This is a genomic window from Rhodococcus sp. P4_C10 (assembly GCF_056402135.1).
Window position 1 is genome coordinate 1 of record NZ_JBFUHZ010000026.1, and the last position, 56637, is coordinate 56637.

49 protein-coding genes (1 of these 49 only partly in view) are annotated in these 56637 nt (G+C 70.2%); 29 read left to right on the plus strand and 20 right to left on the minus strand.

Annotation, left to right across the window (positions count from 1 at the left end; translation table 11 throughout):
• The first annotated feature begins 41 nt into the window (after positions 1 to 41).
• Positions 42 to 641, plus strand: coding sequence for an ankyrin repeat domain-containing protein (locus AC1DWC_RS17375; protein WP_477910124.1), 600 nt, complete (start codon positions 42 to 44; stop codon positions 639 to 641).
• A 3-nt stretch (positions 642 to 644) separates the two neighbouring features.
• Here the strand turns inward: AC1DWC_RS17375 and AC1DWC_RS17380 are convergent, their stop codons facing one another.
• The gene (locus tag AC1DWC_RS17380) at positions 645 to 1115 is read right to left on the minus strand and encodes an SRPBCC family protein (RefSeq protein WP_477909996.1); all 471 of its coding nucleotides are present in this window, start codon (positions 1113 to 1115) and stop codon (positions 645 to 647) included.
• Positions 1116 to 1277: 162 nt separating this feature from the next.
• On the opposite strand from AC1DWC_RS17380, the gene AC1DWC_RS17385 reads away from it, so the two are divergent.
• The 9 genes from AC1DWC_RS17385 (at position 1278) to AC1DWC_RS17425 (ending at position 9838) form a co-directional block, all read left to right on the plus strand.
• Positions 1278 to 1457: a hypothetical protein gene (locus AC1DWC_RS17385; protein ID WP_477909998.1), complete on the plus strand. Its 180-nt coding sequence runs from the start codon at positions 1278 to 1280 to the stop codon at positions 1455 to 1457.
• Between the two features lie 85 nt (positions 1458 to 1542).
• Positions 1543 to 1890, plus strand: a complete 348-nt coding sequence (locus AC1DWC_RS17390) for a GntR family transcriptional regulator (RefSeq protein WP_072842494.1) — start codon at positions 1543 to 1545, stop codon at positions 1888 to 1890.
• Entirely contained in the window at positions 1887 to 2891 is a 1005-nt protein-coding gene (locus tag AC1DWC_RS17395; RefSeq protein ID WP_477910000.1) for a DUF1648 domain-containing protein, read from the plus strand. The genes AC1DWC_RS17390 and AC1DWC_RS17395 overlap by 4 nt, the downstream gene beginning before the upstream one ends.
• Before the next feature lie 88 nt (positions 2892 to 2979).
• Positions 2980 to 3771 carry an HAD-IIA family hydrolase gene (locus AC1DWC_RS17400; protein WP_477910002.1) on the plus strand — a complete coding sequence of 264 codons (792 nt, stop codon included), beginning with the start codon at positions 2980 to 2982 and terminating at the stop codon, positions 3769 to 3771.
• A 201-nt stretch (positions 3772 to 3972) separates the two neighbouring features.
• Entirely contained in the window at positions 3973 to 4443 is a 471-nt protein-coding gene (locus AC1DWC_RS17405) for a DUF6764 family protein (RefSeq protein ID WP_072842809.1), read from the plus strand.
• A 245-nt stretch (positions 4444 to 4688) separates the two neighbouring features.
• Positions 4689 to 6314, plus strand: coding sequence for a chaperonin GroEL (gene groL, locus AC1DWC_RS17410; protein WP_072842496.1), 1626 nt, complete (start codon positions 4689 to 4691; stop codon positions 6312 to 6314).
• A gap of 132 nt (positions 6315 to 6446) precedes the next feature.
• Positions 6447 to 7490: an alpha/beta hydrolase gene (locus tag AC1DWC_RS17415; RefSeq protein WP_477910004.1), complete on the plus strand. Its 1044-nt coding sequence runs from the start codon at positions 6447 to 6449 to the stop codon at positions 7488 to 7490.
• A gap of 125 nt (positions 7491 to 7615) precedes the next feature.
• On the plus strand, positions 7616 to 8320 hold the full coding sequence (locus AC1DWC_RS17420; protein ID WP_477910006.1) for a TetR/AcrR family transcriptional regulator: 705 nt from the start codon (positions 7616 to 7618) through the stop codon (positions 8318 to 8320).
• Between the two features lie 183 nt (positions 8321 to 8503).
• Positions 8504 to 9838, plus strand: coding sequence for an anaerobic C4-dicarboxylate transporter family protein (locus tag AC1DWC_RS17425; RefSeq protein ID WP_477910008.1), 1335 nt, complete (start codon positions 8504 to 8506; stop codon positions 9836 to 9838).
• A 20-nt stretch (positions 9839 to 9858) separates the two neighbouring features.
• Here the strand turns inward: AC1DWC_RS17425 and AC1DWC_RS17430 are convergent, their stop codons facing one another.
• Positions 9859 to 10971 (minus strand): N-formylglutamate amidohydrolase, encoded by a 1113-nt coding sequence (locus tag AC1DWC_RS17430; RefSeq protein WP_477910010.1) that lies wholly within the window; start codon positions 10969 to 10971, stop codon positions 9859 to 9861.
• 46 nt (positions 10972 to 11017) lie between these two features.
• Between AC1DWC_RS17430 and AC1DWC_RS17435 the strand changes: the two genes are divergently transcribed.
• Both AC1DWC_RS17435 and AC1DWC_RS17440 read left to right on the plus strand, forming a co-directional pair.
• Positions 11018 to 11851: an alpha/beta hydrolase family protein gene (locus AC1DWC_RS17435; RefSeq protein ID WP_477843300.1), complete on the plus strand. Its 834-nt coding sequence runs from the start codon at positions 11018 to 11020 to the stop codon at positions 11849 to 11851.
• 12 nt (positions 11852 to 11863) lie between these two features.
• On the plus strand, positions 11864 to 14260 hold the full coding sequence (locus AC1DWC_RS17440) for a serine/threonine-protein kinase (protein WP_477910012.1): 2397 nt from the start codon (positions 11864 to 11866) through the stop codon (positions 14258 to 14260).
• A gap of 80 nt (positions 14261 to 14340) precedes the next feature.
• On the opposite strand, the gene AC1DWC_RS17445 is transcribed toward AC1DWC_RS17440, so the two are convergent.
• Positions 14341 to 14643 carry a three-helix bundle dimerization domain-containing protein gene (locus AC1DWC_RS17445; protein ID WP_477910014.1) on the minus strand — a complete coding sequence of 101 codons (303 nt, stop codon included), beginning with the start codon at positions 14641 to 14643 and terminating at the stop codon, positions 14341 to 14343.
• A gap of 171 nt (positions 14644 to 14814) precedes the next feature.
• Here AC1DWC_RS17445 and AC1DWC_RS17450 point away from each other — a divergent pair, with 171 nt between their 5' ends.
• The 4 genes from AC1DWC_RS17450 to AC1DWC_RS17465 are packed head-to-tail and all read left to right on the plus strand — an operon-like array spanning position 14815 to position 20602.
• Complete coding sequence (locus tag AC1DWC_RS17450; protein WP_072842810.1) at positions 14815 to 15213, plus strand: DUF7144 family membrane protein; 399 nt, start codon at positions 14815 to 14817, stop codon at positions 15211 to 15213.
• A gap of 39 nt (positions 15214 to 15252) precedes the next feature.
• Positions 15253 to 16056: a polyphosphate kinase 2 gene (gene ppk2, locus AC1DWC_RS17455; protein ID WP_477910016.1), complete on the plus strand. Its 804-nt coding sequence runs from the start codon at positions 15253 to 15255 to the stop codon at positions 16054 to 16056.
• A 37-nt stretch (positions 16057 to 16093) separates the two neighbouring features.
• Positions 16094 to 18898, plus strand: a complete 2805-nt coding sequence (locus AC1DWC_RS17460; protein WP_477910126.1) for a cation-translocating P-type ATPase — start codon at positions 16094 to 16096, stop codon at positions 18896 to 18898.
• Positions 18899 to 18907: 9 nt separating this feature from the next.
• Complete coding sequence (locus AC1DWC_RS17465; RefSeq protein ID WP_477910018.1) at positions 18908 to 20602, plus strand: SulP family inorganic anion transporter; 1695 nt, start codon at positions 18908 to 18910, stop codon at positions 20600 to 20602.
• 37 nt (positions 20603 to 20639) lie between these two features.
• On the opposite strand, the gene AC1DWC_RS17470 is transcribed toward AC1DWC_RS17465, so the two are convergent.
• Entirely contained in the window at positions 20640 to 21998 is a 1359-nt protein-coding gene (locus AC1DWC_RS17470; RefSeq protein ID WP_477910020.1) for a diacylglycerol/lipid kinase family protein, read from the minus strand.
• Positions 21999 to 22134: 136 nt separating this feature from the next.
• Positions 22135 to 24162: a prolyl oligopeptidase family serine peptidase gene (locus AC1DWC_RS17475; RefSeq protein WP_477910022.1), complete on the minus strand. Its 2028-nt coding sequence runs from the start codon at positions 24160 to 24162 to the stop codon at positions 22135 to 22137.
• A 36-nt stretch (positions 24163 to 24198) separates the two neighbouring features.
• Between AC1DWC_RS17475 and AC1DWC_RS17480 the strand changes: the two genes are divergently transcribed.
• Both AC1DWC_RS17480 and lpdA read left to right on the plus strand, forming a co-directional pair.
• Positions 24199 to 25185: a dipeptidase gene (locus AC1DWC_RS17480; protein ID WP_072842507.1), complete on the plus strand. Its 987-nt coding sequence runs from the start codon at positions 24199 to 24201 to the stop codon at positions 25183 to 25185.
• A gap of 49 nt (positions 25186 to 25234) precedes the next feature.
• Positions 25235 to 26644, plus strand: coding sequence for a dihydrolipoyl dehydrogenase (gene lpdA / locus AC1DWC_RS17485; protein ID WP_477910024.1), 1410 nt, complete (start codon positions 25235 to 25237; stop codon positions 26642 to 26644).
• An 89-nt stretch (positions 26645 to 26733) separates the two neighbouring features.
• Here lpdA and AC1DWC_RS17490 read toward each other — a convergent pair whose 3' ends face one another.
• Positions 26734 to 27063: a winged helix-turn-helix transcriptional regulator gene (locus AC1DWC_RS17490; protein WP_477910128.1), complete on the minus strand. Its 330-nt coding sequence runs from the start codon at positions 27061 to 27063 to the stop codon at positions 26734 to 26736.
• A 187-nt stretch (positions 27064 to 27250) separates the two neighbouring features.
• On the opposite strand from AC1DWC_RS17490, the gene AC1DWC_RS17495 reads away from it, so the two are divergent.
• The gene (locus tag AC1DWC_RS17495; protein ID WP_477910026.1) at positions 27251 to 28105 is read left to right on the plus strand and encodes an SDR family oxidoreductase; all 855 of its coding nucleotides are present in this window, start codon (positions 27251 to 27253) and stop codon (positions 28103 to 28105) included.
• 65 nt (positions 28106 to 28170) lie between these two features.
• Here the strand turns inward: AC1DWC_RS17495 and AC1DWC_RS17500 are convergent, their stop codons facing one another.
• Positions 28171 to 29775, minus strand: a complete 1605-nt coding sequence (locus tag AC1DWC_RS17500) for an MFS transporter (protein ID WP_477910028.1) — start codon at positions 29773 to 29775, stop codon at positions 28171 to 28173.
• 119 nt (positions 29776 to 29894) lie between these two features.
• Between AC1DWC_RS17500 and AC1DWC_RS17505 the strand changes: the two genes are divergently transcribed.
• Positions 29895 to 30470, plus strand: a complete 576-nt coding sequence (locus tag AC1DWC_RS17505) for a TetR family transcriptional regulator (RefSeq protein WP_477910030.1) — start codon at positions 29895 to 29897, stop codon at positions 30468 to 30470.
• 35 nt (positions 30471 to 30505) lie between these two features.
• Here the strand turns inward: AC1DWC_RS17505 and atzF are convergent, their stop codons facing one another.
• The 4 genes from atzF to AC1DWC_RS17525 all read right to left on the minus strand — a co-directional run bounded on the left by atzF (position 30506) and on the right by AC1DWC_RS17525 (position 37368).
• Complete coding sequence (atzF, locus tag AC1DWC_RS17510) at positions 30506 to 32245, minus strand: allophanate hydrolase (protein ID WP_477910032.1); 1740 nt, start codon at positions 32243 to 32245, stop codon at positions 30506 to 30508.
• Entirely contained in the window at positions 32242 to 35901 is a 3660-nt protein-coding gene (uca, locus tag AC1DWC_RS17515; protein WP_477910034.1) for an urea carboxylase, read from the minus strand. The genes atzF and uca overlap by 4 nt, the downstream gene beginning before the upstream one ends.
• Before the next feature lie 70 nt (positions 35902 to 35971).
• Complete coding sequence (locus AC1DWC_RS17520) at positions 35972 to 36502, minus strand: carboxymuconolactone decarboxylase family protein (RefSeq protein WP_477910036.1); 531 nt, start codon at positions 36500 to 36502, stop codon at positions 35972 to 35974.
• Between the two features lie 65 nt (positions 36503 to 36567).
• Entirely contained in the window at positions 36568 to 37368 is an 801-nt protein-coding gene (locus tag AC1DWC_RS17525; RefSeq protein WP_477910038.1) for an SDR family NAD(P)-dependent oxidoreductase, read from the minus strand.
• Positions 37369 to 37589: 221 nt separating this feature from the next.
• Here AC1DWC_RS17525 and AC1DWC_RS17530 point away from each other — a divergent pair, with 221 nt between their 5' ends.
• Complete coding sequence (locus AC1DWC_RS17530; RefSeq protein ID WP_477910040.1) at positions 37590 to 39212, plus strand: long-chain fatty acid--CoA ligase; 1623 nt, start codon at positions 37590 to 37592, stop codon at positions 39210 to 39212.
• Between the two features lie 203 nt (positions 39213 to 39415).
• Here AC1DWC_RS17530 and AC1DWC_RS17535 read toward each other — a convergent pair whose 3' ends face one another.
• Both AC1DWC_RS17535 and AC1DWC_RS17540 read right to left on the minus strand, forming a co-directional pair.
• Positions 39416 to 40855: an HNH endonuclease signature motif containing protein gene (locus tag AC1DWC_RS17535; RefSeq protein WP_477910042.1), complete on the minus strand. Its 1440-nt coding sequence runs from the start codon at positions 40853 to 40855 to the stop codon at positions 39416 to 39418.
• Between the two features lie 195 nt (positions 40856 to 41050).
• Positions 41051 to 41617, minus strand: coding sequence for a hypothetical protein (locus tag AC1DWC_RS17540; protein ID WP_477910044.1), 567 nt, complete (start codon positions 41615 to 41617; stop codon positions 41051 to 41053).
• A gap of 253 nt (positions 41618 to 41870) precedes the next feature.
• Here AC1DWC_RS17540 and AC1DWC_RS17545 point away from each other — a divergent pair, with 253 nt between their 5' ends.
• Positions 41871 to 42437 carry a sugar O-acetyltransferase gene (locus AC1DWC_RS17545; protein WP_477910046.1) on the plus strand — a complete coding sequence of 189 codons (567 nt, stop codon included), beginning with the start codon at positions 41871 to 41873 and terminating at the stop codon, positions 42435 to 42437.
• A 7-nt stretch (positions 42438 to 42444) separates the two neighbouring features.
• On the opposite strand, the gene AC1DWC_RS17550 is transcribed toward AC1DWC_RS17545, so the two are convergent.
• The 6 genes from AC1DWC_RS17550 to urtA are packed head-to-tail and all read right to left on the minus strand — an operon-like array spanning position 42445 to position 47956.
• Complete coding sequence (locus AC1DWC_RS17550) at positions 42445 to 43146, minus strand: GntR family transcriptional regulator (RefSeq protein WP_477910048.1); 702 nt, start codon at positions 43144 to 43146, stop codon at positions 42445 to 42447.
• Positions 43146 to 43859 (minus strand): urea ABC transporter ATP-binding subunit UrtE, encoded by a 714-nt coding sequence (urtE, locus tag AC1DWC_RS17555; RefSeq protein ID WP_477910050.1) that lies wholly within the window; start codon positions 43857 to 43859, stop codon positions 43146 to 43148. Before urtE ends, AC1DWC_RS17550 begins: the two co-directional genes overlap by 1 nt.
• Positions 43843 to 44685, minus strand: coding sequence for an urea ABC transporter ATP-binding protein UrtD (gene urtD / locus AC1DWC_RS17560; RefSeq protein WP_477910052.1), 843 nt, complete (start codon positions 44683 to 44685; stop codon positions 43843 to 43845). Before urtD ends, urtE begins: the two co-directional genes overlap by 17 nt.
• On the minus strand, positions 44682 to 45782 hold the full coding sequence (gene urtC, locus AC1DWC_RS17565; protein WP_477910054.1) for an urea ABC transporter permease subunit UrtC: 1101 nt from the start codon (positions 45780 to 45782) through the stop codon (positions 44682 to 44684). The genes urtD and urtC overlap by 4 nt, the downstream gene beginning before the upstream one ends.
• Entirely contained in the window at positions 45779 to 46663 is an 885-nt protein-coding gene (urtB, locus tag AC1DWC_RS17570; RefSeq protein WP_072842528.1) for an urea ABC transporter permease subunit UrtB, read from the minus strand. Before urtB ends, urtC begins: the two co-directional genes overlap by 4 nt.
• A gap of 39 nt (positions 46664 to 46702) precedes the next feature.
• A complete protein-coding gene (gene urtA / locus AC1DWC_RS17575; protein WP_477910057.1) occupies positions 46703 to 47956 on the minus strand; it encodes an urea ABC transporter substrate-binding protein in 1254 nt (417 codons plus the stop codon).
• Positions 47957 to 48402: 446 nt separating this feature from the next.
• Here urtA and AC1DWC_RS17580 point away from each other — a divergent pair, with 446 nt between their 5' ends.
• From AC1DWC_RS17580 to AC1DWC_RS17610, 7 genes are all read left to right on the plus strand, one after another.
• Positions 48403 to 49146 (plus strand): TetR/AcrR family transcriptional regulator, encoded by a 744-nt coding sequence (locus tag AC1DWC_RS17580; protein ID WP_477910059.1) that lies wholly within the window; start codon positions 48403 to 48405, stop codon positions 49144 to 49146.
• 204 nt (positions 49147 to 49350) lie between these two features.
• On the plus strand, positions 49351 to 50535 hold the full coding sequence (locus AC1DWC_RS17585; RefSeq protein WP_477910061.1) for an ABC transporter substrate-binding protein: 1185 nt from the start codon (positions 49351 to 49353) through the stop codon (positions 50533 to 50535).
• A gap of 15 nt (positions 50536 to 50550) precedes the next feature.
• On the plus strand, positions 50551 to 51426 hold the full coding sequence (locus AC1DWC_RS17590; protein ID WP_477910063.1) for a branched-chain amino acid ABC transporter permease: 876 nt from the start codon (positions 50551 to 50553) through the stop codon (positions 51424 to 51426).
• Positions 51426 to 52493 (plus strand): branched-chain amino acid ABC transporter permease, encoded by a 1068-nt coding sequence (locus AC1DWC_RS17595; RefSeq protein ID WP_477910065.1) that lies wholly within the window; start codon positions 51426 to 51428, stop codon positions 52491 to 52493. Before AC1DWC_RS17590 ends, AC1DWC_RS17595 begins: the two co-directional genes overlap by 1 nt.
• The gene (locus tag AC1DWC_RS17600) at positions 52490 to 53293 is read left to right on the plus strand and encodes an ABC transporter ATP-binding protein (RefSeq protein ID WP_477910067.1); all 804 of its coding nucleotides are present in this window, start codon (positions 52490 to 52492) and stop codon (positions 53291 to 53293) included. The genes AC1DWC_RS17595 and AC1DWC_RS17600 overlap by 4 nt, the downstream gene beginning before the upstream one ends.
• Entirely contained in the window at positions 53290 to 54003 is a 714-nt protein-coding gene (locus AC1DWC_RS17605) for an ABC transporter ATP-binding protein (RefSeq protein WP_477910069.1), read from the plus strand. The genes AC1DWC_RS17600 and AC1DWC_RS17605 overlap by 4 nt, the downstream gene beginning before the upstream one ends.
• Before the next feature lie 4 nt (positions 54004 to 54007).
• The gene (locus AC1DWC_RS17610; protein WP_477910071.1) at positions 54008 to 55654 is read left to right on the plus strand and encodes a class I adenylate-forming enzyme family protein; all 1647 of its coding nucleotides are present in this window, start codon (positions 54008 to 54010) and stop codon (positions 55652 to 55654) included.
• Positions 55655 to 55695: 41 nt separating this feature from the next.
• Here AC1DWC_RS17610 and ramB read toward each other — a convergent pair whose 3' ends face one another.
• A protein-coding gene (gene ramB / locus AC1DWC_RS17615; RefSeq protein ID WP_477910073.1) for an acetate metabolism transcriptional regulator RamB crosses the window boundary here: on the minus strand, positions 55696 to 56637 show its 3' portion. It continues 471 nt past the right edge of the window; only the last 942 of its 1413 coding nucleotides appear in the window; its start codon lies off the right edge, out of view; it ends in the stop codon at positions 55696 to 55698.

Here is a 56637-nt window from a genome sequence, read left to right on the forward strand (position 1 = left end):
CACCCGCCCCGTCGGCCCTGCCAGCCCCGTCGGCGCCGCTCCTGTCGACCCCGGAGTCGGAACGGGACCTGTTCGCGGCCGTCCGGTCCGACGACGCGGTCGCGGTGGGCGCCGCGCTGGCGCAGGGCGCAGACCGCGAGGCGCGGGACGAGGGCGGCCGGACGCCGCTGGTGGCGGCGGCCAAGGCCGACGCGGTCGACGCGGCTCGACTGCTGGTCGACGCGGGCGCCGACGTGAACGCCAAGGACGACCTGGAGGACTCGGCGTTCCTCTACGCGGGCGCGGAGGGACACGACGAGATCCTCGCGCTGACCCTCGCGCACGGTGCCGACGTGAGCGACACCAACAGGTTCGGCGGCACGGCGCTGATCCCGGCCGCCGAGCACGGCCACGTCGAGACGGTGCGCGCCCTGATCCGCGCCGGCGTCCCGGTCGACCATGTCAACGAGCCGGGCTGGACCGCACTGCTCGAGGCGGTGGTCTACGGCGACGGGTCGGCTCGCTACCAGGACGTGGTCGGGCAGTTGCTCGCGGCGGGCGCCGACCGGTCGATCGCGGACGCGGACGGCCGGACCGCGCTGCAACACGCGCAGCGCCGCGGCCAGGAGGACGTCGCGGCGCTGCTGAGGGAGGGACGTTGACGGTCAGCGCGCGGCGGGGGCCTTCGACTCGACCTCGGACTTGATCCGGGTGAGGGTGGTGTTCATGCCCTTGATCATGTCCTGCTCGAACCCGGCGGTGCCGCCCATCATCTTGTCGACCAGGAACGACGAGATCTTGGTGGTGCCCGTGGGGGCCTCGCGGCGCTCGGTCAGGGTGGTGCCGTTCTCCGTGGGGGTCAGCTCGTAGGTCCAGATGGTGTGGTTCTCCACGACGCGCCACGCGATGGCCTCGTTCGGCTCGAAGCGGGTGACCTTCGAGGAGGTCGGCCACACCAGCAGGCCCTTCTTGTTGACGTTGAACGTCTTGGTGCCCCGCCTGACCTCGCCGCCGAACACCCGCATCATCCGGCACTGGGGGCTCCACTCGCCCATTCGCTTCAGGTCCGAGACCACCGACCAGACCGCGGCGGGCGAGGCGTCGATGTCGATGCTGGCTTCGAGGGTGTTCGTCACTGGCTCTGTCTCCGGTTTCGTCGAATTAGTGAAACTGTGCGTAACGCATATCTTGCCCGATCTCGCCGATGCGTCAAGGGTCGTCGGCGCGTCCGGGGCGGAGCGTGTAATGCCGGGGGGACGGCGGGCGATGAACAGGGTATCCACGTCAAGCCACACCCGATGCGTACCGGAGTGATCGTCGTGAAGATCCCAGACGTCAGGCGACATGCTCGCGACCAGGCCGTTCCGATCCTCCGGTCGGCACGGATGAAGGGCCGGCCCGAGTCCTGGCCGAGCGAGAAACTCGAGCGACTGCTGACCCCGCACGAGATCGACGCCATCAGTCACGGCCACTTCTGAGCCCTCCCCGTGGTGCGGGGAGGGGCCGGAGTCTCGGCGGCTGCCCAAGTTGTTCTATTAAGGCTAGAACTATAGTGTGATTGTCGTGCTCATCCGCATAGACCAGTCCGCGGCCACACCGCTCTTCGAGCAGGTGGCCGCCAGTGTCCGTCGTGCCATTGCCGACGGTTCCGCCGCTCCCGGTGAACGCCTGCCCGGCGCCCGGGACCTCGCCGCCTCGCTGGACCTCAACGTGCACACCGTGCTGCGCGGGTACCAGTTGCTGCGCGACGAGGGCCTGATCGACCTGAGGCGCGGACGCGGCGCGGTGGTCGCCGCCGGTGCCACGCGGGGCCGGCTGCAGGAGGCGGTCCGGGAACTGGTCGCCGAGGCGCGCCGGCACGGGATGAGCGCACCCGAACTCATGGAGCTCGTAGACAAGGAGATGGCATGACCACATCGGCATCGGCCACGCAGCGGGTCTCGTGGCCGCGCGCGCTGGCCGCGGCGCTGGTGCCGCCCGTCGTCGTCGCGGCGGGCGCGTCCGCGGCGATCGCCGGGGCGGCGGGGGAGCTCCCCGACCCGGTCGCGGTGCACTTCGGCGTCGATCTGAAGGCCGACGGCTTCGCCGCGCTCGACACGGTCCGGTGGGCCCCGCTGCTCGGGGTGGCGGTCGCCGCGCTGCTCGTCGTCATCCAGCTCGCGATCACCCGGCGGGACGAGCGCACGGCTCGGGTCGCGGTCACGCTCGGCGCCGGGGTCGGCGGCTTCGTCGCCGCACTGGCCGCGTCGACCGTCCTGCCTCAGCGTGGGCTCACCGATGCCGCGCAGGCTTCGGCGGGCCTCGGCGCGATGCTGCTGGCCGCGGTCGTCGGGCTGGCCGCCGCGGGTGCCGGTTACGCGGCGATGCCCGGGCCTCGTGCGGCCGCGGCCGTCGCGCCGCCGCCGGTCGACGCGCCACGAATTCCCTTGGGCGACACCGAACAGGTCAGTTGGTCCGGCTCGGCCGTCATGCCCTGGTGGCTGGCCGTCGTGGCGGTGCTGGTGCCGATGGCCGTGGTGCTGGTCGTCGCGGGCTTCTCGGCCGGTTCGATGTGGCTGGTGCTCGGCCTGGTGGCCCTGGCCGCGTTGTCGACGGCACTGCTGCTCGCCCCGGTGCGGGTGGTCGTCGACGCCCACGGGCTGCAGGCCCGGTCCCCGGTCGCGGTCAGGCGGATCCGGATCCCGCTGGCGGAGGTCGCCGAGGCGGAGGCCGTCCGGGTGGGCCTGATCAACAGGTACGGCGGCTTCGGCTACCGCGTCGGTCCCGCCGGCACCGGGCTGATCGTGCGGCCGGGCGCGGCGCTGCGGGTGACCCGCGGCGACGGCTCCCGGTTCACGGTGACGGTCGACGGCGCCGACCAGGCGGCGGCGGTGCTCAACGCACTGGCCGCGCAGGGGCGCGTCTCGCACTGACGCCCGCGGCCGGCGAGGCGTCGTCCGCCGCTTGCCGGACCCGGGCGCGGGGGACATGGTGGAACCGGGCGTCGGAAGGGGTGTCGCGATGACCGGCAACGGGGAACTCGAGGGCGTGCTGTTCGACATCGACGGGGTGCTGGTCACCTCGTGGCGGCCGCTCGCCGGCGCCGCCGCGGCGCTGGACGCGGTCCGGGACCGCGGGCTCGGACGCGCCTTCCTCACCAACACCACCTCCCGCACCCGGGCGGAGATCGCCCGCGCGCTGCGGGACTGCGGTCTGGCGGTGCGCGACGAGGAGATCGTCACCGCGGCCGCGCTCACCGCGCAGTACCTGCGCCGCACCCATCCCGGGGCGCGCTGCCTGCTCGTCAACCACGGCGACATCGCCGCGGACCTGGCCGACATCGAACTCGACGACCGGCGCCCCGAGGTGGTGGTGCTCGGCGGTGCCGGACCGGAGTTCGACCACCGCACCCTGAGCCGGGTGGTGGAGCTGATGCAGGACGGGGTCCCGGTGGTCGCGATGCAGGGTGGCCTGACCTGGGCGACGGACGACGGCCTGCGCATCGACACCGGCGCCTACCTGCCCGGGCTGGAGGCGGCAGGCGGCGCGGCCGTGACGGTGGTCGGCAAGCCGGAGGCGGCCGGGTTCGTCGCGGCCGCCGAGTTGACGGGCAGCGAGGTCGGGCGCACCGTGATGATCGGCGACGACCTGCGCAGCGACGTGCTGGCCGCGCAGTCCGCCGGACTGACCGGAATCCTGGTGCGGACCGGCAAGTTCCGGCCCGCGGTTCTCGAGGCCGCGCCCGCCGCCCCGGACCACATCCTCGACTCGGTGGCGGACCTGCCCGCGCTGCTGGACGAGCTGGCCGGCTGACGGGATCGCGTGCCCGGACGCGACGTGCGCGGCCGGCCTTGCGGGTCCGCCGCAAACCGCAACGAAATCGATACCCGGCGCGCGGAAAGTTTGGGTACCGTCGCCCACGTGTGCCGGAGCGCCGGCGTAACGACCGAACACTTCTGAAGGAGATCCGTGCCGACTTCGTTCCGCAACCGTTCCCTGTTCCGTTCCCTCGTCATGCGGGCCGGAGCGTCGATGGCGGTCGGGGCCGCGATCGTGGGAGGTGTCGTCGTCGCCGGTTCGGGCGTCGCGTCCGCCGCGCAGGTCAACTGCGTGTCGCCGCCGTCCGCGAACGACATCCGGGTGATCGGCGACGCGAGTTGCGGCGCCACCGCCACCGGCACCGGGATCGCCAACTCCGGTGCGACCGACAGCGGTACCGCGGTCAGCGTGTCCGACGGGGGTTCGGCGACCACGTTCGCCACCGGCTTCGGCGTCGCGCTGGCCGGGTCGAAGGGCGCCGGGCAGTCCTACGCGTACTCCATCGGCGGCGGCATCTCGCGTGCGCACGCGGAGAACGGGCAGACCACCGTCGCCCTCGCCGGCTGGGGCAGCGGAGCCACCGCCCAGGCAGACGGGGTCAACTGCGTGGGTCCGCTCTCCTTCGCGATCAACCTGAACACTGGTGCGGCCTGCGCGATGCGCTAGTCCCGGCGTCGCCGGCTCGGTGCCCGCGACCTTGCACTCGCCACCCCCGAGTGCTAAAAATGCACTTGGCACTCGCGACACGTGAGTGCCAGGTCGGGACGGTGAGACTGGGATCCATCGACACCCCTGGTCGTCCGTCGCGGGCACCGAGCCTGGCCACTGCGCAGACATCGCCCTGCGTGAAATGAGACGACCCGACGAGCGGTCGCCTTGTGTGTCACCCCAATCCGGAGGATCACTTCGCAATGGCAAAGATCATCGCGTTCGACGAAGAGGCCCGTCGCGGTCTCGAGCGAGGCCTCAACGCCCTCGCCGACGCTGTCAAGGTGACGTTGGGCCCCAAGGGTCGCAATGTCGTGCTCGAGAAGAAGTGGGGTGCCCCCACGATCACCAACGACGGTGTGTCCATCGCCAAGGAGATCGAGCTCGACGATCCCTACGAGAAGATCGGCGCCGAGCTCGTCAAGGAGGTCGCCAAGAAGACGGACGACGTCGCTGGCGACGGCACCACCACCGCCACCGTGCTCGCCCAGGCTCTCGTCCGTGAGGGTCTGCGCAACGTTGCCGCGGGCGCCAACCCGCTCGGCCTCAAGCGCGGCATCGAGAAGGCCGTCGAGGCCGTCACCGTCCGCCTGCTCGACACCGCCAAGGAGATCGACACCAAGGAGCAGATCGCTGCTACCGCTGGTATCTCCGCAGGCGACTCGTCCATCGGTGAGCTCATCGCCGAGGCCATGGACAAGGTCGGCAAGGAAGGCGTCATCACGGTCGAGGAGTCCAACACCTTCGGCCTGCAGCTCGAGCTCACCGAGGGCATGCGCTTCGACAAGGGCTACATCTCGGCGTACTTCGCCACCGATGCAGAGCGTCAGGAAGCCGTCCTCGAGGACGCGTACATCCTGCTCGTGAGCTCCAAGATCTCCACCGTCAAGGACCTGCTGCCGCTGCTGGAGAAGGTCATCCAGTCCGGCAAGCCGTTGGTCATCATCGCCGAGGACGTCGAGGGCGAAGCCCTGTCCACGCTGGTGGTCAACAAGATCCGTGGCACCTTCAAGTCCGTGGCCGTCAAGGCCCCCGGCTTCGGTGACCGCCGCAAGGCGCAGCTCGCCGACATCGCCATCCTCACGGGTGGCGAGGTCATCAGCGAAGAGGTCGGCCTCTCCCTGGAGACCGCCGGACTCGAGCTGCTCGGCCAGGCCCGCAAGGTCGTCATCACCAAGGACGAGACCACCATCGTCGAGGGTGCCGGCGACGCCGACGCCATCGCCGGTCGCGTCAACCAGATCCGCGCCGAGATCGAGGCGTCGGACTCGGACTACGACCGCGAGAAGCTGCAGGAGCGCCTGGCCAAGCTGGCCGGTGGCGTTGCAGTGATCAAGGCCGGAGCCGCGACCGAGGTCGAGCTCAAGGAGCGCAAGCACCGCATCGAAGATGCCGTGCGTAACGCCAAGGCTGCCGTCGAGGAGGGCATCGTCGCCGGCGGCGGCGTGGCCCTGCTGCAGGCCGCTCCGGCTCTCGACGACCTCAAGCTCGAGGGCGATGAGGCCACCGGCGCGAACATCGTGCGCGTTGCGCTCGAGGCTCCGCTCAAGCAGATCGCGTTCAACGCGGGCCTCGAGCCCGGTGTTGTCGCCGAGAAGGTGCGCAACCTGCCCGCCGGCCACGGCCTCAACGCCGCGACCAACGAGTACGGCGACCTGCTCGCCGCCGGCATCAACGACCCGGTCAAGGTCACCCGCTCGGCGCTGCAGAACGCGGCGTCCATCGCGGCCCTGTTCCTGACCACCGAGGCCGTTGTCGCCGACAAGCCCGAGAAGGCCGGTGCGCCCGCGGGCGACCCGACCGGTGGCATGGGCGGCATGGACTTCTGAGTCCGTTCCCTCACGTCCGGGGCCCGGGCCGCCTGTTCTGCAGGCTGCCCGGGCCCGGCGGGAACCGTTGGTGCTGTATACAGAGTTATCGAGTAGCTACTCAACGAAAAGTCGACAGTCAAGGTGGGACGTATGCCCAAGTTTGGACGATCCGGTCGAGCAGGTCGGATCGCGGCCGCAGTGGCCGCTCTGACGATTCTGCCGCTCGTTGGCGGCGGCCTCGCCCAGGCCGCGCCGACCTCGGCCACCTCGCCCGAGACTGCCGCGGCGAAGTCCGACAACGGCTCGTACCTCGTCCGGATCGAGGGCAGCGGCCGTCAGCAGACTGCCTACGTCTACTCGAAGTCGATGGACAAGACCATCCCGCTCAAGCTCCAGCGCCCCGTCGACACGTCCAAGCCGGCCCCCACCCTGTACCTGCTCAACGGTGCCGGCGGCGGCGAGGACAGCGCGACCTGGCAGAAGCGCACCGACATCGCCGACTTCTTCAAGGACAAGGAAGTCAACGTGGTCACCCCCGTCGGTGGCGCGTTCAGCTACTACACCGACTGGGTGAAGACCGACCCCAAGCTCGGTAACAACAAGTGGACGACGTTCCTCACCCAGGAACTGCCCCCCATCATCGACGCCGGGCTCAAGACCAACGGCGTGAACTCGCTGGCGGGCATCTCCATGGCCGGCACCTCGGTGCTCAACCTGGCCATCGCCGCACCGAAGCTGTACAAGAGCGTCGGGGCCTACAGCGGTTGCGCCGAGACCAGCACCCCGGCCGGCCAGGCCTACATCGACATGGTCGTCGACTCGCGCGGCGGCGGCAACCTCGACAACATGTGGGGACCCAAGGACAGCGCGGCATGGGTCGAGAACGACCCGGTCGTCAATGCGGAGAAGCTGCGCGGCATCGAGATGTACATCTCCACCGGCAACGGCCTGCCCGGCCCGCACGACACCATCGAGAAGACCGGCGGAATGACGGGTCTCGCCAACCAGGTCGTCGTCGGCGGCATCATCGAGGGTGCGACCCTGCTGTGCACCAACAACCTGTCCAAGCGTCTCGGCCAGCTCGGCATTCCGGCGGTCGTCGACTTCCGCCCGAACGGCACCCACTCGTGGGGCTACTGGCAGGACGACCTGCACAAGTCCTGGCCGATGCTGGCCCGTACGATCGGCCTGTGACACCGAGTCACTGAGCCACTGAGTTCGACAAGGCGCCGATCCCGCACTGCGGGGTCGGCGCCTTCGTCGTCGGGGCCGCGAACCGAAGTTTCAAATATGACGCCGGATTCAGGTATACCTGTGGGATGGACTCCACCCCGTCCGTCGACGGCACCCCCGACGAGGACGACACTCGCCCGCCGTCGATGGCGCCACCGGCGCTGCTCCGCGACCCGCCGGTCACCAGGCGCGGCGTGAAGACCCGGGCCGCGCTCGTGACGGCCGCACGGACGGTCTTCGAACGCGACGGCTACCTCGACACCCGCCTCGCCGACATCGCGCGGGAGGCCGGCTGCGCGACCGGGTCTTTCTACACCTACTTCGCGAGCAAGGAGGAGGTGTTCGCGGCCGTCCTCGCGGAGGCGCAGGAGGACATGATGCATCCCGGCATGGGCCGGGTGCACGGCACCGACGACCCGTACGCGGTACTCGAGGCGAGCAACAGGGCCTACCTCGAGGCCTACCGGCGCAACGCGAAGCTGATGGGGCTGCTCGAACAGGTGGCGCACGTGGACCCGGTGTTCCGGAAGTTCCGCACCCGGCGGGCGGAGGCGTTCGTCCGACGGAACGCGCGCGGCATCGCGGACCTGCAGGCCCGCGGGATCGCCGACGCGGGCATCGACCCGTTGGTCGCCTCGCGCGCCCTCTCCGGCATGGTGAGCAGGCTCGCCTACGGGGTCCTCGTGCTCGGCGACGGGCAGGACGACGACGAACCCCTCGACTTCGAGACGTTGGTGTCGGCGACCACCCGGCTGTGGGCGAACGCGCTGCGCTTTCCGCCCCGTGACTGACCCGCTCACCCCGTGACCAGCCCGCCCACAGCCCCGTGACCGGCCCGCCCACCAGCGTCGTGGCCGGCCCGGAGCGTCGCGGCGCAACTCCCCGGCAAAATCCCTAGGCATGCGTAACATCCCGCACATCCGCGGGTAAGGCCGGCACGGTCGCTGCCCGACGTCGAGGCAAGGTGGTTGCGTGTGGATTCGGTGAAGATCGTCCTGGAGTTGATCGTGGTGCTCGGCGCCATCGTCATGGGCACCCGGTCGAGCGGCGTCGCGCTCGGACTCTGGGGCGGCGCGGGCGTCGCCGTGCTGGTGTTCGTGTTCGGGGAGGACGTCGGCAGCCCGCCGGTCGACGCGCTGCTGATCATCCTGTCCGTGGTCCTCGCATCGTCGATGATGCAGGTCGCCGGTGGCATCGACTGGATGGTGACGATCGCTGCGGACCTGATTGCCAAGCGGCCCAAGCAGATCACGCTGATCGCGCCGCTGGTCTCGTTCCTGTTCTCGGTCGGCGCCGGCACCTCCAACATCCTGTACCCGCTGCTGCCGGTCATCTACGACGCGTCCTACCGCAACGGGATCCGCCCGTCCCGCCCGCTGTCGCTGTCGGTGGTCGCGACCGGCGTCGCGCTCGCCTGTAGTCCCGTCTCCGCGGCAATGGCCGCCATGGTGACCCTCACCGACGTGGCGCCGTACAACTTCGAGCTGATCGACATCATCATGATCACGCTGCCCGCCGCGGTCATCGGAATCGTCCTGTCCTCGATCGTCGTCAACCGCCTCGGCAAGGACATCGAGGACGACCCGGAGATCCAGGCGCGCATCGCCTCCGGCGCAATCGCTTCCCCGTCCGGCGGCATGAGCACGGTGGAACTCAAGTCGTCCACGGCAGGCCGAAACGCCGCACTGATCTTCCTGCTCGGCGTCGCCGCGATCGTGGTGTTCGGTCTGTTCAAGGGAATTCGTCCGGAGGCCGCCGACGGATCGCCGATGGGCATGACACCGATCATCGAGATGATCATGTTCCTCGTCGGCACCCTGATCCTGCTGGTGAGCCGGCCGAACGTCGCCGACGTTCCCACCTCGTCGGTGTTCAAAGCCGGCATGGTCTCGGCCATCGCCCTTTTCGGCCTGGCCTGGCTGACCGACACCTTCATCAGCGCCCATATCGAGCTGATCACCAGCACCGTGGGTGACTGGGTCAACGCGTGGCCGTGGATCTTCGCGCTCGGCGTGTTCCTGGTCTGCGTGCTCACCACCAGCCAGTCGACGGCCACCCGGACGATCGTGCCCATCGGCCTGGCCGCGGGGCTTGCGCCAGGACTGCTCACCGGCATGTGGGCCGGCGCCTTCGCCGGTATCTACCTGCTGCCCACCAACGGATCACAGATCGCGGCCGCCAACTTCGACGAGTCGGGCAGCACCAAGCTCGGCACCAAGCTGGTCGACCACTCGTTCTTCGTGCCGACGCTCGTCCTCGCGGTCACCACGATCACCGCGGGTTCGCTGATCGGGCTGCTGCTCGGCTGAGCGGTGCGTGGTGACGCTCGTCAGCCGCGGTCGCGGTAGGCGTCCCAGCTGGCCCGGCAGGCCCGCGCCAGTCGGTCGACGCGTTCGGGGTCGGGCTCGGGCCAGTCCACCCCGGGTGCCTGCAGCTGCGCGGTCAGTGCCGGGCCGAGCAGGAACTCGCGCCGGAACTCGGCCTGCACCGCGCCGAGCACCACCCCGGCCGCCGCCGCCCGCGGGCCCAGCGCCCGCAGACGTGCACCGGCGGAGATGATCTCCTGGCTGCCGAGGTACGGCTGGTTCAGCGCGACCGCGTCCGGCTCGGTCACCGCGAACCCCGTGCGGTGGGCCGCGGCCAGTGCGCCCAGCGCGGCCGGGTCCATGCTCACCGGGTTGTCCCCGCGGGGCTCGCCCGCATGGTCACCGCGGTTCGACAGCGCCACCACGTTCGGCAGTCGGTCCGCCGGGGCCCGTTCGACGTTCACCGCACCGTCGCGGGTGGTGGTGTGGTTCATGGTGTCGTGGAAGGAGAGCGTGTTGAACTCGACGGCCTCGCCGGTGCGCCCGGCCTTGTCGAAGGCGAGCTCGACCATCCGGTCGACCAGGCGATCGCGTGTCCGCTCGTACACGCCCAGCCCACGCTCAGCGACCTCGGCGAACGTCTCGGCCAGTCGGCGCAGTCCGGCGTCGTCGGCCGGTTCGCGCAGCAGCGGGAAGAAGGAGAAAGTGACCGGCCGGATGGCGTCCACCCCGGTCAGATCCACCCTGTTCCAGGCGCCGGCCGCGCGGACCCGGGCGAAGGCCTCCCGCAGGGTCTCGTAGAGGTCCGCCGGCTCGGCCCGGTTCGGGTCCCTCAACATCCGCGGGTGCGGGTTCTCGACGTACACGATCCGCGGGTCGAGTTGAGCCCACCGCCGCACCACCGGGGCGGTCGAGCAGTCGGAGAAGTCGAACTGCAGCCGGCGGGTGAACTCGGGCGCCAGGAACTCGGACAGCTCGGCCGGGATGGCGGCACCCGAGTGGGGGCAGCTGACCAGCAGATCGGCCTCGGCCAGCGCGTCGTCGAGGCTGCGGCGCTCCGGGTCGGCGTAGAAGGTCAGGTCGTCCGGCGTGTACCTGGTCCCGACGGGCAGGAGCAGCGGATCAGCGGGTGCCATGGGCGGAACACTATCGGCCGGGCCGCCGAGGGGAGAGTATTGACGCGTGGAGACCATTCCGATTCAGGTTCCGGACGGTACGACGATCCCGGTGCGGCTCTTCCCGGGCCGTGAGGAGGCGCCGGTGGTGGTGATCTTCCCCGGGCTCGGGGTGCCGGGCGGCTTCTACGACCCGGTGGCGCAGGCCCTGGTGGACCGCGGATTCAACGCGGCCGTCGGTGAGCTGCGAGGCCAGGGCGACAGCCGGCCGCGGCCCGGACCGGACAGCGGGTACGGCTACCAGGAGTTGGCGTCGGTGGACTTCCCGGCGACCTTCGAGGTGGTGCGCGAGCGGTTCCCCGCCAGCACGCCGTACCTGCTCGGACACAGCATGGGCGGTCAGCTGGGGGTGATGTACGCGGCGCGGGCGCGGGGCAAGCTGGGCGGGCTGATCCTGGTGGCGTCGGGCTCGCCGTACCACCGCGGCCACGGCCCGGTCCGCGGTGCGGGCCTGCTGCTCGGGTCGGCGGCGATGTCGGTGACCGCGAACGTCGCCGGCTTCTGGCCGGGGGACCGGCTCGACGTCGGCGGATTCGGAAGGCAGTCTCGGGTGCTCGTCTCGGACTGGTCGCGGTTCGCCCGCACCGGCGTCATCGAACCGGCGGGCGCGGACATCGACTACGAGGAACGCATCGCGCGACTCGCGCTGCCGGTGCTGTCGATCTCCGTCGAGGACGACGACCTGGCACCGAAACCGGCGATCGCGAACCTGGTCCGCAAGCTGCCGAAGGCGGATCTCACCACCTGGCACCAGCCCGAGCCGTTGGGGCACAACGGCTGGATTCGCAAGCCGGACACCACCGTAGACCGGATCGAACAGTGGCTGCACGACCGGTCCTGACCGCGAGCCACCATGGACAGGCCGGCGCCGCACCAGGGTGACGCGACCGTCGTCGCCGGTCCGCCCCCGACGCTCGGCCCGGACACCGGGCCGTCGTCCACCGAGCCGCGGGGCATCCGGTCGCGGGGGAGCGGTCCGAACACCGGGTTCGTCGTCGACACCGGTGTGGGGCGACTCGTCGCGCACTGGGAGGAGTCCGGCGCGCCGTCCGACCTGACCGACTACCTGCCGGACACCGACGCGGTCCGTCGCGCCGCGCTGGTGGAGTTGACCATGGTCGACCTGGCCTACCGGTGGCTGCGCGCGCACCGGCCGAAGCGGATCGCGGACTACTGCCTCGAGTTCCCGGAGCTGCTGGCCGCGCCGCTGCCGCCGGAGCTCGTCTACGAGGAGTACCGGGTACGGCGCCTGAGCGGCGAGGCCGTCGACCCCGACGAGTACGTCGCGGAGTTTCCGCTGCAGGCCGAACGCTTCGAGTGGCTGCGCGAACACGACCCGCGGAGCGTGGGAGCGGGCGGGCTCGACCTGCCGGGCAGCGAGGACCTCGCGGTGGGTCATCGCCTCGACGACTTCGACCTGGTGACCGAGCTCGGCCACGGCGCGTTCGCCCGGGTTTTCCTGGCCCGGCAACGCTCCATGCAGCGCTGGGTGGCGCTCAAGATCTCCCGCAACGTCGGCACCGAGGCGCAGACCCTGGCCCAGCTCGACCACCCGTACATCGTCCGGGTCTTCGACCAGCGGGTGCTCGAGGACCGGCACCTGCGGATGCTGTTCATGGAGTACGTGCCCGGCGGGACCCTGCTGGACGTGCTGCGACTGGTCCGCGACACCCCGCCGGAGCACCGGAGCGGGCGGCTGCTGCTCGACTCGATCGACGGCATCCTCGCCCGTAAGGGCGAGATCAGGCCGGCCGACTCCGGCATCCGAACCGAGATCGCCGCGTTGTCCTGGCCGGAGACTGTCGCCTGGATCGGGCTGCGGCTGGCGGAGGCACTGGACTACGCCAGCGACCGCGGGGTGCTGCACCGCGACATCAAGCCCGCGAACGTGCTGCTCACCGTCGAGGGCGAGCCCAAGCTGGCCGACTTCAACGTCAGTTCCAGCGCCGAGGTGGACGTGCCCGGCCGCGGCTCGGTGATCGCCGGTTCCGTCGCCTACATGTCGCCGGAGCAGTTGGCCGCGGTCAGCGCGCCGGAGGCGGCCGCCGTCGCCCGGATCGACACCCGCAGCGACATCTACGCGCTCGGCGTGATGCTGTGGGAGTTGCTCACGGGCTCGAGGCCCTTTGCCGACGCCCGGTCCGGTGAGTCACCCGCGGTGCTGCTCGAGCGGCGGCGCCGTGGCGTGGACGACGCGAGGCAGTCGTCGCTCCCCGCGGACTGCCCGGCCGCGCTGCGACGAGTCCTGCTCAGGTCGCTCGCGCCCGACCCGGCCGACCGTTGGTCGAGTGGACGCAAACTGGCCCGGCAGTTCGCGCTGTGCCTGGACCCGCACGCCCGCGACCTGGTCGACCCGCCGCCGGCGAGCAGACGCGCGAGGATGTGGCGGTGGGCGCTGCCCGTCATGATCGCCGCGATCGGCATCCCGAACCTGCTGGCGGCGGGCTACAACTACTACTACAACAGGGAACTCATCGTCTCGGGGCTGTCCGTGCCGGCGCAGCACTATCTCGAGCAGGTGCACCTGGTGATCGGGGCGCTGGCGTTCCCACTCGGGGCGCTGTTGATCCTCTCGTGGTGCCGGCTCGCGCTCACCGTGCCGCGCGGGGTGCGGGAGGGCCGCAGCTACGGACCCGTGGTGCTCGGCCGGGCGCGCGCGGCGACGCTGAACATGGGGCACCGCGCGGTCGTGGTCAGCTTTGCGCTGTGGATGGTGGCCGGGATCGTCTACCCGATCGCCCTGGAGGTCGCGGCCGGCGGCATCCCGCTCGGGGCGTACACGCACCTGATCACGTCGTTGGTGGTGTGCGGGGCGGTCGCGGTCGCCTACCCCTTCTTCATCGTGACGTACTACGCGGTCCGGTGCCTGTACCCGATCCTGTTGTCGCACGGCGAGATCCGCAGTGACGACGGCCGCGACATCCGGACCCTGCGCCTCGTCAGCACCCGGTACCTGGCGGTGGCGGCGTCGGTGCCGCTGGTCGGGGTCGCGGGACTCAGTTTCGTCGGAGCGGGTCCGGGCAGCACCGTGAACATGACGGTCCGCGTGCTGTGCCTGGGCGGCATCCTCGCCTTCATCGGGGTCTACCAGTTGTTCCGGCGGATCGACTCGGACCTGCGTGCCCTGGCACGGGTGGCGACTTTCGGGGTGCCGTCGGGCGCGGTGCCCGGCCACGGCCGGCCCCGGCCGTCGCAGCAGCCGCCTTCTTCGCCGCCCTCGATGTCGGCGAGCGGGTCGTCGCCACCGTAGTCGCGGATTCGGGGCGATGCGGCCCAACGGTTCTCGTGGCCTCAGAAGCGGCCGCGGATCATCAGATCGGGACCCCGCGGTCAGCCGAGGGACGGAACTGCCGCGGGTGCTGACGGCACCGCAGCGGGTGCAGACGGAACTGCAGCGGGTGCAGACGACACCGCCGTAGGCGCCGCTGTCACTCGCGACATCTGGTCGGCGATGTCGCGTCGGGCCGCCTTCTCGACGAGAAGGGGCACGTAGTCGCGGATCCTTCCGTTCTCGAAGCGCCCGTGAATGCTGCGCACCGTGTGCTCGATGTCGACCGGTGAGACGGACGGGTATCGAGTGATCAAGCGCTTGATGACTTGGTCGACTTGGAGCAATTCGTCGTCACCGGTCATCGGTTCATCGTCTGCTCAGCAAGAGCCGTGGTCAAGGACCGAAATGGATTCGGAAACATAACGATTCGGGTCGACGACGTCGAATGCCTGCATTCGCGACCGACACCGGCGCAATCGGCGCAGAATGGTCGCAGGCGGGTCACTCTGCCCGCCGCAGGAAAGGGGACGGTCATGTCGGACCCAACATCGACAAAGCGGAGCGTTGCGGCGGGAACGTCGATCGGGGCGGCCGCCATCATGGTGACTGTCGGTATCCTCCAGCTGTTCCAGGGCATTGCCGCGGTTGCCAAGGACCAAGTGTTCGTGGTTGGGCTGGACTACGTGTACAAGTTCGACCTCACCACGTGGGGCTGGATTCACATCGGTCTGGGCGTCGTGGTCGCGGCGGTCGGGCTTGCGCTGTTCACCGGGGCTGACTGGGCGCGGGTGTGCGCGGTGGTGGTCGCGGCGATCTCGATTCTCGCGAATTTCATGTGGTTGCCGTACTACCCCTGGTGGTCGGTGCTCATCATCGCGCTCGACGTCGTCGTCATCTGGGCCGTCTCGACCTGGGATCCGGATCGCGCCTGACCACGCCGCCGAAAGTGGCGACGTTCGCTCTGCCTGAGCGTGCGGCGAGTCGACTGGGAGTGCCCCGACAAGCCGATGAAGAACAAGGCGTACCGCCACCACCTCGAGCCGCTGCAGGCCGAGCTGGTCGCGCTGCAGGAGTGGGTGAAGGCGTCCGGCGCGAAGGTCTGCGTCGTGTTCGAGGGGCGCGACACCGCGGGGAAGGGCGGGGTGATCAAGGCGATCACCGAGCGGGTGAGCCCGCGGGTGTTCCGGGTCGTCGCGCTGCCGGCCCCCACCGAGCGGGAGAAGTCGCAGATGTACGTGCAGCGGTACGTGCCGCACCTACCGGCGAGCGGCGAGATCGTCATCTTCGACCGCAGTTGGTACAACCGCGCCGGTGTCGAACGCGTGATGGGTTTCTGCACGGAGGAGCAGGCACACCAGTTCCTCGAGCTCATCCCGACGGTCGAGCGCGCGATCGTGGAATCGGGTGTCATCCTGCTGAAGTACTGGCTGGAGGTGAGCGAGGAGGAGCAGACTCGTCGCCTGCAGAGCCGGATCGACGACCCCCGGAAGATCTGGAAGCTCTCGGACCTGGACCTGAAGTCGTACAGCCGCTGGTACGACTACTCGCGGGCCCGGGACGAGATGATCCACTTCACCGACACCGGTTGGGCGCCCTGGTTCGTCGCCGTCAACGACGACAAGAAACGTGGACGTCTCAACGTCATCAGTCACCTGCTGAGCCAGATTCCCTACGAGCCACTGGAGCGCCCCGAGATCACCCTGCCGGAGCGGCAGGATGCCGACGGCTACGAGCGGCCGAAGCTACCGCTGCACTGGATTCCGACTCCCTACTGAGGGTCCGAGCAGGGAAGGACGAGCCGCCATGGCGACGATGGAACCCGCACCGGACGGGGCACACACCCGCCCGCCCACACACACCCGCCCGACCACGCAGGCCCGAACGGACTGGCACGCCCAGGACGCCGAGGCTGTGGTGGTCGCACTCGCTACCGATCCGCAGTCGGGTCTGACGGTGGGCGAGGTGGACGAACGGCGCCGGCGGTACGGGCCCAACGTCATTGCCGCCGAGCCGGCGCCGTCGACGTGGTCGATCGCGCTGGTGCAGCTGAGGGATCCGATGAACCTGATGCTGGTTGCGGTGGCCGTGCTCAGCGTCGTCATCGGGGAGATCCCGACGGCGATCGTGGTCGCGGTGCTCGTCGGGCTCAACGTGGTGCTGGGCACCAGGCAGGAGGTGAAGGCACGCGCCAGCGTCGACGCGCTGGCGAAGATGCAGACGCCGCAGGGGCGGGTGATCCGTGGCGGAACGCTGATCCAGCTCGACGCCACCGAACTCGTGCCGGGCGACGTCGTGCAGCTCGAGGCGGGTGACATCGTGCCCGCGGACGGCCGCCTGCTCACCTCGGCCACCCTGGAGACCCAGGAGGCGGCACTCACCGGCGAGAGCGCTCCTGTCGCAAAGGATCCGCAGACCCTCGACGCCGCCGACGTCCCGCTCGGCGACCGCAGCAACATGGCCTTCCAGAACACCTCGGTCACCCGCGGCACCGCCACCATGGTGGTCACCGAGACGGGCATGCACACCCAGATGGGTCAGATCGCGTCGATGCTCTCGGCGGTTGCGCCGAGCAGGTCTCCGCTGCAGCGGGAACTGGACTCGCTGACCAAGGTGCTCGGTGTCATCGCGTGGACGGCGGTGGCGACCATCGTGGTCATCGGGGTGATCCGGGGACAGGACGTCACGACGCTTCTGCTGCTGGGCATTTCGATGGGGGTGTCCGCGATCCCGACCGGCATGCCGACGTTTGTCCAGGCGATGCTGGCCTACGGCGCGCGGCAGCTGGCCGATGCGAAGGCCGTCGTGAAGAACCTGACGGATGTCGAGACGCTCGGCGCGACCAGCGCGATCAACTCGGACAAGACCGGCACCCTGACGATGAACCAGATGACGGTGCGGTCGCTGTACTTCCACTGCCGGTGGTACACGGTCGAGGGTGAGGGCTACGCCAAGTCCGGGAAGATCACCCAGGTGGCGGGCGAGCCGGTCCCGGACTTCACGCTGCTGGCGTACGGGCTGTGCCTCGACAGCGACGCCACCGTCTCCGACACCGGCGAGGTCGTCGGCGACCCGACCGAGGCCGCGCTGGTGGTGCTCGCGGCGAAGATCGGCGTCGACGCCCCGCGCACGCGGCGGACCTACCCGCGCGTCGCCACGGTGCCGTTCGACTCCGCGTACAAGTTCATGGCGACCTTCCACCACCTCCAGGTCGACGGCGGCACCCAGTTCGTGGAACTGGTCAAGGGCGGACCCGACGTGGTCCTGGCCCGGTGCACGACCGCCTTCCGGCCGGGCCGGCAGACGGTGCCGCTCGACGAGGTCCGGGAGGAGCTGGCGGCCGCGACCCGGTCCATGTCCGAGAAGGGGCTTCGCGTGCTGGCGTTCGCCGCCCGTCGGCTCGACGGGAGCGAGGACGCCGCGGCGGCCGACCCCATGTCGTTGGTCGACGACCTCACGTTCGTCGGCATGGTCGGCATCATCGACCCGCTGCGGCCGGAGGCGATCGAAGCGGTGCGCATCGCGCACGAGGCGGGCATCGCCGTTCGGATGATCACCGGCGACCACGCGATCACCGCGTCCGCGATCGGCGCCGAACTCGGCCTCGGACCCGGCGCGATCGGCGGCCCCGAACTTCAGGCCATGACCGACGAGGAGCTGTCGGCGGCCCTGCCCGAACTGCACGTGTTCGGACGCGTCACCCCGCAGGACAAACTCCGGCTGGCCGACATCATGCAGAAGGACGGCGCCGTCGTCGCGATGACGGGCGACGCCGTCAACGACGCCGCCGCGCTGAAGAAGGCCGACATCGGCGTGGCCATGGGCTCGGGCAGCGAAGTGACCAAACAGGCGGGCAAGATGGTGCTCACCGACGACAACTTCGGGACGCTGATCACGGCAATTCGCCTGGGCCGCAACATCTACGAGAAGATCGTGTCGTACATCCGGTACCAGATGTCGAAACTCTTCTCGCTGGTTCTGCTGTTCCTCGTCGCGAGCATCTTCAACATCAACGACGGGGTCGCACTCACGCCGCTGATGGTGCTCTTCCAGCACTTCTTCATCACCCTGTTCCCGGTGGCCGTCATCATGCTCGACCCGGCGCCGCCGGACCTGATGAACAAGCCGCCCCGCGACCGCGCGATGCCGATCGCGAACCGGCCGGCGTTTGTCCAGTGGCTGGCGTACGGGGTGCTGCAGTTCGCGCTCACGCTTGCCGCGATGCTCCTCGCCCCGGGCGAGATGAGCACGACCGAGGCGAACGTCCCCATGACGACGGCGTTCGTGGTGCTCTCGCTCGGTTCCGTATTCGGGGGGCTCGCCATGCGGCGCGACCCGGAATCCGGACTGGTCCCGCCCGTCCTCGGCGCGCTCAAGATCCTGTCGGTCCCGATCGTCGTCACGGTGTTCGCGGTCGAGATCGGCTTCCTCCAGGACCTCCTGATGACGACGTCGTTGACGGGAGGCCAGTGGCTCGCCTGCCTCGGCTGGTCGCTGATCGTCCCGATCGTCGTGGAGGCGGACAAGGCGCTGCGGCGTCGGCGTCGCGGGCACGCGCAGCCGCTCCCGCCGATCCCCGCCGAGGTCGCCGTCGACCCGCAACGGGCCCGCGCCCGCTGACCGCGAACCATGTCCTGGCGAGAAGGTCTGGGCCGGCTGCCCGGGGTCGCGACGGCCCGGGGGTACCGCCGTGAGTGGCTGCGCGCCGACGTCACCGCCGGCCTCGTCCTCACCGCCCTGCTGATCCCCGCCGGGATGGGGTACGCCGAGGCCGCCGGGCTGCCCGCGTACGCCGGGCTCTACGCCACCATCGTGCCGCTCCTCGCGTACGCGCTGGTGGGGCCGTCGAAGATTCTCGTGCTCGGCCCGGACTCGTCGCTGGCACCGCTCATCGCCGCCGCGGTGCTGCCGTTGGCGGTGACCGGGGACCCCGAGGAGGCGCTCGCCCTCGCCGGCGTGCTGGCCGTCCTCGTCGGGCTCATCCTCCTCGTCGGCGGGTTCCTGAATCTCGGCTTCGTCACCGAACTGCTCTCGAAGCCAATCCGGCTCGGATACCTCAACGCGATCGCACTCATCGTCGTGGTCGGTCAGCTGCCCAAGCTGCTCGGGATCTCGGTCGACGCGTCCGGGGTGCTCGGCGAGATCGCGGAGATCGGGCAGGCCGTGGTCGGCGGGGAGGTCGATCCCCTCGCCGCCGCGGTCGGCATCGGCTCGCTGGCCGTCATCGTCGGGTTCCGGGTGTGGGTCCCCGCAGTGCCCGGGGTGCTGGTGGCCGTGATCGGGGCGATCGTGCTGTCCGCCTCGGCGGGACTGACCGACGACATCGGGATGGTCGGTGCGCTGCCGAAGGGGTTACCGCTGCCGACCGTCGGCGGCGTCGACTGGCAGGACGTCGGGCACCTGATCGGGCCCGCGGCCGGTATCGCCCTGATCGCGTTCGCAGACAGCGGCGTGCTCTCGCGCACCTTCGCCGCCCGGCACGGGGAGGACGTGAACGGCAGCACCGAGATGAAGGCGATCGGGGTCGCCAACGTGGCCGGCGGGCTGTTCGGTGGCTTCCCGATCTCGGCGAGCGGGTCCCGGACCCCGGTGGCCGAACAGAGCGGCGCCCGCACCCAACTGGCCGGCGTCGTCGGCGCACTCGCGGTACTGCTGTTCGTGCTCGTCGCGCCCGGGGTCACCGCCTACCTACCCGATGCCACCCTCGGGGCCGTGGTGATCGTCGCGGCCACGGCGCTGGTCGACGTGCGCGGCATGGTCCGGATGTGGCGCATGAGCACCGTGGAGTTCGGCCTCGCGGCGGCGGCGTTCCTCGGGGTGGCGCTGGTGGGCGTGCTGCAGGGCATCCTCGTGGCGATCGGGCTGTCGTTCGTCGCGGTGGTCGCGCAGGCCTGGCAGCCGTACCGCACCGAACTCGTCGAGACTACGGACCGCCCGGGCTTCCACGACGTCGTGCGTCACCCCGGCGGGGACCGCATCCCCGGACTGGTGCTGGTGCGGTTCGACGCGCCACTCTTCTTCGCGAACGGCCAGATATTCGACGAGTACGTGCGGTCGGTGGTGGCGAAGGCCCCGACCCCGGTCGAATGGGTGGTCGTCGCGGCCGAGCCGATCACCGGACTCGACACCACCGCCGTCGACGAACTCGTCGACCTCGACACGTACCTGGAGGGCAACGGGATCCGGTTGGCGTTCGCGGAGATGAAGGGCCCGGTCAAGGACCGGCTCATCCGGTTCGGGCTGGGCGAGAGGTTCGACGCGACGCACTTCTACCCCACGGTCGAGGCCGCCGTGAGCGACTTCCGGGCTCGCAGCCCCGGGTAATCGGCCGACAGCTGACGGCCGGGCGCGACCGGGAGGTTCAGTCGCCCGACCCGGATCGGGAGCCGGAGCGGGGCCGGGACGCAATCTGCCACAGTCGAACCCAGTCGAAGGCCGGCGCGGATGTACGCACCCCGGGGCGCGTCCTGGGAACCTGTACCCGCAAGGCGCCGGGTTCGACGGTGCACCGCACCGGGGTACGGAGCAGCAGGGATTCGCCGTCGACACCCACTGGGATCTCCGGGGTGTCGGCGTCGACGACCACCTCGGCCGCCGTCAGCTGCGTCAGACCCTGAACCCGGGTGCGGCGCAGCAGGCCGACCGCCTGGCGCGTGTTCGTCACCGTCAGCGCGACCGCACCGAGGACGCCGCGGTCGAGACGGTCCCGGTGGCTCAGTCCCGCGAGGTCGCTGTTGCCGTAGGGGTTGTTGCTCACCAGGACCGCCTGCGGTCCGGTCACCACCGTGTCGCCGATGCGCGCGACGAGTCGAGGCCCGGTGTGTCCGGTGAGCAGATCCGGGAGCAGCCCCAGCACGGTGCCCGCCTTGTCGTCCCGGTAGGCGGGGCTTCGGACGATTTCGGCGTAGACGCCGAACGAGGCGTTGTTGACGAAGGTGCGGCCGTTGATGGTGCCGAGGTCGACGCGAAGCTCGACGCCGTCCCGGATCGCGTCCAGCGAACGGGTCGGATCGGTGCGGTCGAGGCCGAGGTCCATCGCGAAGTGGTTGCGGGTTCCGGCGCTGATCACCAGGAACGGCAGTCGGTGTTCGGCGGCGACCGCTGCCACCAGCGCCTGGGTCCCGTCCCCGCCCGCCACCCCCAGCAGGTCGGCGCCGTCGGCCACCGCCTGGCGGGCCAGCGCGGTGACGTCGACGATGCCGGGTCCCTCGAGCAGCGCGACCTCGGCGCCCAGTTCCTCGGCCCGGCGCACCAGGTCGAACTTGGCAACCTTCCCCCCGCCGGAATGCGGGTTCATGATCAGGAACGGGTGTTGTGGTGGCGGCGCGGGCAACTCCGGCATGGCGGTCTCCGAGCGCCCGCCGCGCAGGGCGGCGCGGGCGCACACGAGGGACAGCAGCCCCAGCGCGTACGCGACGAGCACCTCCAGCAGCAGGCCGGCGCGGACGAACATGGCCAGGACGGCGATCGGTGCGAGCACCGCCACGCCCAGGGAGATCCACCTCGCCGCCCCGCGGCGGGTGAGGAACCAGTACAGGGCGGCCACCGTGACCACCACACCGCCGACCCCGACGACGACCAACCCCACCGTGCCCAGTATTCCGGCGGACAGCACGGGCACCGCCGCCGCGCCGACCGAACACGCCAGCGCCGCCCACGCCCACCAGCGCCGGGCGCCGTCACCGGTGACCACCTGTTCGACCGACGGATACTCGGACATCTGATCAGGCCTTCCCGGCGGAGGTGCGACTTGCCGTCTGGTTCATCATCCACCCGGAGGGGGACGATCACAGCGGTATTGCCGGCGCCGCGGAACGTAGCTGGCGTCTAATGACACCGCCGCGACGCCGGAGACGTCAGGACGCCAGCTGCCGCCACAGGAACTCGTAGGTCAGCGCGGACTTGAACGCCTGCTGCGCGTTGTCCGCGGCGCCGCCGTGCCCGCCCTCGATGTTCTCGTGGTACCAGACCGGGTGGCCCTGTTCCTCGAGCAGCGCGGCCATCTTCCGCGCGTGCCCGGGGTGCACCCGGTCGTCACGCGTCGAGGTGGCGATCAGGACCGGCGGGTAGGCGCGGTCCGGGTCGGTGTTCTGGTACGGCGAGTACTGCGAGATGAACTCCCACTCGGCCGGGTCGTCGGGGTCGCCGTACTCGGCCATCCAGGACGCGCCGGCCAGCAGCAGGTGGTAGCGCCGCATGTCCAGCAGCGGCACCTGGCACACGATGGCACCGAAGAGTTCGGGGTACCGCGTGAGCATGACGCCCATCAGCAGCCCGCCGTTGCTGCCGCCGTGTGCTCCGAGTTGCGCGGCGGTGGTGATCCCGCGCGCGACCAGGTCGCGCGCGACCGCGGCGAAGTCCTCGAATGCCTTGTGTCGACCGGCCTTGAGCGCCTGGGTGTGCCAGTCGGGGCCGTACTCGCCGCCGCCGCGGATGTTCGCGACCACGTAGGTGCCGCCGCGCTCGAGCCAGCCCAGGCCCAGGGCGCCGCTGTAGCCCGGCACCATCGAGTTCTCGAAGCCGCCGTAGCCGTACAGCAGGGTCGGCCCGGCCGGGGTGCCGTCGCGGCGGACCATGAAGTACGGGACCGACGTGCCGTCGTCGGACGTGGCGAAGTGCTGTGTGACGGTGAGAGATTCGGCGTCGAAGAAGGTCGGCGCCTGCTTGAGCGACTCGACGGGCTCGCCGACGTAGCCGTGCAGCAGCGTGGCGGGCGTGGTGTACCCGCTGGAGTTGAGGAGGTACTCGTCGCTCTCGACCGGATCGACGTCGAGGACGTCGGTGGCGTTGAGCGCGGGCAGGCCCTCGAACGGCACGTCGGACCAGCCGTCGGGGTGGGGGGTGAGCACCCGCATCCGGGTCTGCACGTCCCGCAGGGTCACCAGCAGCAGGTGGTGGCGCGTCCAGACGTACTGCTCGAGCGAGGTGTGCGCGTCGGGCTCGAAGAGCACCGTCAGCTCCCGCGACCCCGCCAGGTAGTCGTCGTACCGCGCGGCCAGCAGTGTGCCCGAGGCGAATTCACGGTCCCCGACGGTCCAGGGGGAGCGGGTGCGGACCAGCAGCCACTCGCGGTGCACCGACAGTCCGGCGTCCTCGGGCGTATCGATCCGGACCAGGTCGCCGTCGCCCCGCAGTTCGAAGCGCTGCGAGGAGTAGAAGTCGACGGCGCGGTCGACGAAGTCCCGCTCGAAGCCGGGCGTGCGGTCGTGCCAGGCGGATACCGCCACGTCGGTCTGCTTGCCCTCGTAGACGGGCACCGCCTCGTCGACCGGGGTGCCGCGGCGCCAGCGTGCGGCCACCCGCGGGTACCCGGAGTCGGTGAGGGAACCGTCGCCGGTGTCGGTGCCGACGAAAACGGTGTCGATGTCGATCCAGTCGACGTCGGACTTGGCCTCGGGCAGGAAGAAACCGCCCTCCTCGGGCGTCACGAACTCGCGTCGCACCAGGTCGAACTCGCGGATCACGGCGGCGTCGGCGCCGCCGCGCGAGAGGCTGATCAGGGCCCGGGTCTCGTCGGGCCGAAGCACCTGCGAGGAGGTCCACACCCAGTTCTCGCCCTCGGCCTCGGCCAGCGCGTCGAGGTCGCACAGCACGTCCCAACGCGGTGCCGCGGTGCGGTACTCGTCCATGGTGGTGCGCCGCCACAGTCCCCGCACGTGCGCACCGTCGCGCCAGAAGTTGTAGAGGAACTCGCCACGGCGGCGGACGTACGGGATCCGGGCGTCGGTGTCGAGCACCGCCCGGATCCGCTCCCGCAACCCGGCGAACTCGGCGTCGTCGGCGAATTCGGCGACGGTGCGGGCGTTGCGGGCGCGCACCCAGTCCAGGGCGGCGTCGCCGGTGACATCCTCGAGCCAGAGATACGGGTCGGTCATGTCGGACATTCTTGCAGTGTCGGGCGATCGGCTAGCGTTCGGCGAATGACCGCGCCGAGCTATCCACTCTGGGAGCAGCACTGCTGCCTGCCGCTGCAGCCGAGCGCCTCGATCGGGGAGTTGCTGCGGTACCGCCGGCCGGCGGGCAGCTACCTCTCGGTCAACGTGGGGTACGCGCCGCAGTCGCTCGCCGAGGCGACCGGCATCGCCGAGAGCTTCCGGGACCAGGCGCGGGAGTACGACGCCGTCGAGCCGATCGCCACCCTCGCGGACGTGGACGCCGTCCGCGCCGGCGGTGGGATCGCGCTGGCCTTCGACCTCGAGGACTCCAACCCCCTGGACGGTGACCCGGCCAACCTCGCGCACTTCTACCGGCTGGGGGTGCGCTCGATGCTGCCCACCTACAACCACGCCAACGCGGCGGGCTGCGGGTGCCTCGACGCCACCGACACCGGACTGACCGGGTACGGCCGCGACCTGGTCCGCGAGATGAACGCGGTAGGGATGATGGTCGACGGCTCGCACTGCTCGGTCCGGACCGGTCTGGACCTGGCCGAGACCACGACGCGGCCGATGATCTACAGCCACTCCAACCTGCGCCGGCTGTGGGAGCACCCCCGCAACATCACCGACGAGCAGGCCCGCACCTGCGCCGAGACCGGCGGGGTGATCGGGATCAACGGTGTCGGCATCTTCCTCGGCGTCAACGGCCCGGACGACCACGCGCGCCGGCTGTCCGCGATGGCCGACCACATCGAGGCCGCCGTCGACCTGGTCGGCGTCGAACACGTCGGGATCGGGTCGGACTACTCGTTCGACCATGAGGACTTCCTCGTCGAGATCGCCACCCACTCGGAGTCCTTCTCCGCGGCGTACACCGCGTGGGGCCCGCTGCAGTGGGTGCCGCCGGAGGACACCCTGACCCTGGACCGGGTGCTGCGCGAGCGGGGGTTCGACGAGCCCGCGATCGAGGCCGTGTACGGCGGCAACTTCGCCCGCGTGGCCGCACAGGTGTGGTCTACCGGCGGGTAAGGAGACCGTCTCGGGACAGCGAATCGGGACGGGACTACCCTGATGTCTCGTGACCTCACACTATGACGTCGTTGTCCTCGGTGCCGGTCCCGGTGGGTACGTCGCTGCTATCCGCGCGGCACAGCTGGGCCTGAAAACCGCCATCATCGAAGAGAAGTACTGGGGCGGTGTCTGCCTCAACGTGGGCTGCATCCCGTCCAAGGCGCTCCTGCGCAACGCGGAGCTCGCGCACATCTTCCACAACGAGGCCAAGACCTTCGGCATCTCGGGAGACGTGAGCTTCGACTTCGGAGCAGCCTTCGACCGCAGCCGGCAGGTAGCCGACGGCCGCGTCAAGGGCGTGCACTTCCTGATGAAGAAGAACAAGATCACCGAGTACGAGGGTCGCGGCAGCTTCACCGGCGCCAAGGCCATCACGGTGACCAAGGCCGACGGCTCCACGGAGTCCGTCACCTTCGACAACGTCATCATCGCCACCGGCACCAAGACCCGCCTGCTGCCGGGCACCTCGCTCAGCGCGAACGTGGTGACCTACGAAGAGCAGATCCTCACCAAGGACCTGCCGGGCTCGATCCTCATCGTCGGTGCCGGCGCGATCGGCATGGAGTTCGCCTACGTCCTGCACAACTACGGCGTGAAGGTGACGATCGTCGAGTTCCTCGACCGCGCGCTGCCGAACGAGGACGCGGACGTCTCCAAGGAGATCGCGAAGCGGTACAAGAAGTACGGGATCGACATCAAGACCTCCACCGGGGTCCAGACGATCACCGACAACGGCGCCGCCGGCGTCACCGTCACCATGGCCAAGAACGGCAGCGACCAGGTCGAGACCGTCGTGGTCGACAAGGTGCTGCAGGCCATCGGCTTCGCCCCGCAGATCGAGGGCTTCGGCCTGGAGAACACCGGCGTCGCCCTCACCGACCGCGGCGCCGCCATCGCGATCGACGAGCGGATGCGCACCAACGTCCCCGGCATCTACGCGATCGGTGACGTCACCGCGAAGCTGCAGCTCGCGCACGTCGCCGAGGCACAGGGCGTCGTCGCCGCCGAGACCATCGGCAACGCCGAGACCCTCGAGCTGGGCGACTACCGGATGATGCCGCGCGCCACCTTCTGCCAGCCGCAGGTCGCGAGCTTCGGTCTCACCGAGGAGCAGGCCAAGGCGGAGGGCTACGACGTCAAGGTCGCGACCTTCCCGTTCACCGCGAACGGCAAGGCGCACGGCCTGGCAGACCCGTACGGCTTCGTCAAGCTCATCGCCGACAAGACGCACGGCGAGCTGCTCGGCGGCCACCTCATCGGCCCCGACGTCTCCGAGCTGCTGCCCGAGCTGACCCTGGCCCAGAAGTGGGACCTGACGGTCAACGAGCTCGCGCGCAACGTCCACACGCACCCCACGCTCAGCGAGGCGCTGCAGGAGGCCATCCACGGCCTCGCCGGACACATGATCAACTTCTGAGGCCCGCCACTTATTCTTCACCCGCACGGCCGAAACGGCCCCGCTCCCTGTCGGGAGCGGGGCCGTTCGCATTCCTGGAGGGGGCAGGGTCAGCGCGCGTCGTAGTGGGCCTGCGCCTCGGTGATCTGCGGCATCCGGGACTCGACCAGCCGGATCAGGGCCGTCACCTGCGCCGCGACCTCCGCGCCCGCCGGGGTGAGGCTGTACTCCACGTTCGGCGGGATGGTCTCGCGGACCTCGCGGTGCACCAGGCCGTCCCGTTCGAGTTGCTGCAGCGTCTGCGCCAACATCCGTTCGCTGACGCCGTCCACCCGGCGCCGCAGCGCGCCGAACCGGTACGGGCCCTCGGCCAGCGCTGCCAGCGCCAGCGTCCCCCAGCGGCCGGTGACGTTCTGCAGCACCGTGCGCGAGCGGCACATACGCGCGAAGACGTCGGCCTCGAGTGAGGGGTCATCGCGTGCGGGTTGCGGCAGGTCGGGGGCGGTCACGAACTTCAGGTTACTACCGGCCCATGACGCAGCACTTACGTCTTTGTTGGCACTTACTAAAAATAAGTGCATGATGAAGGTGAGCGTTGTATTGAAGGTTCAACTTGAAGGAGTTCTCATGACCATCGCAGTCACCGGCGCCACCGGACACCTGGGCCGCCTGGCTCTCGACGCGCTGCTGCGTCGCGGCGTGCCCGCCGCGGACCTCGTCGCCGTCGTCCGCGATCCGGCGAAGGCGGCCGACCTCGCCGTGAAGGGGGTGCAGGTCCGGCGGGCGGACTACGCCGACCGCGCCGCGCTCGAGGCCGCGCTGGCCGGGGTCGATCGGCTGCTGATGATCTCCGGCAGCGAGCCGGGAAGCCGGCTTGCGCAGCACGCCAACGTCGTCAACGCCGCGAGGTCTGCCGGGGTCGGCTTCGTCGCGTACACCTCCGTGCTGCGTGCCGACGCCACCCCGCTCTCGCTCGCACCCGACCACAAGGCCACCGAGGGTCTGCTCGCCGCGTCGGGCATCGATCACGCCCTGCTGCGCAACGGCTGGTACTGGGAGAACTACACGAACGACCTCGGCGGCACCGTCGAGCGTGGGGTGCTGGCCGGCGCCGGTGGCGAGGGCCGCCTCGCGGCCGCCTCGCGGGCCGACTACGCCGAGGCGGCTGCGGCCGTGCTGCTCGCAGAGGGCCAGGCAGGGAAGGTCTACGAGCTCGGCGGCGACGAGCGCCTGACCCTCGCCGAACTCGCCGAGAAGATCTCCGTGGCATCGGGCAAGTCGGTTGTCTACCAGGATCTCTCGGAGGACCAGTTCCGTGCCCTACTCGAGGGTGCGGGCATACCAGCCGTCTATGCCGGGATGCTCGCGAACTCCGACACCGGCATCAAGGCCGGTGCGCTCGACACCACCAGCGGCGACCTGCAGGCCCTGATCGGCCGCGAGTCCACGCCGGTCGCCGACGTACTCCGCGACGCCCTCTAGGCCCTCCGGGCTCGTGCGTGGTTGGGTCCAGGGGTCTGCCAACCGCGCACGAGCGGCGGAGCCGCTCAGTGCATGCCGACGGCGGCCTCGTCGGGCAGATCGCCCTTCTTGGCGCGGACCAGTACCAGCACGACCGGGGTGACGACGGCCATCAGGACCGCCGCCCAGACGAAGGCGGCGGCGTAGCCCGACACCTCGGCCCCGAAGAAGTAGTCCGTCAGGGAGTCGACGAAGTCCTGCACCGGCTGCGGCAGCAGGGCGAGCTGGTCGGGGTCCGGGAGACCGGCGCCCGTCAGGTCGGTCGGGACCATCGAGTCCGGTACGCCCGCGGGGGGAACGGGCGCCGCGTGCTCGGTGGTGAACGCGGACTTCGCCGACGCGTAGATGGTGGTGAACAGCGCGGTGCCGATCGCGCCGCCCACCTGCATGGTGGCGTTGACCAGGGCGCTCGCGGCGCCGGCGTCGTGGTTCGGGACGCCGACCAGTGCCAGGTTCTGCATCGGCACCATCAGCAGCCCGAGGCCGAGGCCGAGGACCGCCAGGCCCGGCAGGACGTGGGTCCAGTAGGAGCTGTGCACCCCGATCTGCGAGAGCAGCAGCAGCCCGGCCGCCGAGATCACGGGACCGGCCACCATCAGCGGCTTCGGTCCGATCCGGGTGGACAGCTGCGCAGCCACGGTGGACGCGATCACGATGAAGAACGTCATCGGCAGGGCGGCGGCGCCCGCCATGGCGGGGCTGAATCCGAGCACGATCTGCAGGTAGAACGTCAGGTACAGGGTGGCGCCGAGCAGGACCGAACCGACCACCATCGAGCCGATCAGGGCCGCGCCGCGGTCGCGATGCCACGGAATGCTCAGCGGCAGCAGGGGGTTGGCGGTGCGGCGCTCCACCAGCACGAAGAGCGCGAGGAAGGCCAGTCCCAGCGCGATGAACGTGATGGTGTCGGTCCGGCCCCAGCCGTGCTCGGCCCGGGTGAAGCCGTAGACCAGCGAGCCGAGGCCGAGGGCGATCAGGACCGCGCCGGGCAGGTCGTAGCTGGTGTCGCCGTGTGCCTTGGTCTCCTTGACGATCGGCACGGTGACGGCGATCGCGAACAGGGCGATCGGGACGTTCACCAGCAGGCACCAGCGCCAGTCCACGTACTGCGTCAGGATGCCGCCGAGCAGCAGGCCGATGGCCGCGCCGCCGCCGGAGATCGCGCCGTACACGGCGAACGCCTTGGCGCGCTCCTTCTCGCCGACGAAGGTGGTGGTCAGGATGGACAGGGCGGCGGGGGCGAGCAGCGCCGCGAACACGCCCTGGCCGGCCCGGGCGACGAACAGCTCGATGCCGGTCTGGGCGAACCCGCCGACGGCCGACGCGACCGCGAAGCCGGCCATGCCGACGACGAACGAGCGCTTGCGTCCCCAGTAGTCGGCGATGCGGCCGCCCAGCAGCAGCAGCGCGCCGAACGCGAGCGCGTAGGACGTGACCACCCACGCGCGGTCGAGGTCGCTGATGTTCAGGTCGGCCTGCGCCGCGGGCAGCGCGATCGAGACGATCGTGCTGTCGAGCACGACCATCAGTTGCGCGAACGCGACGATGCAGAGCACCAGCCAGCGCCGGTCGTGGTTGGGGTTGTCGGAGGCCGGCCCGGCGGCGCTCTCGACGGTGGAGATGGTGGTCACGGGATTCCTCGGGGTCGGCGGTTACACGCCACGGCGATCGCACGGACGACCGGCCTGAAGCTACGGAGTCGCCCCTGGTCGAGTCAAACGAAATAGTTCGTTCGGTTACGATCGTCACCATGGCAGCCCCGGACGTGAGTGCAACGAAACAGCGGATCCTCGCCGCGGCGAGCGCCGAGTTCGGCACCTACGGGTTGGCCGGAGCGCGCATCGACCGCATCGCGTCGGAGGCGAAGGCCAGCAAGGAGCGCCTGTACGCGTACTTCGGCGACAAGGTGGCCCTGTTCCACGCGGTGCTCGACGCCAACTTCGCCGAGGCCATGGAGCGCCTCTCGTTCGACGGCGCCGACCTGCCGGAACAAGCGGTCGCGCTGTTCGACGACATGCTCGCCAAACCCGACATCCAGCGAATGATGATCTGGGGACAGCTGCAGGGCGAGTCGACCCGGATGCGCGAACTGGCCGAGTCGCACCCGAGCTGGGAACGCCGAATCGGCTCGATCCGGCGGGCGCAGTCGGACGGCATCGTCGACGCCCGCTGGGAGCCGCGGGAACTGATCACCATGATGTTCGGCATCGTCTTCGGCTGGGTGGTGGCGCCCTGCGCCGACTGCAACGACGGCCTCGACGAATACGCCCTCGCGCACCGCCGTGACGTGGTGCGCGAGGCCGTCCGCCGGCTCTGCGCTCCCTGACCCGGTGGGCGCCCGCGCACGAGCAGCGGAGCTGCCTAGCGGGCCAGGTACGCCCGCCAGCCGCCGAACTCGGTGATGTCGGTGGCGCCGGCCACCGAGTCGTGGGTGCAGCTGAACCCGACGACGGCCCGGCCGTCGGCCAGCTCGACTCGGGTGAGCGCCATCGGCGCGGGCAGCGCCGCGAGGAAGGTGCCGAGCCCCGCGGTCGACACCCGGAACAGCTCGCCGAGGATCGGCGCGCCCAGCCCGGGTCCGCGGCGCACCAGGCCAGGCTTGGCCGGCGTGGTGTCCAGCGCGGCGAGCCGGTACGCGTCGGTGGTGGTGACGGTGCCCGCGAACCGGGCGCCGAGGTCCTCGAGCTGGAAGTGCAGCGGCTGCCCGCGCAGGTGGGCACCGAACACGGCGAGCTCGACGCCCTCGTCGACCAGGGTGGGCGCGTCCACACCCGCGAGCCGGGCGGCCAGGTCGACCGCCACCTGGTCGTCGAAGGCAGGGACGACGAACATGACGCCGAACGGGCCGCCGGTTGCGGTGTCGGCGCCCGGCAGGGCGACCGCGGCCATGTCCAGCAGGTTGCAGAAGTTGGTGTACGTCCCCATCCGCCGGTTGATGCCGATCGGGTCCTGTTGCACCGCAGCGATTGTCGGGTGCTCCGTGGTTGTGGGTAGCAGCAGCGCGTCGAATCCCGCCAGCAGTTCGCGTGCCGCGGCCCGGGCGCGGGCGAGTGCGTCGAGGTCTTCGGCGAACTCGTGCCCGGTCGTGTCTGCGGCGGCGGCGACGATGGCGGTCACGGTGGGGTCGGCGCCGGCCGGGCCGGTGGCGAGGAAGGCCCCGACCGCGGCGTACCGCTCGGCCACCATCGCACCGTCGTAGAGCAACCGGGCGGCGCCGAGGAGCGGCGAGACGTCGACGTGCTCGACGGCGGTGCCACTGCCGGCCAGGGCGGTCAGGGTGCGCTCGAAGGCGTCGCGGTAGTCGGGGCAGAGTGCCGCCAGGTCCTCCGGCCGAGGCACCGCGACCCGCGGCGCGCTGGGGGCCGCCATCCGTACGTCCGCGGGCCAGCGCCTGCTTCGCGGATCGAGCGGGTCCGGGGCCGCCATGATGCGGGCCGCCGTGACGGCGAGGTCGAGATCGGCCGCGAACGCGGTGAGGCAGTCGTAGTCGACGCAGGCCGGCACGACGCCGTGGGTCGAGACCACCCCCATCGTCGCCTTGACCCCGACGATCCGGTTCAGGGCCGCCGGCACCCGGCCGGAACCGGCTGTGTCGGTGCCGATTCCGATGTCGGCGATGCCCAGCGCCACGGCCACCGCGGATCCCGAACTCGAGCCGCCAGACACCCGCTCCGGGTCGGCGGCGGACCGCACCGCGCCGTACGGACTGCGGGTGCCGACCAGGCCGGTCGCGAACTGGTCGAGGTTGGTCTTGCCGAGCACCACGGCGCCGCGGGCCACCAGGCGGGCGACCGCGCTCGCGGTGGCGTCGGGCAGGTGGGCGAACTCGGGGCAGGCCGCGGTGGTGGGCAGCCCCGCCACGTCGACGTTGTCCTTGACCGCCAGCAGCAGGCCGGCCAGTGGCAGCGGCTCGCCCGCGGCCCGGCGGGCCGCCACCGCGTCGGCCTCGGCGCGGACCTCCGCCTCGGGCCGCAGCGTGATCCACACCTCGGGCCGGTCCACCTCCTCGATCCGGCGGTACGCCGCGTCGACGCGGTCGGCGGGGGAGACGCCCGCGGCGCCCTGGGCTTCCCCGGTGCTGCCTGCGATGTCGATGCTCATGCCTGCACCCCTTCGATCTCGGCCTGTCCGATCACCGCGAGTGGGGTGCCCGGCTCCACCTTGTCGCCCGGCGCGACAAGGACTTTCAGGATCGTTCCGGACGCGGGACAGGGGACCGGCAGCTCCAGCTTCATCGCCTCGAGAACCAGCGCGCACCGTCCCGACTCGACCTGCATCCCCGGCTCGACCTCCACCCGCCAGACGCTGCCGACCATGGGTGCCTCGAGCACCACCGCGCCCGGCGGCAGGTCGGCGATCTCGGTCGCGGCCGGCTCCGGGGCCGGCGCGAGTTCCACCCGGTCGAACTCGCCCGCCGCGCGCCAGGCGGCCTTCTCTGCCTCGAATGCCGCGGACTGCCGGGCCTCGAATGCCGCGATGGACTCCGCGTTCGCGTCCAGGAAGCTCAGGTGGTCCGCGAACGCGAAGGTGCCGTCGGAGACCTCGGCGTCGAAGCGTCCGGACGCCGCCTGCGCGCGGTACTCGGTGAGCTGCTCCGGGCTGACGGGCTCCCAGACGATGCGGTCGAAGAACCGGAACATCCAGGGCTTGTCCTGCTCGAACGGAGGGTGCTGCCGGTAGCCCGACCAGATCGGCACGGTCCGCCCGATCAGCTGGTACCCGCCCGGCGACTCCATGCCGTAGACGCAGAGGTACTTGCCGCCGATCCCGACCGCGTCGGACGGGGTCCAGGTGCGTGCCGGGTTGTACTTCGTGGTCACCAGCCGGTGCCGTGGATCGAGCGGAACCGCCAGCGGCGCACCGAGGTACACGTCGCCGAGGCCGAGGACCAGGTACTGCGCGTCGAAGACGGCGTCACGCACCTCGTCGACGCTCGACAGACCGTTGACCCGTCGGATGAACTCGGTGTTCGACGGCAGCCAGGGCGCCTCGTCGCGGACGCCGTTCCGGTACCGGTCGATGGCCTCGGCGATGGACGGGTCGTCGAAGGAGAGCGGCAACCGGACCGTCCGGCTCGGGACCACGAGGTCGCCGGTCAGCGGCAACGAGTCCTCGATGTCCTGCAGCAGTCCGAGCAGGCGGTACCCCGGCAGCACGTCCGGGTCGAAGTGCAGGTGCAGCGACCGCACGCCCGGTGTGACGTCGATCAGGCCCGGGATCCGTTGCCGCGTCAGCTCTGTCGCGAGCACGTGGACGCGCATGCGCAGACCGAGGTCGAGTTCCATCGAGCCGTACTCGACCAGGATGTTGTCGTCCCCGCCGCGAAGGTACGCCACCTCCGGCCGGTCCGGGAGCCGCGGCGAGCTGCCGAGCATGCCGCCGTCGCTGCCGGTCGCCCGCAGTTCGGCCGGCGGAAGGTCGAGCGCCCGTACGGAATCCGACCCCCGCAGCGCCGCCGCGCCGGCGTCGGTGACCGGGACGAAGCGGACCTCGTCGCCGGGGCGGATCTGGCCGAGCTTCCAGCGGTGCGCCCGCGTCACGGTGAGCGGGCAGGCGAAACCGCCGAGGCTGGGGCCGTCGGGGCCGAGCAGGATCGGGGTGTCCCCGGAGACGTTGAGGGCGCCGACGCTGTACGGGTTGTCGTGCAGGTTCGACGGGTGCAGGCCGGCCTCGCCGCCGTCCGCTCGGGACCAGGTGGGCTTGGGTCCGTCGAGGCGGATCCCGGTGCGGTTGGCGTGCGTCTGCACCCGCCAGGTGGTCTCGTAGAACTGCGTCATGTCGGACTCGGTGAAGTACGACGGCGCCGGCTGCGGTCCCTCGGTCACCGCGAGGTGCCAGGTGTGGGTGAGGGTGGGCCGGCTGTCCGGCGGAACAGGTTGTGGCGCAGTGAGTTCTGCGGTGTCCTCGAACAGGCCGAGGACGTCGCCGGTGGCGACCGCCTTGCCCGTGACGCCGCCGAAGCCGCCGAGGGTGAAGGTGGACGTGCTGCCGTGGAAGAGCGGCGCGTTGATGCCGCCGCGGATGGCGACGTAGGTCCGCAGGCCGGTGTCGGTGGGGGTCCCGACGTCGAGGACGGTGCCCGCGGGCACGTTCACCGGAACCCACATCGGCACGCTCACGCCGTCGACGGTCACCGGGGCCTGCGCGCCGGTGACGCACACGAGCGTGTCGTCGGAGAATCGGAGCGCGGGGCCGAGCAGGGTGCACTCGAGGCCGGGTGCACCCGCCGGGTTCCCGACCGCGGTGTTGGCCAGTTGGAACGAGAGGTCGTCCATCGGGCCGGACGGCGGGATGCCCACCTCCCACAGCCCGATCCGGCCGGGATGGTCCTGCACGGTCGTCATGGTCCCGGCCCGCAGCACGTCCGCGCGCAGCCCGGTCGGGCGCAGCCCGGTCAGCGATGCGGTGGTGTGGGTGGCGTCGAGAACCGTTGTGTGCGTGCAGATCCGGCGCAGCTGCGGCAGGTTCGTCTGGACGCCGAAGATGCGCGTCTCGGCCAGGGCCGCACCGAGGGCGGCGAAGGCTCCCGAACGCGTCGGCGAGGCCGTGATCACCTTGGCGAGCAGGGGGTCGTAGTGCGAGCTCACCTCGGTGCCGGTGTCCACCCAGGTCTCGACGCGGGTGTGGGCGGGGAACTCGACGCTGGTCAGCCGGCCCGCGCTGGGCCGGTAGTCGTGGCCGGGGTCCTCCGCGTACACGCGGGCCTCCACCGCACAGCCGGTGATGGCGGGGCCGGAGTCCGGGAGCCCGTCGAGCATGGCGCGATCGCCCCGCGCGAGCCGCAGCATCCAGGCCACCAGGTCGACGCCGGTGACCTCCTCGGTGACGGGGTGCTCGACCTGCAGTCGGGTGTTCATCTCCAGGAAGGACGCCTCGCCGCGGGCGACGTCGTAGACGAACTCGACGGTGCCGGCCGAGCGGTAGTCGACCGACGACGCCAGCCGCCGCGACGAGCTGAGCAGTTGCTCGACCACGTGCTCGGGCAGCCCCGGCGCCGGGGCCTCCTCCACGACCTTCTGGTTGCGTCGCTGCAGCGAGCAGTCCCGGGTGCCGAGGCTGACGGTGCGGCCAAGCCCGTCCCCGAACACCTGCACCTCGACGTGCCGAGCATCCGCGACGAACCGTTCGAGAAACACTCCGCTGGAGGAGAAGTGGGCCTGCGCCAGGCGCTGGACGCGCTCGTACGCGCCGCGGAGCTCGTCAGCGCTGTGGCAGGCCTGCATCCCGATGCCGCCCCCGCCGCCGACGGCCTTGAGCATCACGGGGTAGCCGATGTCCGTTGCTGTCGCGAGGGCGTCGGACACCGACGCGAGCAGTCCGCTGCCGGGTACCAGCGGTACCCCGACCGCGCGGGCCGCCTCGCGCGCGGTGTGCTTGTTGCCGAACACCCGCAATTGGTGCGGGGTGGGTCCGACGAAGGCGATCCCGGCCTGTTCGGCGGCCTCGGCGAAGGCGTCGTTCTCGGACAGGAAGCCGTATCCGGGGTGGATGGCGCCCGCGCCGGTGGCCAGCGCCGCCTCGATGACGGCGTCGGACCGCAGGTAGGACTCGGCGGCCGGTGCGGGGCCCAGGCGCACCGCGACGTCCGCCATCTCCACGTGTGCGGCCGCGGCGTCGGCGTCGGAGTACACCGCGACGGTCTTGAGTCCGAGGATGTGTGCGGATCTCATGACGCGGCAGGCTATTTCGCCTCGATTGGCGACCAGGAGAGTGTCGAAGGAATACTCGGCCGGCGATGCATTCACCCTTGTGGACATGCATGTATACGCTAGGCAGAGGGTGTTTCGCCCAGATTGCACGCCGTAAAGCGTGAGTTAGTAAGACCTCTCAGAAGTCGCGGTCGATCCGCAGGGTGTCGATGGTGGTGGCCAGTCCGTCGTACTGCGTGACCAGCAGACAGAATTCGATCATCCGGCGGTCGTCGAAGTGCGCGGTCAGCGCGGCCCAGGCCGGGTCGCCGAGATTCTTGGTGGCGACCAGTTCGTCCACCGCCGTCATCAGCGCGCGGTGCCGCGGATCCCAGCCCGCCGCCTCGGGACCGGTGAGCACCCGCTCGAGGATCTCGGGGGTGACGCCGGCCCGGCGTCCGAGCCGGATGTGGTGGTCCATCTCGTACTGGCACCCGCGCAGGTGTGCCACCCGCAGGATCACCAGTTCGGTCTCGTGCCGCGAGATCCGGCCGCCGGGCATCAGCCGGCCGGAGTAGTGCAGCCAGCCGCGGAACAGGCCCTTGGTACGGCCCAGCGTGCTGAAGATCTTCGCGTCCTCGGCGCCGGAGGCAAGGGTCAGCACCCGCCAGATCACCCAGTTGACCGGGCCCAGCTCCCGGAACCGTCCCGGCGCCACTCGCGGCGTCACGGTCGCCGGCGTCCCGGGCGCCGCGGAACCTGGCGATTCGGAGTTCGGTGTCGCGTTGCCAACTGTCACAGTGCCCCTTCGTGTGCCGATCGCGCCCGGGCGGGGACGAGATGGGTTGCCTGGTGCGCGAGCATACGCACGGAGATGGCCCCGGGGACGCGGCGCGGCGCGTAGATACGGGTCTTGCGGGCGGCGATACCCCGTTCGAACGCGTCGATCACCACCGAGACGGGCGATCCCGCCGTGCCCGAGCCGCCGCCGGCCACCGCGCCGTCGAACGAGATCTCGGTCCGGTCGGTGTCGATCTCGCCGAGGTGGGCGATGCCGACCCGGGTCCCGAGCGGGCGCATCTCCAGGCGGAAGGCATTGCCGAGGGCCTCGGCGCCGGCCCGGGTCGCGGAGTACGCGCCGCGCAGCGGGAGCCGGTTGGCCGTGGGGGTCGACGCGACCACCAGCGCGTAGCCGGCGGGGTGACCGATGTGCGGGCCGGCCGCGCGGAGCGTGAAGTAGGTGCCCATCAGGTTGACTTCGACGGCGCGTCGCATGATCTCGGGGTCGCCGTCGACCAGGCTGAGTGGGGCGCCGACGCCGGCGTTGGCGACCACCACGTCCAGCCCGCCGAGACGCTCCGTGAGGTGTTCGACGGCGTCCTCGACCTGGCGCTGGTCGCGCACGTCGCAGTGCCGCCACGGGGCCCGGCCGTTCGCGGTGGCGACCTGTTCGAGGAGTTCGGGTTCGAGCCCCAGCAGCGCCACCCGGGCGCCGCGCTCGTGGAGTCGGCGGACGAGGCCGGCACCGATACCGCGGGCCGCGCCGGTGATCAGCACCCGTCGCCCGGTCAGGTCCGCCTCGAGGTTGCGTGCCATCTGCTCAGTCCCCACGTCTTGCCACCGATAGGCCCAACGTCTTGCTACCGATTGGTAGGGAAACGCTAACACCGGGGTGGGGTGACCGGGGAGAATCCGTCAACTAATTGGCAGGGGCGGCGACGGGCGGGGTATGCCACCGCAGTGTCGCCCGTCACATTGCGGTGGCATACCCTCCACGAACACGACATGTCAGGTAACACGCCACACAGGAGCAGCCCATGCTGAGCACGATGCAAGACGCACCCCTGTCCATCGCCCACCTGCTGCGCCACGGCAGCACGGTGCACGGCGACGCCGAGGTCGTGACCTGGACCGATTCGGGCGCCCGCCGGGTGAGCTACGCGCAGGTCGGCAGGCGGTGCGCCGCCCTGGCCCACGCGCTGCGCGGGCTCGGCGTCACGGGCGACGAGCGGGTGGCCACGTTCATGTGGAACAACTCCGAGCACCTCGAGGCGTACCTGACGGTGCCGTCGATGGGTGCGGTGCTGCACACCCTCAACATCCGGCTCTTCCCCGAGCAGTTGGTGCACGTGGCCAACCACGCGGAGGACCACGTGATCATCGTGGACCCGACGCTGATCCCGTTGCTCGCCCCGCAGCTGCCCCAGCTGACCACCGTCAAGCACGTGATCGTCACGGGCACGTCGACCGCGGGACTCGAGGCGCCGGCCGGCGTGCAGGTGCACACCTACGAGGGCCTGATCGAGGGGCAGCCGGAGGAGTTCGACTGGCCCGAGGTGGACGAGCGCAGCGCCGCCGCGATGTGTTACACCTCCGGCACCACCGGTGACCCGAAGGGCGTCGTGTACTCGCACCGTTCGATCTACCTGCACTCGATGCAGGTGTGCATGAGCGACGGTCCGAACCTCGGCCAGGGCGACCGGGCGCTGGCCGTGGTGCCGCAGTTCCACGCGATGTCCTGGGGACTGCCCTACGCCGCGTTCATGATCGGCGCCTCCCTGCTCATGCCGGACCGGTTCCTGCAGCCGGCTCCGCTCGCCGAGTTCATCGCCGCCGAGCGTCCGACCTTCGCGGCCGCGGTGCCCACCATCTGGCAGGGGCTGCACCTCTACCTCGAGCAGCACCCGCAGGACATCTCCTCGATGCGGGAGGTGCTGATCGGCGGTGCCGCGGTGCCGCCGGCGCTGATGCATGCCTTCGAGGACGAGCACAACGTGTCGGTCCTGCACGCGTGGGGCATGACCGAGACCTCGCCGCTGGGCTCGGTGGCGCGGCCGCCCGTCGACGCCACGGGCGAGGCGATGTGGAAGTACCGGTACAGCCAGGGCCGTTTCCCGGCCTCGGTGCAGGCGCGCCTGGTCGACGACGAGGGCAAGGTGGTGCCGAACGACGGCAAGAGCATCGGCGAGCTCGAGGTGCGCGGGCCGTGGATCACCGCGTCCTACTACGGCGTGGACGCCGCCGACAAGTTCGACGACGGTTGGCTGCGGACCGGCGACGTCGGCACAATCACCCCGGACGGCTACCTGGCGCTGTCCGACCGCACCAAGGACATCATCAAGTCCGGCGGCGAGTGGATCTCGTCCGTCGATCTCGAGAACGCGGTGATGGGGCACCCCTCGGTGGCCGAGGCGGCGGTGATTGGTGTGCCGGACGAGAAGTGGGACGAGCGGCCGCTGGTCGCGGTCGTGTTCCGTGAGGGCAGCGACGCCACCGTCGTCGATGTGCAGGCGTTCCTTGCGGACAAGGTCGCCAAGTGGCAGCTGCCGGAGAACTGGGCCGTCGTCCAGGAGGTGCCGAAGACCAGCGTCGGCAAGTTCGACAAGAAGCGGATCCGCTCCGACTACCAGGACGGCGCACTGACCGTGACGCGGCTGTAGGTCGCGGGTGGGGAGGGGCGGTGGTGCCGGTCGGCGCCACCGCCCTTCTGTTTGTGCGGAGTCCCGTCGGCGGGGTCGGAACCCGCACACGGCGGGCCGAAACAGCGCGGACCGGTTGCGGCCGAGTGTCTCGTCCGCAACCGGTCCGGTTGTGGGTGGTGCAGGTCTTCGTCGGGTGACGGTGACGAGTCTGTGCCTGCGGGTCAGGCCGTGTCGATGGTGCGCCGGTTGTGGGCCGGCCGGGGTCTTCGCGCCGGGTCCACCCAGGCCGGGGGCGTGAACCACGGGTGGCCGTCGTCGCCGATGGCCACTGCCCAGTGGTTCTTGTGGATGATCGTGTGGTGCTTCTTGCACAGCAGCACGAGGTTCGACAACGCTGTCGGGCCACCCTTGGACCAGTGCCAAATATGGTGGGCGTCGGTCCAGGCCGCGGGGCGTCCGCAGCCGGGGAACGCGCAGCCGCAGTCCCGCGCCACCAAGGCTTTCCGCAGTCGTGGGGAGATGACCCGGGTGGTGTGGCCGACGTCGAGGGGGTTGCCTTCCTTGTCGACGAAGACCGCGGTGACCTGCGCGTCGCAGGACAGGCGGGCAGCAATGGCGGCGGAGACGGGTCCGGCCCAGGGCATGCTGGCGTGCCGGACTCGGCGGTAGTGCCGCGGCGGCCGGACGTCTGAGCAGCTATCGCTGGGGTTTCTGCCGGTGGGTCCGGTTGCGTTGGTGGAGTGGTAGTCCCAGCCGTTGGCCGTCCACACCCCGGTCGCGGGCGCCTTCGCGGTGGCGGCGACGGCTTCCTGGAGTGCGTCGAGGTCGATGGTGACCGTGACGTGGGGCCGTTCGCCGCCCTCGACCGGTCCGCGGGCGTTGTCGAGGTGTCCGCGGATGATCTGCTCCAACGCATCCGCGCGACGCTTCGCGGCCGAACGCGGGTCGCGGACCGGGTTGCCGTCGTCGTCGGGGCCGGGGTGAGGCTTGGACAGGCCCGACAGGGCGGTGTTCAGGGCCTCGCCGACCTCGGCGTCGAAGGACCCCTTCACGTGCACCCGCCCTCCCAAGGTGGCGGAGGCGTGGAACTCGTTGAGTTCGGGGTTCTCTCCGTCGGGTGGGACGGTCCCGTCGAGCTGCAGAAGCAACTCCAAGGCGCGGGCGCGCCTGCGTAGGACGGTGACGTTCTCGAGTTGGGCGGCGATGAGGAGGTAGGCCTGGCAGTCGTCGGGGCGGCCGGTTTCGGGGTCGGGGTGCTCCCAGTCCGTCTCCACCACATCAACGTTCGCCCGGTCGGAGGTAAGGGTGTCGAGGCGCGCAAGGAAGTCGACGATCACCTGCACATGCCCGAGTTCGATCCGCCCGGCGTCCAAAGCCTCGGCCATCCGCGGGCGCAGGGGAAGTTCCCGCCCCAACCGAACGATCTTGCTCGCGTGCCCGGCTGTCATCCGGGTGGCATCGGAGAGCCAAGAGGTGGTGTCGGCGGCTCCGAGGTAGTTGGGGACGCAGCGCTGGTCGGCTTCGTGGACCAGCCGAACGCGCAGGGCCTCTAACTCGAGGATCTTCGATGACAGTTCCGGGACCGTCGTGGCCAACTCGGTTTCGTCGAGTCGCCATGCCTCGACCCGGGCGGGGTCGGTGAGCATGGCGTCGAGTTCCATACATCACACGGTACTCGCACACACATTCGACCGCAATGATGTTTCGCCAGGTGAACGGCCTGTTGTCCGTGACTACTTTTGGTCCCTGTTGGCACCAGAAACGCGCACAGGCGCCTGTGCGCGCCCGCCCCTTGCCGTCGACGAATGTCGAGTTCCGGTCGAGGAAGGCAGGCGGGCGCCAGCAGATGCGCGGGGCTACTGAAACAGGGTGGGCCGGGGCCCCAGGAGTCGACGGCGATTCTCTTCCTCCGTTTGGGATGGCCAGACTTCGAGCAGATACCGTTCCCCGGTTAGAAGGTCGCCGTCATCTCGATGGTCACCCAACGCCTGTACTCGGTTCGCCTCGTACGCGCGAACCCGATAGAAGCCAGCACCTTCCGATGACACCGATCGGTCGAAGACTCCCGACCCAAGAGCGGCGAACGGGTAGTAGTCACCCGCCGCCGCCCGTGTGTGTGCACTCAACGCACGGAAGGTGATCTCTTCGGCTGTCTCCCAGCCACCCGAATCGAGTTTGGTCGGTTCGCTGTCGAGAACTCGAATCGTCAGGTGCACGCTGCCTCGCATGACCCCAGTAGTAACCGTCACGATTCCCGGAGCAGCGGTGACGAGATCGAAGCCTCGGGGCGGATCAGGCGGGGGGAGATAGTCATCCACATCCTCGGCGGACGTGTCGTCCACGTGCGCCGAATCGGCCTGCGGGTCATCGATCAGGCAGATTGATTGGTACTCGGCCATGACCCAGCCGCTCATCTCATCCATCCGCCGAGCACGCCCCTCCCATGTACGCCGGGTCAAGCCCAATAGCTGGTGCGACTCGGGTCGTTGGCCTGCGGTTTCGACGTCGCGCCACCGCCTCTGGCATCGTGCCGCTCACGAGTTCAGATCGTAAAGATCTCGTTTGGCACTCAAGCTGGATACGTCGGATGTTCCTCGCTTCCGGGCCACCCGACCTGCCTAGCGCAGAGAGTGCCGCTGCATCGCCGGACACACCTGCCTGGCACGATCAATCGGTATGGGGGAACAGTGGGAGCGACTCGACTGCGGAGACTGGTATCTCGATGATCCGGAGCTCGCCGACCTCCGGCGCCAGTGTTGGCGCATGCTGGACAGATTCAACGGTGCTGGGGCCGACGACGACGAGTTGAGGGCGCAGATCCTGCGCGAGATGTTGGCGAAGGTCGGCGAGCGAGCGGTGGTGATGCCGCGCTTCCAGTGCAGCTACGGCCGCAACATCCGACTGGGCGACGGGGTCTTCGTGAACGTCAACGCGTTCTTCATGGACGACGCGCCGATTACGATCGGAAGCGACTCGCGGATCGGCCCGGGAGCGCAGTTGATGACCGCGCTGCACCCGATCGAGGACCACCAGAGGCGCCGGGACGGATGGGAGCGGGCCGCCCCGATCACGCTCGGGGAGAACGTCTGGCTCGGAGCCGCGGTCACGGTTGGTCCAGGAGTCCGCATCGGGGACAACACCGTTGTCGGCGCGGGCAGTGTTGTCCTGGACGACATTCCCGACCATGCCGTCGCCGTGGGGAGTCCGGCCCGGGTGATCCGGAGAACCTTCGGCGAATCGTGACGACCGCTCACGGGCGCATCGCCGACGCCATCCGCGCCATCGACAGTGCCTCCCCGGCCCGTGCCACCACCACCTGGCGGGACTCGTCGATGTGCCGGCGCAGGGCGTCGTGGGCGTCGTCGAGGCGGCCGTCGAGCACGAGTTCGGCCAGGTGCACGTGCTCGTCGACGGTCGCCGCCATCCGGTCCGGCGTCAGGTAGTCGAACATCCGGACCGGGCGGACCTTGGCGTTGACGGCGACCAGCGCGTCGGCGAGCGCCCGGTTGCCCGCCGACACCAGCAGCGCGGTGTGGAACTGCTCGTCGAGGCCGACGAACCCGGCGTCCGGCTCCGGCATCCGGTCGCGCAGCGCGTACCACCGGTCCAGTTCGGGACCCAGGACGTCCGGGTCGTGCCGCCGGTCGGCGTCGCCGCTGACCCGTGAGATGCCCTGCAGTTCCAGGACCGTCCGCAGTTCGTAGAGACCGGCGAGCTCGTCGAGCCGCGGCCGGTACGGGAACAGTCCGCCCTCGTCGCGCTGGATCAGCCCGTCGGCGAGCAACCGGGCCAGCGCCTCGCGGACCGGCGTCCGGGACACGCCGTACTGGCCGGCCAGGCGTTCCTCGCCGAGTCGCTCACCGGGGGTGATCAGGCCGCACATCAGGTCCGAGCGCAGGGACAGGTAGACATGATCGCTGAGGGACCCGGACTCGGGCCGCCGGGTGCTCATCAGATCGCCATCGCGGATCGGACCTCCGACACCGCGCTGCGCACGTCGGTGCCCGCGGCCGCGCCGCCGGGACCGGACGAGGCGATGCGGCCGGAGGCGAGCACGTGGTAGCGCCGCGCGGCGTGCAGGGCGAACCCGATGTGCTGCTCCACCAGCAGCACGCCGAGGTCGCCGCGACGGGTGAGTTCGATGACGGTGCGCTCGATCTCGGCCACCACGTTCGGTTGGATGCCTTCGGTCGGCTCGTCGAGGATCAACATCTTCGGCTCGGTGATCAGGGCCCGCGCGATCGCGAGCTGCTGACGCTGGCCGCCGGAGAGCAGCCCGGCGCGCCGGTCGAGCAGGCCGGTCAGGGCGGGGAAGAGGTCCAGGGCCTCGGCCACCAGGGCCCGGCCCCGCCGCCTGCCGTCGGCCACCAGCTGCAGGTTCTCCGCGGTGGTCAGCTGGCCGAACGACTGCTGGCCCTGCGGGACGTAGGCCAGTCCCCGCGCCACCCGGGCGCTGGGCCGCAGCGCGGTGACGTCCTCGCCGTCGAACCGCACGGTGCCCGAGCGAACCGGTAGCAGCCCGACCGCGGCGCGCAGCAGCGTGGTCTTGCCGGCGCCGTTGTGTCCGAGGACCGCGGCGACGCCGTCGGACGGCACCTCCAGCGACACCCCGTTGATCACCTCGGTTCGCCCGTATCCGGTTCGTACGTCAGCGAGTTCGAGCATCGTCTGCCTCCTCGGTCGTGGCGTCGGCCGCCGCGGCGGTGCCCAGGTAGACCTCCTGGACGCGGGGGTCGGCCTGCACCTGTTCGACGGTGCCCTCGCTCAGCACCCGGCCGCCGTGCAGCACGGTGACCGAGGTGGCGAAGGCCCGCATGAAGTCCATGTCGTGTTCGACCACCACCACGGTGCGTTCACCGCCGATGCGCCGCAACAGGTTTCCGGTCTCCTCACGCTCCTCGTGGCTCATCCCGGCGACCGGCTCGTCGAGCAGCAGCACGTCGCAGTTCTGCACCAGCAGCATGCCGATCTCGAGCCACTGCTTCTGCCCGTGCGCCAGGATTCCGGCCGGGGCGTCGCGCAGCGCCGCGAGACCGGTGGTCTCGAGGGCCTCGTCGATCCGCGGTTCGACCGTCCGGCGGCGTCGCAGCATGGTCAGGGCCCCGCGGCCGGCGCCGGCGGCGATGTCGAGGTTCTGCAGGACCGTGAGCTCCTCGAAGACGCTGGCGGTCTGGAAGGTCCGACCCACGCCGAGCCGCGCGATCTGGTGAACCTTCTTTCCCACCAGTTCGATTCCGGACTTGGTGACCGATCCGCCGGCCGGCACCAGGCCGGTGATGGCGTCGACCAGGGTGGTCTTCCCGGCCCCGTTGGGGCCGATCAGGAAGCGCAGGTCGCCCTGCAGCAGCGTCAGGTCCACCCCGTCGACCGCCGTGAACCCGTCGAAGCTCACCTGCAGGTCGCGCACCTCGAGGTACTGGCTGGACATGCCCGCGTTGCCGCCGAATGCGGGCGCCGGACCCGTCGTTGCGGTGGTCGTCGTGTCGGTCATCGAGCGAACTCCATTTCCGTCTCCACGGCGGGCGGCGCCGCCGTCGGTGTGTCGGCGGACCTGCGTCTGCGGCGCAGCGCGAACAGTCCCGCCACCCCGGCCGGGAAGAAGCCGACCACCACGATGAACAGCAGGCCCTGGGCGTAGACCCAGCCGGACGGGAACGTCTCGGAGAACGCGCTCTGCGCCCAGGCCACCCCGATCGCGCCGAGCACCGGGCCCAGCAGGGTGGCCCGGCCGCCGATCGCGACGCCGATCAGGAAGGCGATCGACGGGACGATGCCGACGTCGGCGGGGGAGATGATGCCCACGATCGGCACGAACAGCGCGCCCGCGATGCCGGCGAAGAAGGCCGCGGTCACGTACGCGACGAGCTTGACGTTCGCCGGGTCGTAACCCAGGAACCGGACCCGCTCCTCCTGGTCGCGGACCGCCACGAGCAGTTCCCCGTAGCGGCTGTTCATCAGCTGGCGGGTCACGGCGACCACCGCGAGCAGCACGCCGGCCGCGATGAAGAACAGCATCCGCTTGTTCGCGGGGTCGGCCAGGCTGAAGCCGAAGAACGTCCGGAACCTGTTGAGTCCGTTGCTGCCGCCGGTGCTCTGCTGGCCGATGAGCAGGATGGCGAAGGCCGCGGCCAGGGCCTGGCTGAGGATCGCGAAGTACGCCCCCTTGACCCGGCGCTTGAAGACACCGAGACCGAGCACGAAGGCCACCAGGGCGGGCAGCAGCAGGATCGCCAGGATCGTCACCACCGGGGACGCGAACGGCGCCCAGTAGCCCGGCAGCGTCCGGATCCCCGCGATCTGCATGAAGTCCGGGACCTCGGAACCCTTGAGTTCGGCGTCGGCGATCTTCAGGTGCATGGCCATCGCATACGCGCCGACGCCGAAGAACACGCCCTGGCCGAGGGTCAGCATGCCGCCACGTCCCCAGGCCAGGCCGATGCCGACCGCGACGATGGCAAAGCACAGGAACTTGGCCAGCAGGCTGAGCCGGAAGTCGCTGAGGACGGCGGGTGCGAGGCCGAACAGCGCGGTGGCGGCCAGCGCGAAGCCCGCCCAGGTGCGGCGTGGGCCGCGGGTCAGGATGCTCATGCGAGGCTCCTCGTCTTGACTGCGAACAGTCCTTGCGGACGGACCTGGAGGAACACGACGATGACCACGAAGACGATGACCTTGGCGATCGACGCGGTGGTCGAGTACTCGACGAAGGAGTTCAGCAGGCCCAGGGCGAAGGCCGCGATCACGGCGCCCTTGAGCTGTCCCAGCCCGCCGACCACCACCACCAGGAAGGCGTCGATCAGGTAGGACTGCCCGAGGGTCGGGCTGGTCGACCCGATCAGGGTGAGCGCGACGCCGGCGACACCCGCCAGGCCCGAACCGATGAAGAACGTGGTGACATCGGTTCGGCGGCTGGAGATCCCGCTGGTCTCGGCCAGGTCGCGGTTCTGCACCACCGCACGGATACGGCGACCCATGGGTGAGCGTTTGAGCGCCACCGACAGGGCCGCCACCGCGGCGATCGCCAGGACGAGAATGAAGATTCGAGTCCTCGGCACCACCGCGCCGAGGATCTCGACGCCGCCCGACAGCCAGCCCGGCGCGACGACGTTGACCGCGGGGGCGCCGAAGATGTCGCGGGCCAACTGCTGGAGCACCAGGCCCACGCCGAAGGTGACCAGCAGGGTGTCGAGCGGCCGGTGGTACATGCGGCGCACCAGCGTCATCTCCAGTGCGACGCCGAGTGCGCCGCCGACCAGGAAGCCCACCACCAGGGAGATGAGCAGCGACCCGGTGGAGCTGGAGATCACCTGCTGGACCACGTAGGCGGTGTACGAGCCGGCCATGATGAACTCGCCGTGGGCCATGTTGATCACGCCCATCTGACCGAAGGTCAGCGACAGCCCGAGTGCGGCCAGCAGCAGGATCGAGCCGATGCTCAGACCGGTGAACAGCTGTCCGACAACGACATCCATTGACGTCCTCCTGAAGGTGGTGGGGGTGTGGTCGTCGGGTCAGCCGCCGAGGCCGGAGGCCCAGGGGTAGGAGGTCAGGTACGGGTCGGGCTGGACCGGGGAGCCGGAGTCCCACACCGTGTAGATCAGCCCGTCGGGCCGCACCTCACCGATCCGGGCGGTCTTGGTGACGTGGTGGTTTGAGCCGTCGATGGTGACCAGGCCCTCGGGGGCGTCGAAGGTGACTCCGTCGGCGTGGTCCTGAATGTCCTTGGTGGCGAAGGACTTCGCCTTCTCCGCCGTGTTCTTCCAGAGGTAGACGGAGGTGTAGGCCGCCTCCATCGGGTCGGAGGTGGGCTTGGCCGCGCCGTACTTTGCCTGGTAGGCGTCGACGAAGGACTTGTTCGCGGGCGAGTCCACGGTCTCGTAGTAGTTCCACGCGGTGAGCTGGCCCGCGATGTTCTGCGCACCGATGCCGCCGACCTCCTCCTCGGCGATCGAGACCGAGACCACCGGCATGTCGGTGGGCTTGAGTCCGACGTTGGTGTATTCGCGGAAGAAGGCGACGTTCGAATCGCCGTTGAGGGTGTTGAACACGGCGTCGGCGTCCGCGGCGCGGACCTTGTTGACGATGGTGGAGAAGTCGGTGGACCCGAGCGGGGTGTAGTCCTCGCCCTTGATCTCGATGTCGTTGGCCTCCGCGTACGCCTTGATGATCCGGTTCGCGGTCTGCGGGAACACGTAGTCGCTGCCCACCAGGTAGAGGGACTTGACGCCCTTCTGCTTCAGGTAGTCCAGCGCCGGCACGATCTGCTGGTTGGTGGTGGCCCCGGTGTAGAAGATGTTCTTCGAGTCCTCGAGGCCCTCGTACTGGACGGGGTAGTACAGCAGGGAGTTCCGGTCCTCGAAGACCGGCAGCATCGCCTTGCGGCTGGAGGAGGTCCAGCCGCCGAAAACGGCTGCGACACAGTCGCTGCTGATCAGCTTCTCGGCCTTCTCCGCGAACACCGTCGGTTCGGAGGCGCCATCCTCGGAGACCACCTGGATCTTCTTGCCCAGCACCCCGCCCGCGTTGTTGATCTGTTCGACCGCGAGCGCGATCGAGTCCCGCACGGTGACCTCGCTGATGGCCATGGTGCCCGAGAGAGAGTTGAGCGAGCCGATCTTGACGGTGTCGCCGGAGGTGTCGACACAGGACGGGGCGGTGGCGGCGGACGCCGTGTCGGAGGCCTTGCTGCCGCAGCCGGTCAGCACCAGGCCGACGGCAGCGAGCGCGGCGGGGGCGGCGAGGGTCCGCTTCGAGAAGGTGCGCATGTACAGGCCTTTCGGTCGAGGGACTGATTCGTGGAGGGATGGTCGTGGCAGCGGTGATTCGCGGAAGAGCGCAGGCGAGCCCGGTGACGGCAGCGGTTGTATACGTGGCGTGTGTACCGGGCTGTATTCGAGGACAGTAGGCGGAAGTTGTTGCGGCTGAATGTCTGTCGGTGACGAGTTGGTGACCGTGATTGCATCCGTGTGAACAAGACTTCACCGGGCGGCCGCGGCGGGGCGGCGTTGTCCGCGTCATGAATGTCGAACCGAGTCGCCACCTCGCGGCCGGGATCGGGTGTGCGCCACGGATCCACGGGATTTGCGGCCTCCGGTGGCGGTGGCTCGTGTACGCTCCCAAACGATCAAGCAAGCGTTCGATCGGCGGCGTCGGACGGAACGGTGTCGCTTGGCGAGACGTCCGACCGTGGCGGCGCCACGAGGGGGACCCGATGAGCACTGCCCGCCGCGACGAGATTCTCCTTCACGCCGCGCAGCTGTTCTGCGAGCGGGGGGTCGCCGGCACCACCGTCCGCGACATCGCCGATGCGGTCGGCATCCTGTCCGGGAGCCTCTACCACTACTTCGGTTCCAAGGACGCGATCGCCCTCGAGATCGTGGTGACCTTCCTCGACGACCTCAACGAGCGTTACGAGACGACGACCGACCCCGCGCTGTCCGCGCGGGAGCGGCTCTCGCAGATGGTCGCGCAGTCGTTCGCGGCCGCGGCGGACCACCCGTTCGCCACCGAGATCTACCAGAACGAGGGCTGGCTGTCCGCGCAGCCCGCCGAGAGCCGGATCGCCACGTCGGTCGCCCGCGCCCACGACTTCTGGCGGTCGGCGATCGGTCTCGGTGTGGCCGAGGGGGAGTTGCGCGACGACATCGACCCCGAGCACTTCCATCGGATGATCCGCGAGTCGGTGTGGTCGACGGTGAGGCTGTCCCGTCCGACCCTGCGGGAGTCGGCCGAGCAGTTGCGTCACGAGCTCATCACCGTGTTCCTGGACGGGTTTGCCAGCCCGGGCGCCGCCCGGCCGGCGGCCGGGCCGCGCCGTCCCGTCGCGCCCGTGGTGGCGGACGTCGGGAGTGCAGACCGGGCCGTTGCCGGTGCGGACGACCTCGCGGAGCTGAGGCGCGACCTGCGTGAGCTCGAGGACGCCGTGCGCGCGCTCCAGCGCGGCCGCGAGGGCTGACCCGGGGTCCACCCTCCCCGGCCCGGCGGCCCGGACTCTGCCCCGGCCGTCGGGGTCCCGATCGGTCGGCGCGTGGCAGCCGGGTTCCCCGCCTTTGACTTCCTCGTGTGACCCACGGCATACTCGCCCTGGCCAAGCGTCCAATCAAGCGCTTGATTGATTCGCCAATCGGGTGAAGGTTCGTGGCGACGACAGGAGTCGACTGTGAGAATCGGAAAGGCCGCGCCGCTACTGGTGGCCGCGGCCCTGGGGTTGACGGGCTGCGCGTCGGTGACCGCGATGTCGCCGGAGACGATCGTGATCGGGCTCGACGAGGACTCGACGGGGCCGGGCGCGTCGTACAGCACCATCGCGGGGCAGACCGTCCGGATCGCGGTCGACCTGCTCAACGAGCAGGGCGGAATCGACGGCAAGCGCGTCGAACTCGTCGTGGAGAACGACGAGAGCAGTCCGACCAAGACGCCGTCGATCATCCGCAAACTCGTCGACCAGGGCGCGAGCGCGGTGCTGCTCGCCACCGGCAGCGGTTCGGTGCTGCAGGCGAAGTCGGTGCTCACGCAGTCGCAGATCCCCGCCATCGCGCCGGTGGTACTCAGCGACGCCTTCGCCTCGGCGCCCGGCAACGACTACTCGTTCATGATCCCGAACTCCCTCAAGCAGTACGCCGAGGTGTACTGCGGGGCGTTCGAGAAGCTCGGCTACCGGACGCTCGGGATCCTCGGCGACGCCAGTGCCTCCATCGACGGCATCATCAAGACGCTGCGGCCGGCGCTGGAGAAGTGCGCGACCGTGACCACGGTCGAGAAGGCCCCGGTCGACGCCGCCGACCTGACCGCGCAGGCCTCCCGGGTGGTCGGGACCGCCCCCGACGCCATCCTGGTGGCCAGCATCGGCGGCCACTTCGAGATCCTCGCGCACAACACCCTCGCGAAGATCGCCCCGGACACCCAGCGCTTCTCGCTCGCCTCGATCGGCAACCAGCCCAAGTCGTGGGCGCTCGCCGACCCCGGCGCGCTCGACGGCATGGTCTACATGGGCAGCCTCAGTTCGGGCAACCCGCGCACGGCCGCGCTCACCGAGAAGCTGCGCGCGGTCAAGGGCCCCGACTACGTGCTCACCGCCTACGACGCCCAGGCGTACGACGCGGTGATGATTCTGGCCCGAGCCATCGAGATCGCCGGCGACCACACCGACCGCGTCAAGGTGCGCGACGGCCTGCAGCAGGTCTCGGGCCTGCCCGCGTCCTTCGGCCAGGACCGGCTGACCCTGTCGTTCGGCCCCGGCGACCACCTGGCACCGGACAGCCTGTGCGGCCTGGTCCTGGTCGACTTCGGTCCGGACAACCAGCCCAGTGGCCCCTGGGATTCCTACCAACCGCCGTGCAGCTGACGAAGGAGTCCCCGGATGACTGACGCACAACTCTGGCTCGCCGCCGTCGAGATCGGCGCCTTCTTCTCCCTGATCGCCCTGGGCATGTACCTGGTCGTGGTGGGAGCGGACTTCTTCAACTTCGCCATGGGGCCGTATGCCATGGCCGCGGCCATGGCCTGCAGCGCCGTCGTGGTCAATTACGGTGTGCCGCTGTGGCTTGCGCTCGTGCTCGGTGTGGCCGTGGGCGTCGTGCTGTCGGTGGCGACGGACCTGCTGGTGGTCCGGCAGGTCCAGAAGCGCTCCGGCCGAGGAGAACTCCCGGCACTGGTCGCGGTGACCGCAGTGCTGTTTGCGGTGCAGCAGCTCTCCGGCACGATCTTCGGGCGCACCCCGCTGCCCGGCCAGAAGCTCTTCGACGCCGAGCCGTTCACCGTCGCCGGCGCCACCGTCGACACCGCCTCCGTCACCCTGATCGGGGGCACACTGCTGGTGTTCGCGGTGGTGGGGATCTGGCTGCAGACCTCACAGACCGGTCGCCTGCTGCGCGCGGTCGGCGACAACCCGGACGCGGCGCGGGTGCTCGGGCTGCCGGTGGCCCGGATCCGTCTGGTGGCGTTCACGGCGGCGGGCGTCATCGCCGCCGTCGCGGGACTGCTGTTCGCGCCCAAGGCCGGCGTGCAGTTCACCAGTGGGCTCTCCTGGACCCTGACCGCCTTCCTGGCGCTGGTGATCGGCGGCACCGGCCGGAGCTGGGCACCGCTGATCGGCGGCATGCTGCTCGGGTTCGTCCAGGTGTTCGCCCCGTTCTACTTCGGTGCGAGCGCGGCGCAGACGGCGATTCTCGTTCTCGCGCTGGTCTTTTTCGCCTTCCGGCCGGAGGGCGTGTTCTCGAGGAAGGTGCGCGTCTGATGACCGTCACAACACGTTGGTCCGGCACCGGACGCGGGTCCGGCCGGACCGGTACTCCCGGTGACGCCGGCGCCGTCGCCGCGCCGCGTCGCGGGCGGAGGGCCCTGACCGGTATCGCGGTCGAGGCCGCGATCACCCTCACCGTGGTGGCCGTCGTCCTGGCGTGGATGGGCCCGAGCCTCTACCGGCAGGACCTGGTGTTCCTGGCCGCCACGTATTCCCTGATCGCCCTTGGCATGTACATCCCGTTCGTGATGGCGGGGTCGTTGTCGATGGCCTACAGCGCGTACGCCGCCATCGGCGCCTACGGGGTGGCGCTGATCTCGGTGCGCACCGGGCTGTCGATGTGGTGGGGCTGGATCCTCGGCGCGCTGGTTGCGGCGGTGGTGGCGGTGGTGCTCAGCCTGGCCACCCAGAAACTTTCCGGCTTCTACCTCGCCGCGGTGACCCTCCTGTTCGGCATGGCCTTCGAGCACTGGCTGATCGACGGGCCCGCCTTCACCGGTGGCTCCGCCGGCATCTCCGGCGTCGAGGCCGTCACGATCTTCGGCTGGCAGCCGCCGCGGTACGCCCTCGTCGTCCTGGCCATCGTGTTCGTCTGCCTGGTCGCGGTGGTGGTCGACCGGCTGCGCAAGTCGGTGTGGGGGTTGACGTTGCGCGCCTCGCGGGACAACAAGAACCTGGCCCGGTCCTCGGGCGTCAACCCCGCGCACCTGACGGTCGTCGCGCTCGCGGTCGGCGCCGCCATCGCGTCCACCGGCGGCTCGCTGTTCACGGTGTCCGTGCAGGCCGTCACGCCCGAGACCTTCACCCTGAGCATCGTCTTCCTGGCCATCTTCATGCCGATCATCGGCGGGCGGAACTCGGCCTGGGGCGCCCCGCTGGGCGCGGTGATCGTGGTGGTCGTGACCTTGAACATGCCCGGCTACCAGGGCAGCGGCGAACTGCTGCTGGCCCTCGCGGTGCTGGTGATCCTGATCGCGGCCCCGGGCGGGGTCATCGGCTGGGTCCAGTCGGCGCTGACGCGGCTGGTACCGCGGTCGAACAACGGAAGGGAACAGCTGTGAGCGAGAGCATCGGGACGTCGCTGCTCGAGGAGACCGCGCTGCTCGAGATTCGGGGACTGACCAAGTCCTACGGCGGACTTCGTGCGGTCGACGACGTCTCCTTCACCGTCGCGCCGGGCGAGGTGATCGGCCTGGTCGGGCCCAACGGCGCCGGCAAGACCACCCTGGTCGACTGCATCTTCGGCACCCAGCAGGCCGACGCGGGCACCGTGCGACTGTCCGGGCGCGCGCTGACCGGCGGCAGCGCCCGGCGCGCCCGCCAGGAACTCTCGCGCACCTTCCAGCACCCGCAGTTGGCGCTGGAGCTGAGCGCGGTGGAGAACATCGTGCCCGGCATCTACGGGCACCGGATGCGCTCGCCGCTGCACTCGCTGTGGTGGGCGCTCAAGGGTCCGTTCGAGGACCCGTCCGTCGCCGACCGGCGGGCGCGCGCCGTCGCGGCCGAGTACTCGATCACCGACACCACCAGCAACTGCGGCGACCTGAGCCTGGGTGGGCAGCGGCTGGTGGAGGTGGCGCGGGCGATGGCGACCGACCCGCAGGTGCTGCTGCTCGACGAGCCGTTCGCCGGTGCCGACCACAACGGCATCGCGGCAATCGCCGGGGCGGTCCGTCAGATCCAGCAGCAGGGACGCGGGGTGGTCCTGGTCGACCACAACGTCGACCTCATCGCCGAGCTCGCCACCACCGTGGTCCTGCTCAACTTCGGTGCGGTCGCATTCCACGGCAGTCCCGCGGAATGCCTGGCGAGCGACGCCATGCGTGAGGTGTACTTCGGTGCGGGAGAGGAAAACACATGACAACGCTGGAGGTGCGCGACATCTGCGTGCGCTACGGCTCGGCGGTGGCGGTGCACGGCGCCACGTTCACGGCGCCGTCCGGCACCGTCACCGCGGTGGTCGGCCCCAACGGGGCGGGCAAGACGAGCCTGTTCGGGGCGGTCTACGGCTCCACCCGCGCCACCGGCTCGGTCACCGTCGACGGTCGGCGGGTGGACAACCTGCCCGCGGCCCGTCGGGTGCGGGAGGGCTTCGCCTACGTGCCGCAGGGCCGGCAGCTGTTCATGAAGATGTCGGTGCTCGAGAACCTGAGGGTGGGCGCGGACCTGCTCGGACTGGGCAAGGACTCCGTCGACTCCGCCCTCGACCGGTTCCCGGTGCTGCGTGAGCGCGCGCAGTCCTACGCGGGCGTGCTCAGCGGCGGCGAGCAGCAGATGCTCGTGCTCGGCCGGGCGCTGTTGGCGACGCCGAAGGTGCTGCTGCTCGACGAGATGACGACCGGCCTCGCACCGAAGATCGTGGGGCAACTGCGGACCCTGGTCGCGGACCTCGCGGCGGAGGGCGTGACCGTCCTGATCGCGGAGCCGTCGCTCGCCGCGCTGCGGCCGATCGTCCAGCGCGGCTACGTGATGCAGCGGGGAGAGGTCATCGTCGCCTGCGACGACGCCGCCGAACTGGACACCGCATACAAACAGTCGATGGGCGTCGTCGACGCCGTGAGGGGGAACTGACCTGATGGACCAGCAGACGACCACCGGTATCGAGGTCGGTGAGTTCGCGTCCGCCCCGGAGAAATTCCTGGGTGTGAGCATCAGTGAGATGGTGCGGCACTGGGCGTTGACCACCCCCGACGCGGTGGCATTCGTCAGCCCCGGCGCGCGCGTGACGTGGGCCGAGTACGACGCCGCGGCGGACCGTGTCGCGTCGGCGTTGGCGGTGCTTCCGGACGAGCACGCGCCGGTGGCGCTGTACCTGCCGGACACCGTGGTCTTCCACGCGGCGCTGTGCGGCGCCTACCGGGCCGGGCGCATCGCGGTCGGGATCGGATCGCGTTCGGGCATCAAGGAACTCGCTCACCTGATGGGCCGGGCGGGTTGCCGGACGCTGATCACCACCAGCACCCTGCGGGGTCAGGACAACGCCGGACTGGTCGACGAGTTGTCCGCTCGGGCAGGCATTCCCGACAACGTCGTGTTCCTCGACGAGCGCGGCGGCGTGGACGTGCAGGTGGCCGACGGGCCCGGTGCGCGGCGCACGGTGCACGTGACCGAGCGCCGGTTCGCGGCCACCAGTCCGCAGTTCTGCATCTCCGACGTCTCGATGCTCAACTCCACCTCCGGCACCACCGGACTGCCGAAGTTGGTCACCCAGACCGAGGAACGCTGGATCGCCTTCGCCCGGGTGGCGGCCGCGGCCGGACGGATCGGCCGCAGCGACGTGTTCTTCGGGGCCGTGCCGGCGCCCTTCGGCTTCGGGCTGTGGACCTCGCACTTCCTGCCCGCGCTGCTCGGCGCCCCCAACGTGGTGATGGAACGCTTCCACGTCGACACGATGATCGACCTGCTGGTCAGTGAGCGCGTGACGGTGCTCAACTGCGTCAGCACCCAGTTCAAGATGCTGCTGCGCTCCGAGCACGGGCGCACCGCGGATCTCGGTGCGCTGCGGGCGATGTTCACCGGCGGCGAGGCGGTGCCGTACTCCGAGGCGCTCGCGTTCGAGGAGCGCACCGGGGCCGCGGTGCTGCAGTTCTACGGATCCAACGAGACCGGGGCGGTGAGCGTCACCACGGTCGACGACGACCCCGAGACCCGGCTGCGTACCTGCGGGCATGTCATCGACAACATGCAGGTGCGGGTGTTCGACGATGCCGGCGCCGAGGTCCACGGAGACCAGCGCCGCGGCCAGCCCGGCGTCAACGGCCCGCTGATGTGCCACGGCTACTGGGACGACGACGACGCCAACCGCGAGCTCTACACCGCCGACGGCTGGATGCTGCTCGGCGACATCGTCGAGATCGACCGGGACAACCGGGTACGGGTGGTCGGACGCAAGGCGGACATCATCATTCGGGGTGGCAAGAACATCTCCGCCGTCGAGGTGGAGGAGTTCGTGCGCGCGCACCCGGCCGTGGTGCTGGTCTCCGTCGTCGGCGTCGAGGACGAGCTGTTCGGGGAGAAGGTCTGCGCGGTCGTGGTCACCGAGGACGGCTCGGACCTGCCGACCGCGGAGCTGACCGGCTGGCTGACCGCGAACGGCGTCACCCGCGAGTACATCCCAGAGCACGTCGTCACCGTGGGCCAGCTGCCGATGGCGCCCGGCGGCAAGGTCGCCAAGGGCGAGGTGAAGTCGCTGGCCGCCGCCCGGGTCATGGCGACCGCGTAGCCCGACGCGGTCGGGGGTGACGCCGGCAGGGGTGACGCGGCTCAGTGGATCAGGTACGGCGAGACCGAGCTGCGGTGCTCGTTGATGTCGATGTCCTTGCCGAGCGGCGGGAAGGCGCGCTGCGGGCAGTTGGTCCGCTCGCAGACGCGGCAGCCGGCGCCGATCGGGGTGGCGATCTCTCGGTTGTCGAGGTCCAGCGCGTCGCCGTAGACGCTGCGGCCGGCGTGCCGCAGCTCGCAGCCGAGGCCGATGGCGAAGGTCTTGCCCGGCTGGCCGTACCGCACCGCGCGGCGCTCGACGGTGCGGGCCACCCACAGGTAGCTGCGGCCGTCCGGCATCTGCGCGATCTGGGTCATGATCTTGCCCGGGTACGCGAACGACTCGTAGACGTTCCACAGCGGGCAGGTGCCGCCGCTGGACGAGAAGTGGAAACCGGTGGCGGACTGGCGTTTCGACATGTTCCCGGCACGGTCGACGCGGACGAAGGAGAACGGGATGCCGCGCTGCTTGGGCCGCTGCATCGTCGAGAGACGGTGGCAGATGGTCTCGTAACTCTGCGAGAAGAACGCGGAGAGCCGTTCGATGTCGTAGCGGAACTCCTCGGCCACGTCGTGGAACTGGCCGTACGGCAGCACCGTGGCCGCGGCGAAGTAGTTGGCCAGGCCGAGCCTCGCCAGCGAGCGTGACGCGTCGGAGGTGAAGCCGCCCTCGTCGACGAGCTTGTCCAGCAGGTCGCCGCACTCGAGGAAGGCGAGCTCGGCCGCGAACTTGAACACCCGCTGACCGCCCGAGAGGTGCGGGGAAATCTCCAGGACCCGGCCGACGGGGTCGTACCGGTGCAGGACACCCTCGCCGAGGTCGATGCGCTGGACGATCTGCACGTCGTGCACCGTCTCGAGACGGCGGGCGATCTCGCCCGCCACGTCGCCGCGGTGGAAGCGCATCCGCGCGGTGAGGTCCTCGGCGGCGGTGTCGAGCTCGTG

What these genes read in the sequence shown, in the direction of transcription:
- AC1DWC_RS17385 (WP_477909998.1), top strand. Translation starts at nt 1,278, where the DNA reads ATGCGTACCGGAGTGATCGTCGTGAAGATCCCAGACGTCAGGCGACAT.
- AC1DWC_RS17395 (WP_477910000.1), top strand. Translation starts at nt 1,887, where the DNA reads ATGACCACATCGGCATCGGCCACGCAGCGGGTCTCGTGGCCGCGCGCG.
- AC1DWC_RS17400 (WP_477910002.1), top strand. Translation starts at nt 2,980, where the DNA reads ATGACCGGCAACGGGGAACTCGAGGGCGTGCTGTTCGACATCGACGGG.
- AC1DWC_RS17405 (WP_072842809.1), top strand. Translation starts at nt 3,973, where the DNA reads ATGCGGGCCGGAGCGTCGATGGCGGTCGGGGCCGCGATCGTGGGAGGT.
- groL (WP_072842496.1), top strand. Translation starts at nt 4,689, where the DNA reads ATGGCAAAGATCATCGCGTTCGACGAAGAGGCCCGTCGCGGTCTCGAG.
- AC1DWC_RS17415 (WP_477910004.1), top strand. Translation starts at nt 6,447, where the DNA reads ATGCCCAAGTTTGGACGATCCGGTCGAGCAGGTCGGATCGCGGCCGCA.
- AC1DWC_RS17420 (WP_477910006.1), top strand. Translation starts at nt 7,616, where the DNA reads ATGGACTCCACCCCGTCCGTCGACGGCACCCCCGACGAGGACGACACT.
- AC1DWC_RS17430 (WP_477910010.1), bottom strand. Translation starts at nt 10,971, where the DNA reads ATGGCACCCGCTGATCCGCTGCTCCTGCCCGTCGGGACCAGGTACACG.
- AC1DWC_RS17440 (WP_477910012.1), top strand. Translation starts at nt 11,864, where the DNA reads ATGGACAGGCCGGCGCCGCACCAGGGTGACGCGACCGTCGTCGCCGGT.
- AC1DWC_RS17445 (WP_477910014.1), bottom strand. Translation starts at nt 14,643, where the DNA reads ATGACCGGTGACGACGAATTGCTCCAAGTCGACCAAGTCATCAAGCGC.
- AC1DWC_RS17450 (WP_072842810.1), top strand. Translation starts at nt 14,815, where the DNA reads ATGTCGGACCCAACATCGACAAAGCGGAGCGTTGCGGCGGGAACGTCG.
- AC1DWC_RS17460 (WP_477910126.1), top strand. Translation starts at nt 16,094, where the DNA reads ATGGAACCCGCACCGGACGGGGCACACACCCGCCCGCCCACACACACC.
- AC1DWC_RS17465 (WP_477910018.1), top strand. Translation starts at nt 18,908, where the DNA reads ATGTCCTGGCGAGAAGGTCTGGGCCGGCTGCCCGGGGTCGCGACGGCC.
- AC1DWC_RS17470 (WP_477910020.1), bottom strand. Translation starts at nt 21,998, where the DNA reads ATGTCCGAGTATCCGTCGGTCGAACAGGTGGTCACCGGTGACGGCGCC.
- AC1DWC_RS17475 (WP_477910022.1), bottom strand. Translation starts at nt 24,162, where the DNA reads ATGTCCGACATGACCGACCCGTATCTCTGGCTCGAGGATGTCACCGGC.
- AC1DWC_RS17480 (WP_072842507.1), top strand. Translation starts at nt 24,199, where the DNA reads ATGACCGCGCCGAGCTATCCACTCTGGGAGCAGCACTGCTGCCTGCCG.
- AC1DWC_RS17490 (WP_477910128.1), bottom strand. Translation starts at nt 27,063, where the DNA reads ATGTGCCGCTCGCGCACGGTGCTGCAGAACGTCACCGGCCGCTGGGGG.
- AC1DWC_RS17495 (WP_477910026.1), top strand. Translation starts at nt 27,251, where the DNA reads ATGACCATCGCAGTCACCGGCGCCACCGGACACCTGGGCCGCCTGGCT.
- AC1DWC_RS17505 (WP_477910030.1), top strand. Translation starts at nt 29,895, where the DNA reads ATGGCAGCCCCGGACGTGAGTGCAACGAAACAGCGGATCCTCGCCGCG.
- atzF (WP_477910032.1), bottom strand. Translation starts at nt 32,245, where the DNA reads ATGAGCATCGACATCGCAGGCAGCACCGGGGAAGCCCAGGGCGCCGCG.
- uca (WP_477910034.1), bottom strand. Translation starts at nt 35,901, where the DNA reads ATGTCCACAAGGGTGAATGCATCGCCGGCCGAGTATTCCTTCGACACT.
- AC1DWC_RS17525 (WP_477910038.1), bottom strand. Translation starts at nt 37,368, where the DNA reads ATGGCACGCAACCTCGAGGCGGACCTGACCGGGCGACGGGTGCTGATC.
- AC1DWC_RS17530 (WP_477910040.1), top strand. Translation starts at nt 37,590, where the DNA reads ATGCTGAGCACGATGCAAGACGCACCCCTGTCCATCGCCCACCTGCTG.
- AC1DWC_RS17535 (WP_477910042.1), bottom strand. Translation starts at nt 40,855, where the DNA reads ATGGAACTCGACGCCATGCTCACCGACCCCGCCCGGGTCGAGGCATGG.
- AC1DWC_RS17540 (WP_477910044.1), bottom strand. Translation starts at nt 41,617, where the DNA reads ATGGATGAGATGAGCGGCTGGGTCATGGCCGAGTACCAATCAATCTGC.
- AC1DWC_RS17545 (WP_477910046.1), top strand. Translation starts at nt 41,871, where the DNA reads ATGGGGGAACAGTGGGAGCGACTCGACTGCGGAGACTGGTATCTCGAT.
- AC1DWC_RS17550 (WP_477910048.1), bottom strand. Translation starts at nt 43,146, where the DNA reads ATGAGCACCCGGCGGCCCGAGTCCGGGTCCCTCAGCGATCATGTCTAC.
- urtE (WP_477910050.1), bottom strand. Translation starts at nt 43,859, where the DNA reads ATGCTCGAACTCGCTGACGTACGAACCGGATACGGGCGAACCGAGGTG.
- urtD (WP_477910052.1), bottom strand. Translation starts at nt 44,685, where the DNA reads ATGACCGACACGACGACCACCGCAACGACGGGTCCGGCGCCCGCATTC.
- urtC (WP_477910054.1), bottom strand. Translation starts at nt 45,782, where the DNA reads ATGAGCATCCTGACCCGCGGCCCACGCCGCACCTGGGCGGGCTTCGCG.
- urtB (WP_072842528.1), bottom strand. Translation starts at nt 46,663, where the DNA reads ATGGATGTCGTTGTCGGACAGCTGTTCACCGGTCTGAGCATCGGCTCG.
- urtA (WP_477910057.1), bottom strand. Translation starts at nt 47,956, where the DNA reads ATGCGCACCTTCTCGAAGCGGACCCTCGCCGCCCCCGCCGCGCTCGCT.
- AC1DWC_RS17580 (WP_477910059.1), top strand. Translation starts at nt 48,403, where the DNA reads ATGAGCACTGCCCGCCGCGACGAGATTCTCCTTCACGCCGCGCAGCTG.
- AC1DWC_RS17590 (WP_477910063.1), top strand. Translation starts at nt 50,551, where the DNA reads ATGACTGACGCACAACTCTGGCTCGCCGCCGTCGAGATCGGCGCCTTC.
- AC1DWC_RS17595 (WP_477910065.1), top strand. Translation starts at nt 51,426, where the DNA reads ATGACCGTCACAACACGTTGGTCCGGCACCGGACGCGGGTCCGGCCGG.
- AC1DWC_RS17605 (WP_477910069.1), top strand. Translation starts at nt 53,290, where the DNA reads ATGACAACGCTGGAGGTGCGCGACATCTGCGTGCGCTACGGCTCGGCG.
- AC1DWC_RS17610 (WP_477910071.1), top strand. Translation starts at nt 54,008, where the DNA reads ATGGACCAGCAGACGACCACCGGTATCGAGGTCGGTGAGTTCGCGTCC.